The sequence below is a fragment of the Methanoregula sp. genome, assembly GCF_023227875.1.
In the GTDB taxonomy this organism is placed as follows: Archaea; Halobacteriota; Methanomicrobia; order Methanomicrobiales; family Methanospirillaceae; genus Methanoregula.
On the sequence record NZ_JALOCH010000017.1, the window covers coordinates 1 to 51,657 of the forward strand.

Sequence of the window (51,657 nt, forward strand, 5' to 3'; positions counted from 1 at the left end):
GGCACAACTACATCCTTCACCCTTGCCGCCACAACCAGCGGGAAGCAGATCGATGAGATCGCGTATACCGTCAACTTCACAAAGAACGGGGGAATAAAAAATGCCGGTGATGGCGGAATCATCCGGAATGCCACGGTATACTTCTCAATCAGCCCAACCTGGGTGGCCGCTCATGGAGGTACTTCGAAAATCGTCATCCTGCATATGAACGAAGCAGGGTTGTCCACGTTACTCCCGACAACCTACCTCGGGCCGGATGAAGACGGCAACGACCTCTTCTCGGCCGTCTCAGATGAAGGGCTCTCGACATTCGCCCTTGCAGCGGTCTCACCGGTCTCTTCCGGAAATTCAGGGAACAGTGGATCGTCAAGTGGAAACACGAATACGGGCCTGGACAGCAGCAGTTCTTCCCCGGGCGGCACGTCATCCGGCGCCTCCAAGATTGCGGAAAAACAGAAAGGGCAGGTCTATGATTATACCCTGACCGACAAGAGTTACGGAACTGCGGGTTACCAGGTGGTGACCGTATCCCGGAAAGGCAGGGTCGCAGTCACGCCGTTAAAAGCGGAGATTGAATCGATGCCGGAGGCAAAAGCCTTGTGGAACGCGGAGATCGTCAACGATCCGGACGGAGGCGGGAAGATCTCCACCAGCATCATCAGTTCCATCCCCGAGACCGCGGTCAACTCGTACCGCTCGGTCCTTGCCGATCAGGGCCTCGATATATCTGCCGTTGCCTATGCGATGAGTATCACCAAGGACGACCGGATCGGGGCCACAAAAGACGGCGTCATCGAGATGACGGCCCCGCAGAGGTGGGTATCGGACAACGGGGGCGAGGGCCAGGTCAGGATCTTCCGTATCAGCGATGAGGGGATCACGGAGCTCCTCGATACTTCCTTCAGCGGGTACGACCACGAGACCGGATACCTGACCTTCCGGGCAGAATCGCCGGACGGCCTCTGCACGTTCACTCTCATGGCCGTCAAACCCCTGGCCGGAGGAAGTGCCTCCTTGCTGGAATCAGGTACCGGTCAGATGAATGCTGGATCCTCCGGTGACGCAGGGATCCTCACGGAAGTCGCCCCGGTCGGCCACGGGATTACCTATAACCTGATCATCGCGCCAATCCTGATCATCGCCGGGTGCATCGGGCTTGTCATGATATTCCGGGCACGGAAACGGGACGGGGATTAACACTTTTTCGGGACCGGAATCGCGTGCCGGTTCTTCCCGGACCGTCCCGTTACCGGGAAAATACCCCGGCTGGAATGATTGCCCCTAAAAGACGGGCAAAGCCAACCGGGGAGACGAGTATGAATATCCCCGTAGCAATGCAGGCAATCATGGCGATTGTCGCAACAGAATACACGAACCGGCGCTGCCGCGAGACCGGGGCTCTCCGCCGGCCCTCCGTGGTCCGGCAGGCAGGTTCTCCGATCTTCCCGGATTGCGATTTTCTCCCGGACCACCCGAAAAGAGAGAATGGTGCCCGGGAAGGAACCCGCAAACCATTATCGATGCCATGCCCGTCAGCAGAGGATGACGGATCCGGATCGCGCGCGAGTACGATCTGCCTGCGGGATACATAACGCGGGTCCTCGTCCATGAAACGCAGGTCTGAATTCCGGGCTGCTCCCGGCAAACCGGTAACAGCCACGTGATCGCGCGAAGTGCCCCTCATGACAAGGTCCGCAGGGATTATCTTTGCCCCGCAGCGATCGCAGTAACGCGAGCCCGGAATGATTCGGCTCCCGCAGGTTAAGCAGGAAAAAGACGCCTCCCCGGATTGTGCAGCGGGACGAACAGTCCGGGGTTCCCGTGGAGGAGCATCGGGAGATCGCCAGGCGCGGTCTGACGTACGGGCTTCCCGGAGATCGGGGGTATGAATTTCTGGAGATACATCAGGCACACCTGATGAAAAACGGGGGGGGAAATTGTTTTTCCGGACGTCCCTTATCACCAGATTTATCTCCTTTTTTGGGGGAGGGATCGTTCCCGCATCGCAGATACCCTGGCTGAACACCAGTTTCCCGGGATCGTAGTCACGCTGCTCCCGGACTTTCGGAATGGTGCGTGCCGGCCCCGTGGCCGGGGCAGGCGGGTTTACCGGGATATTCCGGACCCAGTCATCCCTCTCGTCCATTCGCGACCTGCTGCGGGATTTTCCGGCAAAGGTCAGGACGAGTCGTCTGCTCTCGCCCCGGGCAGTCTTTGCCAGTATCGCCAGTACGGGTTCACCGACGCTATTCACAGACTCTTCGAGGCCCTCGATGCGATCGAGCGCAAGGTCTTTGTCCGGCATAAGCGGGTCATAAGGACTTTTGAGAATCACCCGGCGGTCGGTCAGGAACGCATCAAAACGAGTGGACTTCACATACACGCTTGGTGACTGCACCCGCCATCGTTCCCCATCCATTAATACCGGCAGATCCATGATAACACAATTCTGCAATTTGTTTTATTAAGTATTACATAATTATATTATATTGCTAAAAGATTACCGTTTTTTATCCTCGGGGGCAGGTACCCGGAATATCCTGATATCCCTTCTTACAGGATCCGACAGGTGTCCTGCCCGAATCATAATTCAGCGGCGGTCGGCAAGCCGGATGCACTCTCCACCCGTACGCGGAGGGGTTCCATGGATCTCCATCAGTCCCGGATACCCATCGCCAGTCTGACAGGTACAGGTCTTGCCGTTGCGGAAACGGTTACAATGATCATGAAAAAAATGAGACGAAAAAAAGGGACGTGCACCGGCTGGGGATACTATTACCGTGCCGGCATGATCAGCGACCGTTCACCCGCAGCTTCAAACTCACGGATCGCGCCCTTTGCAAACTCCTTTCGCGGCTGAGAGAAATCGAATTTTAACGAAGGATCGGCAAAGGTGATCTTCACCCGCGGGTCGTAGCAGAACGCATCGCCACGGCCAAGATGGGCGCTTGCAACAATTGCCGCATACTCTCCCTGGTGGCCCACGTTCATCGCGTAATTCGGGTAATTCGGGCCACGGAGTTCTCCCATGGCGCCCCGATCCGGTTCCATCGAGAGCGAATTCGCCGATCCACACTGGTCCTGCAGGTCGTACCCAAAGAACCCGAGACGTGACCAGCCGTCCTTGTGGATGATCATCGAGAGGTACCACCCGTTCAGGCCCGCATTCGAGTTGCCGGTTGTGATCGATGTCGTAAGCCCGGACGCTGCCGCCATCACAGCCGCCCGCTGCGAACCGCCGAAGTGGTCCTCCATCAGGGTCGGGTACTTCTCATACTGCTCCATGCTGTAGAGGGTCACTTCGGTCGCAATATCGTTGACAATATCCTGCGTAGGTCTGATCACCTTGTCTGCTCCCGGCTCGTGATAATTGTACCCGTACTTGTCCTTGGCATAGTCCATTCCATAGTAGGTGAAATCGTCAAGAATGTTATCCGTGTACGCAGCGGTCGCATACTGTGTGAACCCGACACCTCCCGACATGTAGGAGCCAAGCCAGATCTGGTCGAAGAGTACCGCACCCGCTGCAACCACTTCAAGAGCTGCATGCGCCGGATCATCAGGGTACCTCCTGTCAGCCTGGATCATATCGGAGAACATCCCGAACTTGATCCCGCCCGGCTCGTTGGGGCCGCGGGCCCTGCGGGCCGGCAGGTGGGAACCCATCTGGATCACGCCGGCATGCTTGGCGGCAAACGAGAGGTCGGCCACTGCGGCTTCTCCCGCACAGGTGCGGTATGCAGCGATAAACGACATCCCGATCTGCATTGCGGACCACCGGCTGGTGGTACCGCCATCGCAGGTCCGGACCACAATGGTCGGGACGTGGATCGCTTGGTACATCGACTTGCCGATCTCAGCCTTGAGCGCCTCGGCCTGTTTCTTCGGGAAGAGTTTCTCGATATCGAGCAGGTACTGGGGTTCAATGTCGTCCGCAATCTCATCGTTGCCGGTAAAGACCTTGACAAAACAGTCATCCACGAGACCGGGATTGGTCTCGACCATGTGCTCCTGCACAACAGCGCCGCCGGGCATGGCGTGGTTGAGAATGTGGAGATACTCGTTGATGGTCTGGGGAGTGACCTCTTTTCCAAGCCGCTTATGGAGCGTGTTGTGGGCAATGTCCATCCCTACAATGATCGTCCGCTTGATCTCGTCCGACATCTGCTGCATGGCCGAGTTGTTCACAAAATGGAGGTCGTCACCTTCAACGAACGTGCCAGTACCCGAAACTTCGTAGGTCATCAGCTGCCGCTGGCCCATCGGGATGCCGTTTAAGTGGCAGTGCTCGGGATCATACATCGATATGCCGCGGTCGGCCTCGATCTTCTTTGTCGCCTCCATGAATTCACGCTTGCGGGGGGACTGGCGGACCCCGCCGAACTTGTAGAACTCGGTTGTCTTGGACTCGATGTCCTGCGCCTTGAACTTCTCCCTAAGTGCCTTTAAGAACTGTTTCTGGGAATGCTCTACGGATGCCATGGTATTCAGGCCTCCCTTGGCATGAAGCCATACCGTGTCCGCAGCGTATGGATCCGCTGCAGGTATTCGACATATTCACGATCATCCCGAAGAGGTGTCCCGACAAGGGAATGGAAGATCGTGGCATGCTCTTTCAACCATGGATGGTCGAGCGGTTTTCCCACTTCGACCATCCTGTTAAGCGGAAGACCGATCTGGTCTTTTACGTACCGTACCATCCCGTCTTTTCCGAGCACGCAACGCTGGAGAGCATCAAACTGCATCCCGTCTTCTGATAGCCTGAGAGAGTGACCGTGGACGGTTGCTCCACGGAGACTGACGAGGGCGGGATCGAACATCTCGGTCTCGATCAGGAGCCGGCAGTACTGTTCGAGGTCCCGCTCGCGGCATTCGACAATCTGCCGGCCCGACAGGGTACCGGGATCAATGCCACGGAAACGGTACATTTCGGCATAGGTCCGCTGGTAGGGCTGGCAGGGAGCATTGAACATCGAATCGGCGAACTGGACATACCGGACCCGGTCCCCATGCTTGGCCCCATCCGTTGGCACTACGAGTTTACGCATAGGACACTCCGGCTCCTGTTGCTCTGTGATCGGGGGGTGCATGGTCTTGAAGCTCGCCCCGGGAGCCCGGTGGCCAAGAACGAGGACGATGTCCTCGTCCGTGATGTTCCTCATGACAGTAAGCTTATGCCCGGGGTCCATCTGTTTTCTTCGGTTGATCGCAACAACCGATGTCCCCGGCCCGTACTGGGGTGTGCGTGCCGTCATAACTCGAACCCCCCGCAGACCCGGTCGCCAAGAGGACGGATGAACGCGGGCTTCTCTTTTCTCCTGGGGTCGACAAGTCCAATCACGGAAGAGTCCGCCTGCGGCCCGTACTTTGCGTAATCAACAAGGCTTGGCTGTGTCTTCATAAAGCGTCCTTCCTGGACATAACACGAAAAATCAACAAAGAAATCGTCGCAGATCGCACGGACACGCCCCACCACGGAAGGGTCTTCGATCTCAAGGGTAATGGTGCCGACCTGCACGTGCAGGTCAACGGTGTTGCCGGAGATCTCGATGGTCTTTCGCAGGTTCGTTGTGTTCAGCGTGCCGCGGGCAGGGCCATACGGCACGAGAAGCGGAATATTCTGGCCGTTCAAAAGTATCCTACGAATGCCAGGCACGGTGACGATCCGGTCGAGCAGCCGCTTTGTGGTGTCCGGGCCGAGGAGGCGCATAGGGACGATACGGCACTGTGGATAGGAGGTAATCGTATTCATGACTCAAACCACCTGCGCGATCTGGTGGATGGGTTTCGAGAAGACGTCCATCTTGCCATAGGTCTCACCCATGATCTTCGATGTCCCTTCAGGAGCGAACATCTGGGTGCCGCCATCCATTGCCGCCGCAGCAACGACACAGGGGATCGCCATGCCGTACGCGTGGCGGGTGACCACGTGGTTGCCATTGAAGATGCCCGGGCCGCCACCGCCATAGATCGAATGGCTGAAGAACGAGAACCCGACTGCCGTTCCCATCACGCGACCGAAGTCCGCACCAGGGAGGCCGGTCTCGTGCTCGATCAGGTCATTGAAGTAGAGGAGCGTTGAGGAGACGGCCTGTACGAACCGACCTGCACCGCAGTTGACAATGCTTGCAGCCAGGGTACCAGCCGAGACATAGGCATTCCAGAGCATCGGATCCTTCGTATCATAGAACTGGAAATAGCCGTCTTTTTTCCCAGGGGTGATGACCCGGTCTTCAACTGCCCGGTCAACAAGGGACTGAACAACGGAACCGACTGTCCCGTTCTCCCCGTTCTCCTTCACGATATCGTACACCATATTGTTGGCATTGAGTCCCTGGTACGCGTAACAGAGGAGCTGGTTGCGCTCGAAGGGTCCGATGGCTCCTCCCATCTCAAAGACGCCGGCCATTTCATACGTTGACGCGAGCGCAGCACCCTGGAGAGCATTACGGTTCGTCATCATGACAAAATGGTTGACGCTGATGTTGCGCAGCGCGTACCCGATCCCCTCGTTGTTCTGGGGGATCGTGAGGATCGAGGTGACAAGAGCACCCTCCATGTCCTGCGTGTGCGGGTAACTGCCCCATGCCGCCGCCTTGACGGTCGAAGCGTTGAACGCGTCAATATTGAACTCATCCACAATCGCGTAGGTCACCGCAGAGGCAACAGCCGTGATGGCTGCATCGTAGGTCGAAGCCCCGGTCAATCGGAGGGTCGGCGCCCGCACGAGCAGGAGCTTGCCGCCATTGAACTGCTGGATATCCGTGTCATCCCCGTCTTCAACCTGTACCATCGATTTGATCTTCTCGATCAGTGCATCTTTTCGTTCCATGATCGAAAGGTCGAGTTCCCGGCCGGGGATACGGCCCTTGCCGAGTTTTGCGGTCTTTAACGCCTCTTCGATACCTGCAAGGTTTACGTTGATCGTCCTTTTCGTTAGATCAACGATCTTCCGTGTTGCAGGATTCAGGAGCGGGCTGATGCGGTGCAGTTGCACGTTGCTTTTCAGCAGTTTCCCCTCATCGGAGTAGAGGTCGATAGTCTCAGTGTAATGCGCCATGGGTATCGGCTCCGGTGTGGTTTTCTTGAATCGCCATAAAACCGGGATGACATACGGGTCCCGGCGGATGCGTGGTCGAGTAACGGTCAAACATAATAGCACCAATTGGAAAATTTTTATGATTTCATAGTACAAATGTGCCTGAATTATTAATAGTATAAACTTTATAGTAATGCAGTAACTATGGAAGACGAAAGCGACCACCTCTGCCTCTGCTGCCTCCGGGGGATCATGCCCACCATCTCGAAGAAGTGGGCGATCTGCATCATCTCGGAACTGGGCCGGCGTCCATCCATGCGGTTTTCCGAGATCATGAAAGACTGTGGTGAGATAAGTCCCAAATCGCTCACCGATGTCTTAAAGGACCTCCAGGACACCGGACTCATCGAACGGACCTCCTATGGGGAGATCCCACCACGTGTCGAGTATTCACTTACTGAACATGGCAGAGATCTCAAGGCGTCCATAGTCCCCTTGTTAAGGTGGGCGAAGCGGCACAACCAGCTCTATATGAGTTACCGAAAACCGGAACTTGCGCGTGCACCGGATCCATGAAATGCGAAGGTGTTATATGTCCCCGACACTGTGCAGATTACCCTCCTGAAGTAGCAAAAATATTAAAAAATGTTATAATAATTAATACAAATGAGAAAGTTGATATGTGGATCGGCCTAACAAAAGATACAGGGCTGACAACATCATCAGTCAACCCTCTTGAACAAAGACACCAATCCATCATTGCTTCATTCAAGACGGTGTGCCGGGGGACTGGTAATCCCCCCGACACGGAGGAGGTGCATTGTTAGGAAGGTAAATGATTCGCACAACCATAATCCTGACGTCTCCAGGAGAGAGGTACATCTCTACATCCCCGATATCGCATAACGCGAGCGATATCTATCCAGTAAAGGCAGCGAGAACCGACCAGTAATTCGAAGTACACAGGATTTATCTCAAGGGGCATAACGGAAAGCGGACGAATACGCAACGGTCTTTCCGGCAGAGTGATGGAACACTGCAGGAGACGCGGAAAGACCGGTGCATTCGTCCGATACCAATCCAGGCAGTATTCTTTTGAGGAGAGTAACGATTTTAACCAGAGGTCTATTCGGAGTATACCCGTGACAATCAAACAGTTTGGATGGGGAATCCATGATGTATCCGGAGATTGTTATAGCTGGATGCGGAAATCCCCTTTTTGCTGATGACGGTTTTGGCCCCGCAGTAGCGGAAGAAATGTTCCGTATACCCCTGCCGGGTAATGTAATGGTGCAGGATGCCGGAACAAGTGCTCCGTACTATCTTGTGCCGATGCTTGACCCGGCTGTTACAAAAAAACTGATTATTATTGATATAACTGATTTCGGTGGAGAACCGGGCAGGATTATCCGGTTAGAGACAGGAGATCTCAATCCGGAAGGGATCCATGATTCCCATAATGGAGGGATCATCGAATCACTGCAGTGTATCCGGAATAAAATCGAGATCATTATCATCGGGTGTCAGCCAAAACACGTGAGTTATCCGGTGATGGAGATCGGGCTCTCGGATGAGGTCATACGTGCTATTCCAACCACCCTTCGCATTATCGGGGATCTTCTGGATGATGATAGACGGGATACCTGTGATCGTTCCATCGGGAAAAAACCTGCAGATGTACCCTGAAGTTTATATACCGGTTCAGATCTCCCACTCTGTCGTATCCAGGTAAATTCAGTCGGGACATTATAGGCTATAATTGACCGTATAACGATATTTCTTATAATCTCTGTAATACCCTGCCGAAAGCAGGAGGATATTTTGCTGATCCGTGAAACAACAAAGATACCGAGGAGAGCGTACTGATCACGGGTTTTTGACGAAGAAGGTATTGGGGATTATTTTCATGCAACACTCAGGGTTCCGGTAGAGAACGAAAATTTAACCGTGTTTCAGGCGACGATAACCGGGAACCCCCATCACTGATACCCAAGAGTAGAAAAACAGGGGAAGTTTCCATTCCCTCTCCCGGGTTGAGATCATTCTCGCACCGGGTGCACGAGAGATCCCCATCGATCCTAGTCCGGATTTCATACCCGCAATGCAAGCAGATCCGTATCGGCATTTCCAATTCGAGGACCTCATCCAACGGAGAGGTTATGCGAATGCGGTAGATCCCTGGCCCCCTGATCCCTGCATGAGAATGTCTCTGTCCTGACAGTCCCTGTATTCCCTTTCCCGCAGGAACCGTCCACTTACATCCGGTGTCCCGCATCCCGATGACGGTGCGGGCCCGAGTACACAATAAATTTACCCTTGTGTTCATACCTTATTGTTGAAAATGAGAGAAATAACACTGGCATTGAGTGAAAATAATTTTTCACTGATACCCTGATTGGAAAGAATCTGATGAAATGCAGGTGAATCTGGTGAGAATGTCGACCTAAAAAATGTTACATTAATAGCTCCATAGGAAATCTGCTACAGTATTGTTTTCCATCAGCGTGCATAATAAAAATATTATAAATTAATAAATTTCACATTAGTTCATACGAAAATAAAAAAGTATAATAATATCCGGAACGCATAGAGAATACAGGGTAGGGCTGACATCCCAGCAACACCCGCACTTTCGACTAGATATACAGTAAAATTCTGGTTGTTCCGGGAACGGTGGGGAAACCGATCCCGTTTACAACAGGAGTTGATCTCATGAAAACACAACTGTATGATGGCAGCAGGAAAATTCAGGTGGATACCCGGATTGATGAGTGCCTCTATGCAGCATTAAGGCCGCAGAAGTATTCACCAGAAGTTCAGCGGCAGGGAAAGGATCTCTATGTTCACAAGGATAAGGAAGGGAAGATCACCTATTACCTTCACCTATGGTCATCCGTAAAGACCGTTGGCAGTAAAATCCAGCCGATTTCACCAGCAACCGCAGAACGGTTTCTGCGGGGAAAAGGGCTCATCTGCAACCTGTTCCCGAAAAGCGATCCCATTGCAACGCTTTATAATTGGGGATATGGTATCGCAGAAGAGTTCTGAAATTTCATTGCACATCCCCCCTCTCTTCCTTTTCTTACCAGACTTCGAGCCGGTGAAATTATTTCAGGTTCCCGTACTGAAAAAACTACAACAGGATCTGCGGTATGATCACAAACAGGTTGTACATACTCCTCCCGGAAATAATGTAGGCAGCGTACCTCCACCCCCTCCCCCAATCAAGTTACAAACACCAACCCCTTTTTTCACTTCCTCACGTCGGACACCACACATCACACTACCAAAACCGGAGGGGGGTAGTCCCCCCTCCCTCAGCAAGAGGCACCCCCCACCACCCCACTTTAAAATCCGGAGGGGGGTCCCCCTACCCACCCCTCCATGGCCCGGATGGGTACCCACCCCCGCTTACCTGCATGACCAACCGTGATAGATCCAGTGGAACTTCCGACGTTGCAGGGATTTTCCGGCACGTCCGGGAAAACGGGCAGAGGGGGTACCCACCCCTCCCGCACCCAGAGGGGTAGCTACCCCTCCCCTCAGTGGAGGGAGATCCCGGGCGCCGGATCCGGGCAAAGGGAATGGGAGGGGGTACCACCCCACCCAGGGATCAATGGCGCAAACATAAGGTGTGTTGGATTATAACCTGACAAAGACTGGCAAAAGTGTAGGACTATATCCAGACAAAAAGGTATATTTGTGTGTGGTTATAATCGTACACATAGTATGGACTTGGACAGAGGTAGTTTAGACAGGTCACCGATGGACCGCTCCGACATCACGCTGACACCCCTCGCTGAGCTCTTGGCATCGATGAATCCCTGGTGGGCGGGGATGGACTTTGAGACCGGGAAACCCCGACCGGCATATCTCGCAACAATACAACGCTATCTCGATACCAGCGAGATCATCGTTCTGAACGGCGTCCGGCGTGCAGGCAAGACCACGCTCCTCTACCAGACCATCCGCCACCTTATCACCGGCCGCGGGGTCCCGCCACGAAACATCCTCTTTGTAAAATGCGACGAGGAGGGAGTGGCTTCTCCCGGCCAGTCCGTTTCCGCGATTGTCGATACCTACCGGAAGGAGGTGTCGGTACAGGGAACGATCTATCTTGTCTTTGACGAGATCCAGACCATTAAAAACTGGGAACAGACGGTAAAATCACTCTATGACCGCAAACAGTACAGGATAATCATCTCGGGGCCCTCCTCGTATCTCCTCGATTCAAAGGTGGCGACACTGCTCTCAGGGCGATACCTTACCGTCACGGTATTTCCCCTCAATTTTGTGGAATACCTCTCCTTCCACGGATTGGAACCGGCGGGTGATCCCGTGGTCCTCGCATCCCGGAAATACGAGATCATCACCCTGTTGAAACGGTACCTCCGCGAAGGGGGATTTCCCGGAGTTACCCTTCATGAGGATGAACGGACACGGCAGGACCAGCTCAGGGCGTACTATGACAGTATCGTGTACCGTGACATCGTCCGGGTCAACGAAGTGAGAAACCAGAAAGCGCTCGCTGCCGTCCTGCATTATCTCTTCACCAACATTGCATCGCTCTATTCCTACCGGAAGCTCAAGGAGACATTCGGGATTGACATCTCGACGCTCCAGGACTACATCCATTTTGCCGATATGGCAAGGATTCTTTATGAAATCCAGGTCTTCTCCTATTCTCTCCAGACGCAGGCACGGGCGAACAAGAAGATCTACTGCATTGACAATGGCCTGCGGAATGCGGTGTCATTCCGGTTCTCCGAGGATGAAGGGAAACTTGCAGAGAATCTTGTCTTCATCGAACTGCTCAGGTCGGGGTCGGATCTGTTTTACTGGAAGAATAACCATGAAGTGGATTTTGTGATCAAAAATCCGGACACCTCCCTTACCGCAATCAACGTGTGTTATACCGATTCCGTTCCGGAACGTGAATATGAATCACTGCAGGAATTTTCCAACATTTTTAGCGAGAAGGTTGGAAAACGTATTATTCTCACACGGGACAAAGAGGGGGAAGAAAACGGGATTTTATATATCCCCCTCTGGAAATGGTTGCTGAGTCGCGAAGAGCGATAGGATCAGGCCCGGGGCGGGTACCAAAATGAGAATGCCCGGTCCGGTGAACAGCGGACCGCGGTTCACCTTCTGCCAAAGGGAGAACAGGAGAACATAAAAAATCCCCATGATGGGCATATAACACGGTCTTTAAAAAACTCATCACTCCAGAAAAGAAAATGCGGCACCCGCCGATCGCTGGCAAGAAAAGTGAAGGTTATCCCAGCCCGCTGACATACATATGGGTTGCCGTGTCGAAGCATTTCATTGCTTCGGGGACCCGTCCCAGTTTTACCAGGGTCTCGCCCTTGTCGAATATCACATCGGCATCGTCCGGGACGATCTCCAGGGGATGGTCGTAGGCAGCAATCGCCTTCTCGAACTGCCCCTGGCTGTCAAGGATATTCCCGCTTTCCACAAACTTCTGTTCCTGTTTTACATCTTCTGCATTCATGTTGTTTTCCTCCCCTGTCACAACCTGTGACTGATACCTGCTTTTTCGTATCAGATTTTAGTTATTTGCAAACACGGACCGCCGATCATCATTGGTATACAAGTCTGCCATGCAATGAGTCTGTCAGGGAGTACGGGCTCAGGGTTCAGCCGTGGACAGGTCAAATGGGGGAGTCACACGTTGCTGAAAACCTGACCGTGCTGACCTGGCCCCGGCCGTAACCTTCCCCCATTAGCTTGCAGTCCCGGCCGCTCACCCCACCCGGTAAATGAGAATAACCCTGCCCAATATGAGAAATAGTTTTATCTAAATGAGAAACATATGTTACATTGTGAGATCATGAAAAAACAAACTTACTTCACCTGTCTCGCCATTATCCTCGTCGCACTGGTAGTGGGCCTTGGTTTCGGGGTCACTATGGGAAACCTGTTGATCCCCGTCATCGTCATTGCGGGTGCCGTTGGCGCCATCTGGCTCTGCCACCAGAGGGTAACCGATGTGATGACCGACGATCTGGAATCTGCCATCAGCGGCAAGGCCGCATTAAAAGCACTTGAAATAACCGTCATCATCGCGGCGGTCGGGTTCGCGGCAGGAATGGGCTTTTTCTTCAGTGGCGGCTGGGGGAACGGCATGCACGGGTTTAACAACGGGTCAATAATGGTCGGTGCCAGTCAGTTCTATCCTTCCGGACATATGATATACGACGAGTCCTATTTCATTGCAGATCCGGCCAACCTGAGTCTTAACGATGTGGTTGCCCTTGACAGGATGGCGGCAAATTCCCACCGCGTCAGGGATTTCCCCCTTGCATTTGGTGTCGGACTGGGATCTGTCGTGGTGCTTCTCGTGGGCCTCTATGCGGCATTTTCATATTATTATACCAGGAAATATGAGGAATAGTCCTGATGAAAAACAAGATCAAGGTGTACCGGGCAATGCGGAACATGACCCAGGAGGAGCTGGCCGGGCAACTCCGGGTCACCCGCCGGACGATCAACTCCATTGAAAGAGATAAGTACAACCCGTCCATTGAAGTCGCGTTCCGTATCGCCCGGCTGTTCAATGTTCCGGTCGAGGAGATGTTCAGCCTCGACGAGGATGAATAGGACCTTTTTTTCCTGTAGTGCTGCACGATGACCGTTCAGGACGCCGTCGGCTGCATGGGCAGGTACCCCCGTGGGACAATCCACCATTCATAGAGAACACCTGTTTTGCACCAACATTTTTGCAATAAGCCAAAAAGTTTATACACAATGCACAATATATTGTGCATGTGATATTATGAGAGACCAGAGAATCATCTCGGGCGCCCTCCTGGCTGCCGGCATATTTGCCGTCATCGTCTGCGTGGGCATGGTCACCGGGTTTACGGCGGCAAAGCCGTTCATCTCGGTTGACCTGGTAGGCGATAAGAACATCGGCGACCAGTTCACGGTCACGGGGAACACCAGCCTGCCGGCCGGCAGCGAGATCATGTTCGAAGTCTATCCGGAATCCCTTGACCTCAACACCGGGCTGGTCATCGACCCGAACACCGGCTCCGCGGTACGAGTGGACTCGTCCGTGGTGACCGGCGTCATGAGAGTGGATAGTAACTCCGGGGGTATTGCTGCATGGTCGTTCCCGGTCAACACGGCTTCGTTCATGCCCGGGGAGTACCGGGTCGTGGCAACGGCGCTTGTGAACGACAAGCCGGGAGATCTCTCCGGCATTACAAAGTTCACGGTTCACGGGACCCTGGCACCCACGGGAACGGCACAGTACATCAGGGTTGATCCTGTTCCTGACAAGACAACCGGGGACCTCCTGATCGTCAGCGGTTCAACAAATTTCCCGGAGGGAACGGACCTGATGATCCAGGCAGCCAGTACCAACGGCGGTTCAAAAGTACGTAAAGGAACCGGGGGAGTAAATGTCTGGTCCACGCCGATCGACACGTCAGCCTCCAGGCCGGGGAGTTACCAGATCACCGTAACGAACATGGTAGGGAGTTTTGAGAACGGAGACTACGGGAAGGGTACGGTTAACGGGACTACTCCCTTCACGCTGAAAGGCGCCTACCTTACCACGGAAACACCGGTCAAGGCAACAATTACCAAAGACGATTACATCCGGATAAACGCGATCGGCGACCGGTCTGTCGGGGAGCAGTTCCTCGTCACCGGGACAACAAGTCTTCCCGTAGGAACGGAAGTCCTCTGGGAGATCACCCCGGATTCCATCTTTACCAACCCGAACCAGTCGGGGGAGTTCACCGGTGCAATGGCAAATTCGCAGGTGACAAAAGGTGAGGGTACTACGAACCGGGTATCCTATGCCATGGACACCTGGGTGCTCCTGCCGGAGCAGTACAATGTATCGGTATCGACCGTTGTCGGGAACCTCTCCGAGGGCGATTACCGGACGGGCAACCCGACAGGAAACACCCTGTTCACCCTGAAGCAGGGTCCCGCATCCGCGGGTACGGGACAGTACATTAAAATTGATCCGGTTGACGAGAAAACAACCGGTGATCTCCTGATTGTCAGTGGTTCAACGAATTTTCCGTCAGGAACAATCCTGATGGTACAGATTGGCAGCCCGGGGATTGGTTCCGGGAGTGACACCATAGTCCGCGAAGGCACCGGCGGCGTTAACCGGTATTCCATGCCGGCCGATACAGCCCTGCTGAAACCGGGCACGCAGACGATTACGGTCACCAATATGAAAGGTGACCTGGAAAAAGGAGATTACGAGCTGGGGAATGTAAACAGCACGGCCACATTCACCCTGAAAGGCACCTACCTTGGAACGGACACACCGGTACAGGCAACCGTCACCAAAGACGATTTCATCCGCCTGAATGCAATCGGTGACAAGAAGGTCGGGGACCAGTTCCTCATCACCGGGAAGACCAGCCTTCCCGCGGGTGTCGGCCTGATCTGGCAGGTCATGCCGTATACGGGAACCGTCCCGACCAGCCTTGACATGAACACAAAGGGCATTATGGCAAATAACCCGGTGACGAAAGGGGATGGCGCCGCGAACCGGGTATCGCTTGCCGTTGACCTGGGCAACATGGAGCCGGGAGAGTACATTGCCATGGTGGGCCCGATGAAAGGAGACCCGGAAAACAGGGATATCGCGATGGCGGATCCGGTCGGATCCACCCGGTTTACGGTGGTATAGACAGATGAGCCCCCCGGGGGAGACACTCTTTTTTTCCGGATTCTGGAAAGGACACAATGACCCCAAAGCGGGAAGAGACCGGGTGATCGTCAACATGCCTTTCTGCCCGCATCCGGGGAAAAAGCCGTTGGTTGTGTTCCCAAAAAAAGAGAGACCACGATCAGAACAAAGGCAAGGAAAAACCATGAAAAAACAGAACATTATACACAGCAGCGTCATTGCTGCCCTCTTTATTGCTGCCGTCGTAGGCGTCAGCATGGTCAACGGGTTCGCGGTTGAAAAACCGTTCATCTCCGTTGACCCGGTGAGCGATAAGAACAGTGGTGACGAGTTCACCATCACGGGAAACACAAGCCTCCCGGCAGGATCGGAGATCATCGTTGATATCCACCCGTCTTCCCTTGATCTCAACACCGGGATGGTCACCGATCCAAAGACCGGCGCCACAGTGCGCCTGGATGATTCCATGGTGGCTACCGGCATGTTGGGCGTGGAGAACGATCCTGACGGCGTTGCTGCCTGGTCGTTCGATGTGCCTTCAGCCGCATTCCTGACGGGTGAATACACAGTAATCGTCTATGAGTACAATAAAAACAAACCGGGGCCAGGAGAAATCTCCGGTGTCACAACATTCACGGTCCACGAGAGCCAGGCATCCACCGCCCAGGCGCAGTTCATCCGTGTCGATCCGATCGGTGACAAAAAAGTCGGAGACCAGTTCACGATCACCGGCACGACAAACCTCCCGAAAGGAGCAGAAGTCATGTTCCAGGTCTACGCGGCATCCTTTGAACCTACAGAAACGAATCCACAGACCGGCGCACAAAGCGGGGAATTTACCGGAGCAACCGGGACCGTGACGGTAATGCAGGGAACAGGGGATGTGAATACCTGGTCCGCGGACCTCGACCTGACAACGTTCCAGCCAATGGAATACCTCGTGAATGTATCAATGTTTACCGGAGATGTGAGCCAGCGCGATTTCTCTACGGGCAATCCTACCGGCAGGTTAAAATTTACCGTCAACCCGGCAGCGGGAAATGCCGGCTCATCCCCGCAGTCGGACAAGGCTGCTGCAGGCGGGATCCTCATCGACCCCATTTATGACACTCCATCAGGCAAACTCCTTGAAGTGACCGGGAAGACCAACCTGTCGGTCGGCACGCCACTCATCGTCAAGGTGATCCCTGCATCCATGGACAATCAGACGGTTGTCTTCAATTACCAGAACCCGGAGAATGCAGCAGTGATAAAGGTTGTAAAAGGCGACGAAGTGAACAACCACTTCTCGGTAAACCTCGATACCCACCTCCTCCCCCTTTCGGACCATATCATCTTTGTCTCCGACATGGCCGACGAGGCAGCCGGCATACAGTCCGAGTCTTACGGGTGGACCGGTTCAGCGCTGTTCAACATCATCGCAGGAACAGCAGGCATGGGCATGTCACAGGATAACCTTTCTGCACCCGGTATCTTCATCAACCCCTTCGGTGACGTAACCCAGGGTGAGTCCATTACCGTTACCGGCACGACAAACCTGCCTGTCGGGGCGAAGTTCAGGGCCATGGTGATAGCGGAATCCAGTACCGATTACGAACACCCGGAACTTGCTGCAACAACATCGGCTGTCAAAGGTTCCCCATCGAACAACCTCTTCTCAGCCATGCTTGCGACAAAGGATCTCCCAAAGGGAAACCATATCCTCATCGTATCCGCCGAAGACTATGAGGCGACCGGGTCCGTCCTGTTTACCGTGGAATAGATCGTTATGCATTCCATACGAAGACACCCCTCAATTTTTTCCGGGGACCGGGGGAAAAAGAGGAAAAACACGCAACGGTCCGGGAACCGATCGTCGCAGAAGTTACTGTTTGCCATTATCCGGGAACGGTTCCGGCAAGTACTCGCCCCCCTCTGGAAGAAGAGCACAAGGAAGAAACAGCGAATGGAGAAACCATGAAAACACATCGTACATCAGGTCTCTGGCTTATCTGCCTGACCGTCATCATCGCCTTTGTGATTGTTACCCTCGCCGGTTGTGTGGACTCCGCACAAAACCAGCAGGGCCAGGTGACACCTGCAGGTAATCAGCAGAATGAAAACCCGGCCCCGGTCGCAACAAAAACAACGGCTGCACCGGCACCGCCGAAAACTGCACAACCGACATCAGCACCAGTCCAGTACAACGGCGTCATAACCATTGACCCTGTCGGCGACTATAAAACTGGCGATACGTTCACTATCACAGGAATTACCAGTCTCCCGGTCGGAACAAACCTGTTCTGGGATATCACACCGGATACAGGAATCCCTCCGAAAGGTATCGACATGAACCAGCAGAGAGGAATCATGGCAAATAACCAGGTCGCAAAGGGTAGTGGCACATCAAACCGGGTCTCGCTGGACGTTGATCTGAAAGACATGCCATCGGGAAAGTATGTTGTTGTCGTGGTCTCCCTGAAAGGCGATCCGATGACCGTGGATCCTTCGACAGGGACGCTTGCAGGGTACACCTATCTGACCGTGAAATGAACGGCAATATTCACGTGGGGAAGATCCCCGGCACCTGCTCTCGCAGGAAGAATAGTACGCAAATGAAAAAACAGGAGATACGATGAAGACCCCTCAGGCAACACGTCAGGCGCTCATCTGCCTTGCCGTACTCGTCACCGTCGCGACCATCATGATCGCCGGGTGTACGGATTCCACGGAAGGCCGGCAGAACACGGTGAGCACCGGGAGCGAGACCCCTGCCAGCGTCATGGCAGTCACGGCAACAACAACAGCACAGCCCACGCCGGCACCGGACCCGTCTGCCCCCTACATAACAATCGATCCTATCAGTGAGAAGAAGATCGGGGACCTCATTATTATCTCCGGGACTACGAACCTGCCGGAGAATTCAGCGATCTCCATGTACCGGACCTACGGTGACTCAGGAGAGGAGAAGATGATAGCAAACAGACAGGTCCTTGCCGGCACGGGCGGGACGACCCGCTGGAGGTTTGTTTCCGACACAAACGGGTTTAGACCCGGCTCCTACAAAATCCGGGTTGCTGCTGCGAAAAAGGGTGTGGAGGGATCGGTACAGTTCAACCTGAAAGGCACATACCTTGGCACTGATATCCCGGTCTTCTATTCCGGGTCGGCAACGGGATCACCGGGCGCATCCACCATCACCGTCAAGCCGGTGGGCGACAAATCGCAGGGAGAGGTCTTCCTGATCTCAGGCACCACCACCCTTCCCAAAGGAACACTCCTGATGTACCAGGTATATCCTGATTATTTTGAGGACAAATCACAACGATCGGCCACATCGGCCGCACAGCCTTCAGGCATTGCAGGCGATACCATTGTCATCGGGGGCTCAGGGAGTACCAACACGTGGTCCTGTGCACTGGATACGGAAGGTTATGAAAAAACCAATTATATCGTAAACGTCACAACAATCAGCGAGGATAACCTCAGGACCGATGTCTTCGGATCGGCGCACTTTGCGATCCGGTGAAACAGGATGAACCGTATGAAACCTGCACAATTCGGCATCGTGGCAATGATCGGAATCATGATCGCCACCCTTTTTGCCGGTTGCGTTACTGAAGAGGCACCGGTTGCAGGCGCACCCACGGTCTTGCTTCTGATCGACAATTCCGAATGATAAATAATTTTTACCAGATGCACAAAATACATTACATTGAGGCCCTATGAAAAAGAAATATCTGACATATGCCGGTATTGTTGCTGCCGCACTACTCGTCATCATGTTCGCAGTCATCCTCCTCTCGGGCTCCTTCTCGGTCTTCTCCACGGTTACCATCGATCCCATCCCGGAGCATGCCGCAGGGGACCTCGTGGTCATCAAGGGGACAACCAACATCAACGCAGGCACGAGGTTGTCACTGGATATCATCGACACCTCTCCCGGAGCCGGTGAAAGGACACGGGTCGGCGGGACCGATGCGTTCATTGTCCGTGGCGCGGGGATGTCGAACACCTGGTCGGGTGCACTGGACACATCCGCCATCCCGCCGGGAGAGTACAGGGTGAACGTTTACGGGATAAATGCGACCATTGCCCGGAGCGGTCTCCTCGCAACGTCCCGGTTCACGCTCGCCAATGCCACACCAGACCCGGATAAGATCACGCGCATGGGGGAGATACACAAGATTAAGTTCATCCGGATCGATCGCCTTGGCACGATACACCGTGGCGATAAGCTCCTCATTTCAGGGACAACGAACCTGCCCAACGATACTGAACTCCTCTATTTCGTCGTCCAGCAGTCCAATACGTCGATCTTTACGGTGGACCCGAAGACCCGGGAACAGGACCTTCGGCAAGGGTTTACGCGGTCGGGCCTGATAACGGCAATCCCGGGAGATGACGGGCTCAACCACTGGTCGTTTGCGATTGACAGCACCGAGTTCATTCCAGACCGGTACGAGGTGATCGTGACACAGGATACCGTCAGGACGGAGGATATCGGGAAGAAAGGCACCTTCGACACGGAATCCCTCACCGTACTGGACGCGACCTCCGACCTTCTCACGCCACCAGTAGTGGTTACCGGGCCCTGCCAGGCCATCACGATTGATACGTTGCCCGACACGCTGGCAAACCAGCGCTATACCGTCACGGGGACATCCAGCCTCCAGCCCGGAACGGAGCTGCTCTTCCAGGTCATTCCCACGGCAATTGAGTTCACCATGAACGGGGGCACCATGACAGCATCCGGTGTCGGGGCGATGGGAGATGTGGAAGTTATCAGCGGGACAGGCAGTACGAACACATGGTCTGCGGATCTCGACCTTTCACAGTTCCCGCCCAGTGAATACGTCTTTAATGTCAGCAACGACCGGATCGATCGCCGGACCTATGATACCATATATGGGGAGACCTACTGCTCAAAAAGGTTCAACCTATCGAATTCCCCCGTAACGGAGGCTGAATGAAAAAGAAATACCTCACGTATGCCGGTACTGTCGCTGCCGCACTACTCGTGGTCCTGTTCGCAGGCATCCTCCTCTCGGGCTCCTTCTCCGTCTTTTCCTCGGTTACTATCGATCCCATCCCGGATCAAGTGGCAGGCGATCTCGTGGTCATCACGGGGACAACAAACCTCATGGCCGGCACGGTACTGGATCTGGATATCATAGCGGTCTCTCCCGCTCCCGGAACAAAATCTCCTGCCGGTACGGTGGACGCGTTTATTGTCCGGGGAGGGGGAATGTCGAATACCTGGTCGGCCGAACTGAACACGGTCTCCCTCTCCCCGGGAGAATACATTGTGAACGCGTACTGGATTAACGGGACCGTGCGAAGTGATCTCCTCGCAACATCCCGGTTCAGGCTTAATGATACGGGCCTGGCCCGGAAGGACACTTCCGGCACAGGTCCAGACCAGTCAACGTTCATCACGGTCAACCCCCCCGGCACGGTATGGCGCGGAGAAACAATGCTTGTGACAGGGACAACCAACCTGCCGGCAGGTACCGGGCTCCATTATCTCGTCATCCGGCAATCCAACACATCGGCCCTCACCGTGGACCCGAAGGGGGGGTTCACCCGGGCGGGGATCATCAACGTGCTCCCGGGCATTGATGGAATCAACCGCTGGTCGTTTGCCGTTGATACCGGGGAATTCATCGCGGGCCAGTACAAGGTGATCGTGACGCAGCACACGATCAGCACGGATGATCCCGGTAAGGCGGAACCCTCCGGCACCGCGCCCTTTGAGGTGAAGGAGGCGATCCTTCACAATAGTACACCGGCAGTACCAGATGGCAGTCCCTGCGGAGTGATTACCATAGATGCATTCCCAGACCGGTGGATCAACCAGACCTTTACGATCACCGGGACAACCAGTTTCCCTCCCGGAACGGGACTGCTCGTACAGGTCTATCCCACAGCATATGACCTTACCATGAACATGGGAATAAAGTACCCGGCGGCGACCCTGTCGGGGGCAACGGCACAGGTAACTGTTGAGAGGGGGAACGGGAGCGATAACCTCTGGTTCATGACGCTGGATAAGGGACGCATGGATCCCAACCAGCCGAATTATCTCGTGAACGTCAGCAATGACCGGATCGATCACCAGACCTATGCGACCATATACGGGGATACCTACTGCTCAAAGCGGCTTGTCCTCCCGGACTGATTGCCATGAAACACCTTACCAGCCTTACCTGCTCCCGCATCGTGGCCTTCAGGGTCGCCGTGATGAATCCTCCCGACAGGATACAGACCGGGAAAAGATTCCCGATCAATGATACTGCCGGTCCTGCCGAAAGATGGAATAATTCCCCCGTAACGGAGGCTGAATGAAAAAGAAATACTTCGCGTATGCAGGGATCATCTCTGCCGTGGTCCTTGCAGGTATGTTCATTGGCATCCTCCTTACCGGGATTCCCATACCCTTCATGCCCCCGTCCACGACCATCGATCCCATCACGGAAATGAGCGTAGACGAACACAATATACTGGTCCTGGCCGGCACGACCACCCTGGCAAAAGACACTGACCTGTACGTCAGGCTGACTGCATCACCCCGGTCCCCGGGGCAGGATGATACTGCCGGAACAGTAAAGGTCAACACCGATGCCTGGATCATTCCCGGAGAGGGTGGAAATAACCGCCTGCGAGGTACGATCGATATCTCATCGGTACAGCCCGGCGATTATACGGTTTCCCTGACCACCTTCACGTATACAAAAAATTTCACCATGATAGAAAGCGATCCCATCGCAACACAGCATTTCACACTGGGAGATGAGAATGCCGGCCCGGGAAGTATCCGGAAAAAGACCCGGGTAACAGAGCCATTTATCCGGATCAATCCCACTGACCAGACACTCGTTGGCGGAAACCTGAAAATTTCCGGCATCACCAGTCTTGCGCCGGGCATACCACTGGCGTGGAGTATGCAGACGGTGACGAACGGATCGGGCAATAGTACTCAGGAGTTCCAGGGTACTACCGTGGTTGTCCCCGGGACAGAGGGAATAAACCGGTGGAATGTTGTGCCCGGCACCAGCGCGATACCACCGGCCCGGTACCAGTTCCGCATCTCAAAAAACCCGACCGGGAATACCTCACCTGCCGGGACCCTCTCCACCCTGTACGAATTCGATAATCCCCCTGCCTCCACTTCACTGCAAAATACAACGGGCCCCGTAAATATCTCCGCGGGCTTCATCACGATAGATGCAATTCCCGAGATGAGGACCGGGGGGGTCTACGTTCTCACCGGAACGACCAGTCTCTCTCCGGGTGAGGAAATAATGATGGTGGTCTTTCCTTCATCAGGTTTCGATCTCCTGTTCGACAGGAATAAAGGCCAGACAGGTGATTTTTCCGGATTAACCACGGTAACGACAGCTGTTGCCGGAAGTGGCGGGGAGAACCTCTGGTCGTTCGAACTCCCGACACATCATTTTAAACCTGACCAGTATATCGTCACGATAAATAACGATACGTACGACTTTGAGGCAGGAGCGACTGTTCCCGGCGATCTGTCGTGTTCGAGAGTATTTACTATCGGAGGCTGATGCTATTATGAAACGAATTACCTATCTTACCTGTACCCTCATCGTTGCCTGCATGGTGGCCGCGATGGTCGGGTGGTCGATGGCTGCCGGCAATTTCCTTATCCCGGTCATCGCCATCCCGCTTGGGATTATCGTCATCATTGCCTGCCAGGCACAGGTTGACATCGTAATCGCTGATGAACGGGAGAACCGGATCCGGGGCAGGGCCGCGCTCCGCACCCTCGAAGTCGTTGCTATCGGGGGTGCGATTGCCGCGATCATCCTGTATTCCTACATCGTGAGTATCCCGCTCACCCCCATCATCACCGGAAAACTGGTAATTACCGATGACGGCAGGCAGTCCATGACGATTGCCGAGTACCAGCCGGGGAGTGTTCCGGGCCCGGACACCCTGGTCCGGTCAACGACTATCAACGACCTGAGTTCGATGAACGAGAGCGAGGCGATCGCGTACAGTTCCTATATCCGCGAAGGGTTCAAGGAGAACGAGAACCGCGGCCTTGCAGGAATGACGATCGGGGGATGCCTCGCGGCCATGCTTGCGATCTTTGGAGCGTTTTATCTTTATTACGACAGAAAGTATTAACCACAGGGTACCATGAAGAACAGGATCAAGGTCCTCCGGGCCGAGCGGGACATGACGCAGGAGCAACTTGCCGAGCTCGTCGGAGTGACCCGGAACACGATCATCTCCATGGAGAAGAACAAGTACTCTCCCTCCCTGAAGCTCGCATACCGGATCGCCCATCTTTTTGGCGTCGGTATCGATGACGTTTTTACCTATGAAGAGGAGATTGACGGCCCATCCGGCGATGATGAGTGAGCCGTAAACGACAGAAAAAAATTTAATCCCGGAATACCGCCCGGCCTGCATCGGAATTTTGGTACTCTCCCACGGGCATAATACAATTTTGTAAATATCACTGCCCATGGCAAACATTGCGCATTTCGAGATCCCACCGACAATGTCGACCGTGCAAAGCACTTCTACACGAACCTCCCTGGCTGGAAGATTGCCCCGATCAGGACACCGACCATGGACATGGAGATGATGGCAAAAATCGAGTACCAGGAGATCACGCTTGGCGAACCTGCACTCGGCACCATGAACATGGGCGGGATGTTCAAGCGGCAGGGTGACGAGACCATTAGGAACTACGTGATGGTCGGGGACATTGACAAGGTGCTCGTGAAGGTGGAGAACCTCGGCGGGAAGATCGCGATGCCAAAAAAGATGCTCAAGGGTGTCGGCCTTGTTGCGGTCATCCAGGACACCGAGGGGAACGGCTTCGGTATCTGGACACCGGAGAGGTAAGGCGAACGCCAAAAGAAGATTGGTTTTTGAGAGGTGGGGGCAGAATCTGCAATGCTTCATCTCAAGGGATCTTCTGCCCCTTCACACAAATGACGAGCATGTATTCCCGCTCTCCACCTCTTTTTGAACTTGGGCGACGACAGCCATACAGACATACTGGAGCATGCTGCAGGTCACGCTGGTGACCCGGGCAGGTTCATCTGTCGGGCAGATGATCCCGTATACCGCCCGGCATGCATCCTTTTTGGGAACCAGCCCCCAGCCGGTCTCGTCAACAACATGCAGGGCCGCAGCCACATGGATAACGGAGGACGGATCCTTTGCCCATGACCGCAGGACGTCAAGGAATCCTTCCCGCTTTTTACCATTATCCGGATCATACCCGAAAGAACCCGCTGCAATCTTCCAGAGTCCATCCTCCGTCACGCCGAACCGCCGGAGCCTCACGAGGGCGTCGTGTTGCGATGCAGGTGAAAGACCGGTTTCCATCTCCAGTGCTGTAGTCGTTGCACGGATTACAACCCGACCGATCAGTTCCCCGAGTTTGGAATGCTTGCCGGTATTCGAAAGATGACGGGACGAACCGGGATCCGCAACAATGACGATCATGTCTGTCCCGGACCCGGTGGCGATACCGGACGAGTAGATGCTCCGGGCCATCAGCTGCTGGAGAGCGGCGGCCTTTGCTTCAGAGGCCGTCATCACTGCCCGCGTCATGGCATACTCCGGAAGATCGGCATCGATAAGGATGATGATGTTGATCGTACCGCCAACCGGCTCGCAGGAGTCGCCATTCTCGTAGTACGAGGCCGGGTCACCGGCCCTCCCACCATTCCTGGCGATCCCGGCAGTCACGATCGCAGTGACGATGAGCTCCCGGAACGATTCGGTGACAATGGCCGTGTTTTCCATCTCTGCCCGGGTGATAAGGCCGGTGGCGGTTTCCGGGTCCATCCCTAGGTTTCGTGCAACACCATCGAGATACTGCTGCACGCTCCCGTTACCGGCATGGCAGGTATCGCAGGCTTCAAGAGAGATCTGGTGGTTGAAGATCGCCACCAGGTCCCCGCGGTACCCCCCGTTCATCCACGACGTGGAGAGTACATTGCGGGGCCCGGGGAAACGAATGGTAACTGCATCGGATGTCCGTTCCGCCATCTCTCCGTTGAGAAGGTGGATGGGTTCATTCAGCGGCAGGCGGATCACAGGCCCGCTCATAGCCGGTATCGCCTCATCAGCACGATGCAGGCACCGAGCCCGAGCAGGGCAACCTGACCGGCAAACCCGGGCGTCTTTGACGTTGTTGCCGGCAGGGCAACCGGGTTTGTCGCAGCCCGCTCGTAATGCCAGGAGTTGATAATCGTCGCCACCTGCTCGGTTGCATCGACGATGCGGGGGCCGGCCCTGCTGATCGTATCCGCGTTCACCGCATACACCCGGTGGTTCTTCACTGCCGAGAGTGATGCGTACTGCGGGTTGGTCATAAACGCTTCCAGGATCACATCCGAACTTGTCGAATCCATCCCGCCGCCCCCGTTCACGATGATAATATCCGGGTTGGCGGTAAGGAACTCCTCCAGCGAGACCGTACCCCAGCCGCTCTTTTCGGAGAAGCGGTTGACCCCGCCGGCATGTTCGATCGCATCGTTCTGCAGCGTGTCGTTGCCACTCACGTAGAGCGGGGAATGCCAGACCACGTGTGCCACCGTTGGTTTGTCAGTCTTTGAGGCTGCCGCGGCAACGGCAGAGAGCCGGGCCGAGAGGTTTGCGGCCAGTTCATCTGCCCGGGTCATCGTGCCCGTCAGGGTTCCGACCACGCCGATATCCCGGATCATGTCATCGATATTGCACGGGGAGACGACCACTACCGTCAGGCCGAGCCCGCGGAGCCGGCTCACGGTCTCCTGCGGGGTGATGTCGGATGCCACCACGAGATCCGGCCGAGTGGCTGCCACCTTCTCGGTGCTTATGGCCGAATAGCCGCCGATGCGGGTGATATTCTGTACTGCCGGGGGATAGTCGCAGACATCGGTCACCCCGACCATCCGGTCACGGAGCCCGAGGGATACAAGGAGTTCGGTGTTCGAGGGCGCCAGCGAGACGATGCGCTGGGGGATTTTATTGAGCGTGACTGCCGTGCCGGCATCATCGGTCACGGTGATGGCTGCCACCGGCTGGATCAGGCATGCCAGCAGGAGGACGAGCACCGGTACGATCCACGTAGCTGAGGTTTGGTTAAAAGACGTTGGATTCATTTACGATTCTCCGTTCATCAGTGGGGTCAGGTACGAGCAGCTCCGGTCCGCTGCATCCAGTTCTTTTGTCTCAATGACAAGGGTTGCATCCCCGGGGAGCTGCTGCATGACCGCGGGAAAATCAATCAAACCGTCCCCGCACGCGGCATGGTCATCGTTTGTCCCGTGGTTGTCGTGGAGATGGACATGGCAGAACCCACCGACAGCGAGAAATGCGCCAAGGTTCCCGTTCAGTTGCGCATGACCGACATCGAGCGTGCAGCCAAGATCACGTGCTGCTAGTTCCATTATGAACTTCGGACCACGGAAGTGGCAGCATTCCCACATGCCCATATTCTCGACGCAGGCACGGACCCCGTGTTCGTCCTGGAGGCGTGCAAGATCATCGAGTGAGCGGTGCAGGGCAGCACATGAGCGGGCCCGCACCTGTTCGTACGGTGCATAGCCCGGGTGGATGACGAGATGGTCCGCCCCGATCCGGGTACAGGCCGCCATCGTATCGTCCAGCACTGCAACCGATGCCTGCCGCATACGTTCATAGACCGATGCAATATTGATGTCGCTTGTCGGGGCGTGGACAGAATACGAAAACGGGTACTCGGTACAGGCGCTAGTGCCCGCGAGAATATCGTGGAGCCCGTCCGCAAGGATCTCCACATGCGTAGTCCGCTCCGAGAGGGTTGCAAGCGCTGTATTGAGCGGGTAGTCCATCCGGCAGAACGTGGAGATGTAGAGAGGGTGGGTCATGCGTAGTTACTCCGATAGAGGGGGGATTTTGTTGTCAGGCTGTTCAAGAAACAGGAGAATCCCGTCATAGGTGCTGGTGCATGAGGCACCGGCCGTGCAGAGATCGGTCATGGCTGCGGCTGCGGCGCCTCTGGCAAAATCATAGGATGTATACTCCCGGCCTTCCGGGAGGTGGACGATCACCTTGAACGGATCAGATTCACGGAGCACTGACAGGGCCGGCAGGTTACCGGTCCCGACCGGGTGCATGGGGAGGACGATCCGGTCGGCTTTTGCGGCCATGCGCCGGAGTTTCTCAAGTGAATGCGCCGGGATCTGCGAGAACGGCAGGACCGGGATGCAGGGGATCTCCAGCGCCCTGGCCGCACGATAATCCATATCGGTGGTAGCAAGGATGCCGGCCGAGAGATCATAGCCCCGTCCTGACAGGAAGTGCAGGAGATCCGCACCGCTTCCCCCTCCCGAGACAACGAGTACACGAAGGGGAGTCTCCCGAACGCCCAAGTTTTTGCGGGACCGGGCTGAAAGGGGCATCAGGAAGGTCCGGCCGGTGGCCGGGTGGCAGGCCGCGACCACCACCGCTCCGTACACTCCCCGGATCTTCTCCGGGGTCAGGACATCAGCGGGCGTCCCATCCGCAACGAGCATCCCATCCTTGATCATGATGAGGCGGTCGCAGTAGAGTGCGGCAAGGTTGAGATCGTGGAAGACACCGATGATCGTTGAGCCGGCACCGGCAAGATCCTTCATCAGCGAGAGGACGTCTGACTGGTGGGAGAGGTCGAGGTGCGAGGTCGGCTCGTCCAGCAGCAGTACTTTCGTGTCCTGCGCAAGGGCGCGGGCGATCAGCACCCGCTGCCACTCCCCTCCGGAGAGCGCCCGGATCGACCGGTCCTGTAAGTGGCTGATGCCGGTCTCTTCGAGCACCGTATGGCACCGGGCATAATCAGCCGGTGTGAGGGAGGAAAACCGGCTGGTGCGGGCGTACCGGGCCATCAGGACCACCTGCATCACCGTGTAGGAAAACGGGCGGCCCTCGTCCTGAGGGACAAAACCGAGCGCCATGCCCAGCTCCGCAGGGGAATATTCCGTGAGAGCCTTCCCGTCCAGTTCAAGGATGCCGCTTGACGGGAGCACGCGGCTGAACGCCCGCAGGAGCGTGGTCTTACCTGACCCGTTCGGCCCGATGATGCCCGTGAACGTGCCCGCGGCAAACGAACAGGAGACCGCTTTTACGATATCCTCCGTATCGTAGCCTGCGTGGAGGTTCTCTGCATTGAGGCTGAACCCGTCGTTCATCTGGTTTCACCCCGCTGGTAGATCAGCCAGATGAAGAACGGCGCCCCGATGAACGCGGTGATGATCCCTACCGGGAGATCCGAGAAGAACGTGCGGGCGAGCGTGTCGGCGATGACCAGGATGATCCCGCCGGCAAGGATGCTGGCCGGGATGACCACGCGGTTGTCCGGGCCAAGGAGCATCCGGACAATGTGCGGGGTGACAAGCCCGATAAACCCGATCGATCCGGCAATCGAGACTGCTCCCGCGACAAGCAGGGTGCTTGCTCCCAGCACGGTCCAGCGGGCCCGTGTCGCATCGATCCCGAGGTGGGCGGCGGTCTCCTCGCCGAGAGAGAGGGCGTTTAAGTCCCGGCCCATGAAGAAGAGAAGCGCACCGGCCGGGATGAGAAGAGCCGCCGCAAGCATCGCATCGGTGGACGATGCATTCCAGAACCCGCCCATCAGCCAGAAGAGGATCTGGTGGACGTTCTGGCCGGCAACCGCGATCAGGAACGAGACAAGAGCAGAGAAGAAGAACGAGACCGCGATGCCGGTCAGGAGCAGGGTCTCGACCGAGATCACGCCCTTGCGACCGGCAATCGACCAGACGATCAGGATCGCAACGACCGCACCGATCCATGCGAAGATCGGGACAAAAAAACCGCCCAGGAAGACGATGGCAAGCGAGGCCCCGAGTGCGCCACCGGATGACGTGCCGAGGATGTAGGGATCGGCCATCGGGTTGCGGAAGAGCGCCTGCATCGCTGCGCCGGCAACGGCGAGGCTTGCCCCGACAAAGAATGCGGCAAGGACACGGGGCAGCCGGATACCCCCGACGATGTCGGCAGCACCCGGCGCGGTGGAGACAAAACCGAAACCTGCCGGGCCGATGAACGTGCAGAGTACGAGAGTCAGGACTGCGGTGATGGCCAGGCCAATGATGAGGGGGATGGTTTTTGTCAAAGTGGGGGGTCACCCCGGTAAGGTGTAAGTTTTTCGGGTTGCAACCCGGGGAAAGGAAGACACAACGTATCGTCCGGGAACGTGGACGCAGCCCGGGGGTGAACCTCCGGCCTGCCAGGAGTGTGACACAACCGGGCACACCCTTTGCAGATTCCCCGCGAACACCCGTCAGCCAAAGTAGCGGGTCCCGTTACGCTGCCTTCGCGATGAACGTTCGCTCCTGGGTAATGGCGAAACGGATGAAGTCATCGCCGTCTTTTATGGATCCGGCATCCAGCGTTTTCTCGGATGCATCGTCCGAGCGGAACATCTGCACGCTGCCGTTCTCCTGCACCGGGCAGGAGTAGCGGACCTCGAGCGGGTTCTCATGGCCGTGGATCCCCGGCTTGTGGGAATAATTGTAGGCAAATGCAACGGCCCACCGGCTTTCCTGCATGTCTACATAGACGGTTCCGACAAGCTGCTGGTTGTCGTGCCGGATCATTACTTCTTCCTCAAACTGTTCAATGAGTTTCTGGGTTGTTGACTGGGGTTTGATTCCATAGATTTTTGCCATATCTTTTCCTCGTGATTTATGGTTCTGGTGTTCACATAACCGGGTATTATCCTGCCCCGTGTTGTCACGGAATCCATATGCATGAAGCATCAGGGTGATGATGCCGGATGTGTCCGGGGGAAATGGATTCAGTACCCTGTTAAATCAGGTTGAATTGAAACTATTTAAATTAATCATATTAACTTGAGTTAAAACAAATAGGCTTTAGTTCTTTGAGTTTAAAATAACTGGAAGTATCTTCGGAACTGCAGATTTGGCATAAGGGGGAGGGATATGCAGGAAATACAACACCACGGACACTCGCGGATCCCGGTCAGGATCTTCCTTGTATTCGTGATTGTATTCTGTCTTGCCGGAATGCCGGTCTCCGCCCGGTATGCCGCGCCGGAAGGAGCGAATGCCGGCATCAATCCCGGCGATCGTATCTTTCTTACCGAAGAGTCCCTGAACTTCACCCTGTTCAAAAACGCCACTTCCCTCCTCAACCCGGATTATATTGCCTGGCTTGACGGGTCGTCCCCTGTCGACTCGCAGAGCATTGACCCCAATACCGCCCGCCTCCGCAACCCTGTTACGATAGAGGATTCGCGGAGCCTGGCTCGGCTATTCCTGCCCCACTATAGCGATTCCACGTGGGGCACATCCTGGGTAGAGATCAAACAGGCTTCGGTTGGCAGCCTTAAAATCCGGCCGGTCAACACCGATGTCACGCCTCCTGCGGGCGACCCGCCGCTGACAACGATCCCCTATGATATGGACGTCCAGTTCCAGCTGGAGAGCACCAACCTGAATACCGGGAACTTTTCCAGCGGCTGGTACGAGTATATACTCACGCCCCAGGATCAGTCGGAGACGCACCAGGTGATCAACATGAACGGGGCAACGGTATCGCTCAAAAACCTGATGGAGGACCCGACCGCGGACAACAACACGCTCGCTTTCAATATAAAAGACCAGGGCATCACGAATACGGCGGGGACGTTCACCATGAGGTTCCGGACCCAGCAGGCCGACACCAACAAGCTCGACCTGTCGACGTCACTGGCGTTCACGGTGCGGACCCAAGGGCTGGCAGCGAATTTCAGCCCGCCGAACACGACCATGGGAAATACCGTCACCCTCAGGATCTACGGGAAACCGTATACCTACTATACCATCGTTGTCCCGGATTCCGATGACGGAAGACCCCAGTTTCCCAGCGGCACATACGATATCTATACGAGCCAGTACAATGTCACCGTCCACCCTGATGCAACCGGCGTCGTGCAGGTCCCCATGTATGTCCCCGTAATCGCCGGGGACACTTCAGGAACATACCGTTATTACTTTCCCCGGGTATATGCGACCCGTACCCCGTCCCAGTCAGTCACTGCCCAGCTGGCGGTCGGGGAACCGCCCGGGGGACTCACTACCACATCGGTCGTCCCGGTCAAACCGGATCTGGATGCAGACGAGTTCTTCAGCATCGGGGATACCATCACCATCAATGTCAAGGTCGGTAAAGACGTGGACACGGCATATTTCTATATCACCGGCCCCAACCTCTGCGCAAACGGGGCAAAACCCAGCGAACCATGGGTGTGTGTAATCGACGGGGATGCCGGCACGTTCGATTCCCTGCCGGTCTCCTCCGATATTGAGAATTACTACAAGTGGGACACCATGGGCACCAGCCTCGAGCCGGCAACCTACCGGTTGTTTGCCGGGAGAAATACTACCGGTTACCTGAAGCGGACCCTGGCTGCGGGAAATGCCAACGATTATATCGACATCGACCTCACCAACCCGTCCATCAATGCAAAGTTCCCGGAAGAGGCCCCGGGATTCTTTGCCAAGGGGGACTATGTTGTCTCTCTCTGGACCGCCCGGGGCAGCCCGTTCAAGGAGGGGACGGATGGCAAGTACGGGACGATCCGGTGGTATATCCTTGGCACGAACTACCGGTACACCGGCTACACGACGTTCCCGCTGCTGAAAGTTGACGGGTCGGGAGTATCCGAAGAGGAGATGGAGACCCTTATCAAGGGAGGCCACGATTTCCCGGGTTATTCCGGCATCAATTTTGCCAGGAATTTTTCCTACGGCCTCATGGAGGGTGACTACTACCTCGTGTACCAGCACCCGATGTTCAACAATGTCTTCGACATCTACCCGGAACAGGGCGCGGGTTATACCGGCACGTTCCGCAAACTCTACTCGACATCCGGTAACAAACAGCTGGATATCTCGACCATGGATACGAGCGACGCACTCTCCGCCATGCTGGGGCTGCTCAGGGATCCCGATATCGACGATTCCCTGCTCTCCGACCATTTTTTCATCCAGAAACCGTTGGTGATACTGGATCCGGTACTAAATTACGAAGTCGGTGACGAGATCCTGATGGAAGGATCGACGAACCTTGAAGAATCGTATGATTACCCCTACAACCAGATCAACCATCCGGCCGATAAGATCACGCTTTCCCTGTACACCTCTGATATGTACGCCGCCGGGAAAACCCAGAGTACGTATAAGGTCTACAGTACCGAGGGATCTCTCTCCTCGCTTGCAATGGGGGCAACCCGTAGGCAGGTATCATTCTCTATCCCGGCGCAAACGACCGCCCAGATGATGCCGGGAGAATACGTGGCGGTCATCAGCTGCGAGGACATTAAGTATACGACCGAGATCACGTTCGTGCTGCACGAACAGGGATACCGGAAGAAGAACGGGATCACGGTAAAGTCGGAGATCGGAACTGATTTTTCAGCAGCTCAGGGAACAATTCGTCCCACCAGTGCTGTAACACCGGTAAAGACTGCGACGCGGTCCCCCACCATCTCCCGGACGGCAACGATACCTCCGACCACGAAGAGTCCCGGGATGAACGGAGTCGACGCAGCCTCTGCCCTGCTCATAATTTCAGCGATCCTCGTCTCCGCACGGAGGTCCGGCCATGAACGTTAGAATCGACCAGAGATTTCTCAACCGGGTGATCATCATCCTTGTTGTGTGCATGATCGTTACCGGGGTCCTGATCGGCCTGAAGACGTTCGGGTTCCTCGGGACGGTCCCGAAAAGCCCGGATGCATTGTCCGCCGGCAATGTGACCGGGGGAGATGCGGGGGATGCGGCGGGGAACACTCCCGTCCGCACCAGTACCCGGCAGCAGAATGTCACCGCCAACAACACGGACGACCACAAAACCCTGACGCTGTCGTGGACCTATAACAACGAATCGTTCCAGTATACCCAGGTGGTCTCGAACAAAACGTATTACTCGTTCAGGCCAAAGGCAGTCCTGAACGGTAGGGCAAATGGATCGGCGCAGGATATCCGGCTCCTGCCCTACACGGTCACAACGGGTGACGAAGGTCTCATCCGCGGGATTGCCACCTATATCCTGTCGGAATCTGAAAAACACGGGTGGGGAGACTATGACACGGTGGGTAATCTCGTCTCGTTCTTAAGCCAGTACGATGGATCCGGATCTTTCCGTAACCTGAAGCCGGCAACTACCTACAAGTACCCGTTCCAGATCCTGTACGACGGGGGCGGATCCCGTGACGATGTGACAATCCTCGGGACATCACTCCTGGAATCCATGGGATACCCGGTGGCATTCCTCGATTACCCGCGCCAGTACGACCGGGGATATTTCATCTATGAATACGAGGGTATTGCCGTCCGGTGCGATGAGAGTGTCTCCGGGAAAAAATATTTCTTAGAGAACGCCACGGATATGGGCACTACCACCTGCTGGCCGGGTACGGGCCTGTGTTACCTGCCAAACGGGAGCGTCTTCCGGACGACTGACGGTATCCTGCGGGGGAATACCACTATCTTCTATACCGATAACCGGACCCAGGATGCCGGTGCTGCGGACTGGGATGTCCGGTCCGGTGTCGTATCGTACCGTGAGGGATTTGTCCTGCGTTCCGACCGGCTCCCGGCCTATCTCGAAATCGGGAATGCCACATGGATCTACCGGAAGTATTACTGTTATATCGATACCACCGATTCCTCCGTGCTCCCGGCTACGATCCCCGGGCCGCTGGCAAAAACGGATCCCCTGGTGGTTCCGCTCACGATTGATACCGGAGAGGGCATAAAAATATACCAGGATAACCGGATCGATGCCACCCTGAACGCCGCGCTCCGAAGCCCTTCGCCCCTCAACCGGACAAACCAGTCCGGGATGCCGAGCTTTGAAAAATCGGTCTCAAGCGAACTGAATATTCCCGTCCCCTCCGGGAACACAGATGAGATCCTGCCGGAAAACCAGCAGCTTGAGCAACAGTACTGGAATGATGTCTGGTATGACGAATCAACCTGGTACTATGATCAGGTATGGTACCTGGATGTCGTCAACTACAGCGTGATCGAACAGTCATATCTCTACACGCGGCAGAACGAGATCTATATCGCCCCGGCATCCGCATGGCGGATCCGGTACGCTGCGATACCTATCAATCCCCCGGACGAGGAACTGCCGGGACTCTCCACCTTCAGCGATATGCGGTTTGCCGTGTACAAGATCAACGAGGAGACGAACACCGCCGTCCTTTTCGATACGTTCTCGTACGGGTACGCCACCGGGCAGGATGATGTCAAATACCAGTATTATTACGAGACCGGCACGTTTTACATCGCGGTCTTTGTCAGGAACTGTGAAGCCGATGTTGCAGTCCAGATGCACGGGAAGAAACCGGTAACAGGGGGGTGAAGGTATGAACAATACGATCTCGAGGATAATAAGAAGGTTCGAACACCTGAAAGGCACTCCGGATAAGGAAACCGGCGCGGGGAGTCCTGAGGTAAAACCCCAAAGCGAGACGGGACCGGTAATCCGGAAAGTACGGCAATGGTTTTCTTTGCCCTCAGGAAAAATACCGGATCAACTTGCCGGCAAACGGCCGGCCAAAGAGCCCAAAAACGCATTTTCCAGCCTCATGGAGATGCTGCCCGTCCCGAAAAAAACCCACCCCCTCCCGGGATTGCAGGACTGCCACACTGATGATGAGATCGTGGACCGGATCATCGGCGAACACCAGCAGTATGAAGAACTGCCACCACTGCCACCGTTCACCGGAGTTGACGAGAACTGGGTCCGGGACCGGTACTGGCTCGTCCCGCCCTTCTCCTACGTGAATATCACCAAGGACTGGGAGATGAACACCCGGTACGAGATCATCGAACCGAAGGTTACGGAAAAAGAACTGATCATCCTTGAAGAGACCTACGAGCAGCTGCGGACGCTCCTGATCTACGATTCGCCGGTCAAACGGGAGAGCGAGCTTGACGAAGAGGAAGTAAGATCGATCATCCGCTCGTTCGACCCGAAGATCCCTGATGACCGGACTAATATCCTTGTCTATTACCTGAACCGGAACTTCACCGGGTACGGCAAGCTCGATCCCTTCATGCACGACGAACAAATCGAAGATATTACCTGCAACGGGGCCGGCATCCCCATCTTCATCTACCACCGGAAGTTTGCCAACCTTGAGACGAACATCGTCTTTGGCAACGAGGAACTCAACAAGTACGTACTCAAGATCGCCCAGAAGGCCGACAAGCAGATGTCGCTGACATCGCCGCTCGTGGATGCAGCTCTCCCCGGAGGCGCGAGAGCCCAGATCACCTATACGGACATCATCTCCTCAAAAGGCAGCTCGTTCACCATCCGGAAGTTCAAGGCCGACCCGATGACACCGGTCGACCTGATCGTCAACGGGACCTACAATTCCGAACTCATGGCGCACATCTGGCTCTGCGTGGAGAACAACAAGAGTATGATCGTTGTCGGAGGCACCGCGAGCGGGAAGACCTCCACCATGAACGCCATCTCGTTTTTTATCCCGCAGACAACCAAGATCGTTTCCATCGAGGATACCCGCGAGATCCAGCTGCCCCACCGGAACTGGCTGCCGATGAGGACGCGGGAGGGCGGGAAGAACCTTGATGCCGGTGATGTCGACATGTTCCTCCTGCTCAAAACAGCCCTGCGGCAGCGTCCGGAGTTCATCATCGTTGGCGAAGTGAGGGGTGCCGAGGCCCAGACGCTCTTCCAGGCCATGAATACCGGCCATACCACGTACTCCACGCTCCACGCGGGGGGGGTCAAGGAAGCGATCAACCGGCTCACCCACGATCCCATCAACGTCCCCAGCGTGATGTTCGAGGCCCTCAACCTCATGCTCATCCAGGGGCTGCAGTACAATGACGGGGTGGGATTCCGGCGCTGCCTCTCGTTAAACGAGATGAATGTCAGCGAGGGCGATATCCGGTGGTCCCCGCTGTTTGAATGGAATGCCCGGACCGACCGGTTCGACCAGGTCTTCACCACCTCAAAGACCCTCGATGCCATTGCGTACAGCCACGGGTGGTCGCCCGGGGAACTGAACGCCCAGGTCCAGGTACGGAAGAAACTTCTTGACCGGATGGTGGAGAAGAAGATCACCTGCATCGATGAGATCTCCCATTTCATCAACGAGCTCAGGAAGAACTCCGAACAATGCCGATACTCGAAAGAATAGGGACGGTTGCCAGCCTCCAGCGCCTGGATAAATCCTTAAAGGGCGCCCACATGCCCATTGCGGCACCCGTCTATTTCCAGTACGGGGTCATCCTTACGCTGCTTGCCGCGCTGGGATACCTGCTCGTGCAGTTCCTGCTCATGATATTTGGGATCGAGTTCAACCTCATCCCGTTCCTGCCTGCCATCGCGACCCAGGTCCTCCTCTTCTGCATCCTCGTCCCGGCGGTCTTCTTCGGTACCCTGTATTACCCGGCGCTGGTTGCCCGGGGCAGGAAGACGCGGATCGAGACCGACCTTCCGTATGCCATCACGTATATGGAGGCACTCTCGACCACGGTCACCCTCTATGCCCTGTTCAGGAACGTGTACGAGGCCGAACAGCTCTACGGTGAGGTGTCGCACGAATGCGGGATGATCGTCCGTGACGTGGAACTCTTCGGGGAAGACCTGCTGACGGCGATGCGTCGGCTCCAGGAAATTACACCCTCGGAGAATTTTGCCGATCTCTTAAACGACCTTGCTCTCGTGTACCGGACCGGCGGGAACATGAAGGATTTCTTTGACTCGCGGTCGGACAGTTACCGGGAGATTGCAAAACAGGAACTCGAGGCCACGCTCCAGATCATGGAGATGCTGGCTGAGATCTATGTCACGGTCTTTGTTGCCGGCCCGATCGCCATCAGCATCATGCTGGTTGCGCAGAACCTCTCCGGGCATTCCGGCCAGATGGCAGGAATCATGCCCCTGATGTACCTGGGTCTCCCGCTGGGAGCGATGATCTTCATCTTCATCCTCTACGTGCTCCTCCCGCCCGACAATATGGTGATTACCCACGGCGAGACCAAGGATACCGAGTTCAATGACGAGATCCTGGAGAAGAAGCCAAAAGAGGAGTATGATCCTGCATTCATCAAACAGATCGAGGCCCGCAAACAGCAGATCAAGTATGCAGATATCTTACGGCACCCGTTCCGGTACTTCATCGCGGATTATTCGATCGGGCTGCTCATGGGGATGATCCTTGCTGTCCTTGTCATTGTCACGTATTTCACCGGCATGTTCGCACGGATATTTCCGGTTTACACGCTCGAAATCTTCATCTGCATAACCGCGATTGCCCTCATCGTTCCGCTGATGGTGGCATACGAGTCCCGCCGGTTTTATGTCAACAAAGTCGAGGCGCAGATGCCGGAGTTCCTGCGGGATATTGCCGATATGAAGGATGTCGGCATCACCCTTCAGGGTGCAATTGCCATCGTCTCGACAAGCAAACTGGGCGTGCTCGCCTCGGAACTGAAGATCGTCTCGGAGGAGCTGAAATGGGGGGCCAGCACATCGAGCGCCCTGATCCGCATGGAGGAGCGGATCGGGCTCATTGCGGTGAAACGCGCAATCTCCCTGATCGTCAAGGCCAGCGAGATCACCGACCAGTTGCGGGAGATCTTAACGATCGCAATCAGCGACCTTGATCACTATCTCAAGATGAAGAACAAGCGGTTCAATGTCTCGTTTGTCTATCTTGCGGTGATTTATCTCTCGTTTGGGATCTACCTGTACTGCTCGTTCCAGCTGAACGATGCGTTTGTTGCGAGTTTTGCGAAGATGAACGTGAAGTTCGATATTGCGGGAAATGTCCGTGACATGTTCCGGGTTGCGATCATCATCGGGGGATTCTCCGGGCTCATGGTCGGCCAGCTGACGTCGAACAACCTGCTGAGCGGGCTGAAACATACGATCGTGTTCCTCGCGGGAGCGATTATTGTGTACGTGTATATTCTCTGATGAAAGGAAACCTGACGGAGGAAAAAAACCATGAAGAATGAAGACGGGGTTGCGGCGGTTGTCGCACTGATGCTGCTGCTGGCAGTGATTGTCACGTTCCTGTCGCTGTACGCGACAACGTACCTGCCGGCACTCAAGCAGCAGGCAGAGATCGAACAGATTACGAGTGTCAAGGAAGCGTTCATGCGGTTCGATAACGATATGGACCGGGTGCTCTCTGAAAAGGAGACCACGTCCTACGGGGAGACGATCCGGCTGGGCGGGGGGGATATCCTTCTCAACCCGGAGAAGTCGAGCGGGACGGTGTCGGTTGAAGATACCGGTGAACTGTTCCGGATTACGGTGGATGGTTCCGAACCGGTTTTCTTCAACAGCAGTACCGTATCGTTCGAGCCATCCTTCTCGTACTGGGAGAAGCAGGGGTATTCCTGGCAGTACGGGTACATCAACGTGACCAAGGGAAAGAAGGAGACTCCGCTGTCCTATAATACGATGGATGAGGTGACCGCAAGCCGGATCCCCGGGTATGCCGGGCGGTTGCTGGAACTATCCGGCACCGCATACGAGAGCAACCCGGACTACCTCAGGAACCTGACGGTCACTGCCGTGACGATTGAACGCGGATCTGCACCGGGCGAGGACCGGTACGAAACGAGCGGCAACGGGGCCTGCGTGCTGCGGATCAATGCCAGCGTCAATATAACCTCATACCAGGACACGAGATCGCTGGCGGTCACGATAGCAGATTCGCCGCTCCATCCGGGACTGGCGGAATATTCCAATCACCAGATGAACGTTCTGGCCTCCCGGTATTCCGTGCACCTGTCCCATCCCTTACCCGTGGATGACCATACCCGGACCCTGATCGTGAATTCGAATCTGTTATACCCGGTGACCGTGACCGTAAAGACCGTGACGATAGCGGTATATGTCCGGTAAATGACGGGCACGTTTTTTAGTATATCGGTGCCTGATCCGGATATTACATGTGCGAGGAGATCAGGCAATGCATTATGAAAAAGGATTGAATGCTTGGTGATTTTCTGGTATCTGTCACCACTCCAGCGCACGTTTTTCCCCGGGGTGTTGCAGACTGGACCGTAGGTCCTGGGAAAGAATAAAAGGAATGCAGGGAACATGGTCATGAGGAGACTATTTCGTGCCCATTCACCAGGGATCGTCTGTGAAACAACAGGACGTCCGTGTATACGGATGCAGCGCTGAAAACGATTGAGCAGCTCAACGGGTACGGGCACGTGCAGTTTATCATTCTCTTTGGTTCGGCAGGAGAGAACCGTATGACCGGGGAATCGGATATCGATCTCTGCCTGTATTATGATGGAGATCCTGCCGATGCTGCACAGTTCCGTCACGCGATCCTGTCAGCTCTTCCCGGGACACGCTATGATGTCCAGGTCTTCCAGTCCCTTCCCTTGTACGTGAGAGTTGAGGTGCTTAAAGGAACACCGCTCTTTGTCCGCGATCCGGTATTTTTATACGAGAAAGCGGTCGAGACGCTCCGGGATTTTGATAATTTCAAACACCGGTTGTACGATTATACCGGGCAGGCTGCGATGCCATGACAAAAAAACACCTGCGGGAGACGATCGTCCGTGTCAAACCAAAAAAAGAGTGCCGAAGGCGTCCCGGCCGGGCAAGAGCAATCCAGCAATCCGTGAATAACTTTCCAGCTCATCTCCTCTTATTGTTGTGACTGTACTGAAAAGTTGATGAACCTGACCCTGAAATACATATATGAAAGGAATTCTTATGGAAAATTATACAACCGATGAGATTATTTTTGTTGTGGAAGAGTCCCCGGAAGGTGGCTATCTCGCCCGTGCCCTGAATTATTCCATTTTTACAGAAGCAGATACTTTCGAAGAATTGAAAGAGATGGTGCATGATGCGGTGTCCTGCCATTTTCCCCAGAAAAACCGCCCCCGTCTGATCCGGCTTCATCAGGTACGAGAGGAACTGATGGCAGTATGAAACTGCCAAGGGATGTTGATGGCGACAGACTTGCCCATCTGCTATCATCCCCGGGTATCGTATCGATCATCAGACAGGCAGCCATCAGCGTCTATCAGCAGTGATTGACGGCAAAACGCATAACCTTACGATTCCCTGTCATAAACCACTTCGCGTGGGTACATTGCATGGGATCCTTAAGGATATTGCAGAGCATCAGAAGATCCGATTCGAACAGATAGTTATTGAATTGTCTGGGTAATGGCATGCCGGTCTTCCCATTCTTTGTGGGGGGTTCCGCAGGCATAGGATCCAAAGAGAATAATCTGGTCTGGATGGACAACAGCGACGATCCATTTCACTATCTCCCGGATAAGAGCGGGAGTAAGTGTTGTTATCGGGAGAATCGAATCCGATCCGGTTGCTGCCAGGGGCATATGCGTTCTTCTCTCACGAAGATACGTGCACTCGTTATCTATTCCTTTTTCCCCCGGGTGTGCCGATCCCCAGTACTTCACTCCATTTGAGCCCGAACTAAAGAAAAGTGTAAGATCCAGCCAGCACAACGATCGTGCGGCCATAATGCAACGGCACTATAAAAGGGATACTGACCGGTTCGTACCTGTTGCCAGGATGTCTCCGGATGTGGTATCCCGGGACTTATTTTCCTCCCGGAACCCCCCCTTATGAGCACCCGGCACTACTTCATCCCTCCCCCGGCCAAACGGGGCCCGTATCGGGCTCCGCTCACGTCTCCGAAAATGCGTGGACACTCTCGGTGACAAATCGTGTCCACATTCCCGCCCCGGCCGGTTATTTACGTCGGAGAATCCTGGCATCGGGTACGATACCCTGTTCACGTGCAGATGTGGCCGGAAAAACGCACCTTCACTCCATCATGGGCACAAAATATCCGTGGCCGGCCACCGCGGTGGGAGTTTTTTTAGGATTCCGATCGGGGAAAAGTGGGGATTATCTGGGGGCAGCTCCACCCGATTGTGGTTTTAAATAATACGGCCTGTTTTTCTGCCCGACAATTTCTGGTACCCGGCTGCGCCAGCCGTCCGCCCGGGTTTTATCACCGACCGCAATCCAAAAGATAACTTAAAATAAATTGTGTTAGATCAAGTTAGCTTGTTTATGGCGGGATATATAATCTTGTGAGTATTCTGCCATGAGCAGAAAAAACGTAAAGGAGTTGAAACCTTGAACATGAAGAAAAGAATTGCGGCACTCGTTGCCGCATGCATGCTGCTCGCGGTGATGGCCCCGGCCGTTGCTGCGGCAGACTACCAGAAGAGCGCGCAGTTCATGGGATATTTCGAACGTAACAATGTTACGAATACAATTGAAGATACAAAACCCGGCGGGTACACCTATGTCAACCCGGATGCCCAGCTGACTACGGTTGCCGACGCAGTGGGAATCGCATTCCGAACAACGCACGCCCCGGGTCCAGATGACTGGCCGCAGTTCCATTACAACGTAAAGCATGACGGGTACTCGCCGTCTACCGGGCTCCCGTCTGACAATTCATCCGCCTGGTCGAAGTACTTCCCGGTCATCGGCACGGTGAACCCGATCATAGCAAATGGAAAGGTGTTCATCCTGACGGGCTACGCGGGGTTCGATGAACCTGCTGGTCTCACAACGATCAACCTGACATGCCTGGATGAATCGGATCCTTCGCAGATCCTGTGGAACTTCACGCTCCCGCGCACCATCCACTGGGGTTCCTGGGCAGCGCCCGCAACCGATGGAGACTACGTGTACGTTTCTTCCGATGACAAGCACTATGCCATCAATGTGACGACCGGCGAAGAGGTCTGGAACTTCACGGGATTCAGTTACGTTTCAAACGGGGGGCCAGCCATCAGCGATGATATGGTGTTCCTAAGCGATTCCGGGGATTATTCTATTCCTCTGAAGAACGGGACGTACTATGGCCTGAACAAGGCCAACGGAGCGCTCCGGTGGACATTCAACTGGACAAATGCAAATCCGGTATTTAAATACTCGCAGGCTTCACCGGCGTACGATGCAACGGACAACTCTGTTTACGTCACCGGCTATAATGCCGATTACAATCAGGGCTACCTGTATAAGGTCAATGCCACCACCGGAGTACAAATCTGGAGCAATTATACGGCCACCGGTGTAATCCTGGGGGGTTCCGCCTCCTTTGATACAGATAATGTCTATGTTACCTCATACCTGTATGGCGGGAATGGGAAACTGTATGCATATTCCAAGGACACTAGTGTCCTTAAATGGAGTAAGACAATTGCAGGCACAGATGCCACCCCCGCAATAGCAAATGGCCTTGTCTATGTTAGTGGTGGAACTGCAGGCTCCGGGGGGAGTACCGGTGTCTACGCGTATTATACCGATGGTACACTCGCATGGCGCAAACTTAATGCTGGTATGGGTGGCTGGACCGACTCGGTCTCCGTTGCCAACGGCTACGCCTTTGTCGGACATGAAAATTCCACATATCCAATCTATTCCTACGATTCAATCTACGCCCTGAATGCGACAACCGGTGCAACAGTGTGGTTCTACCCGCAGGGTGGTGCAACGGCCGCGATTGCAAACAGCAAGGTGTATACGAACGGGAACAACGGGTACCTGTACCGGTTTGGGTGAGCCATAAGTACACTCACACGTGTTCATTTCCCCAAACGAAAAAAAATCTCTCCCTTTTTAATACCAAATCCACGGCCAGAAACTACGAACAATTTTCACGCGCGATTGTCTCCGCACCTCCATTGTTCCCGTTCGATCCCGTGGGCAGGTCCGGTTCTGCAAACTCCGCAGACACACATCCCCCGTTAATGAGACAAACCGTTCCAGAAACCTGCCGGAAATCCATTTTATATATCGGAGAATCGGATCGGAACCAATATTACTCACTTGGATATAAAAAAGGTACGATCAAGTACGCTTGTATTATAACAAGTTAACTTGTATTTTATGAGATGGGTTGAGATTATGGAACAAGAACAAAATCGGCATGAGGATGCCGTCTCCCCGGTGATCGGGGTGATGCTGATGATCGTGGTGACGATCATCATCGCTGCGATCGTCTCCGCGTTTGCCGGTGGGCTTGCCGGAGACCAGAAGAAGACGCCGTCCGTGCAGATCGACGTGCAGCTGAGGGAAGATCTGGATTCATCGGGATCAGCGTATACCAAACTAGTGTTAACGCATATGGGCGGGGATATCCTGACGACCCGTGACCTGCGGATTATCACCACGGTCACGATGTTAACGGGGAAGAGTTTAGAGTGTTATGGCACATATCCGATTTCACAAAAGTGTAGTTTAACACAAGGAAAAATGGGAACCGGGATGACCCACGTGACCGACGGAAGCATTGCTCTCAACGGGGGAGAGCATTTTAGTTCAGATGCATTCCTTGCCGGTACCGGATCCTCGGTAACCAACGACGGGTATCCATGTAAAGTGGTGAATGGAGCGTGTAACCCCGCTAACCAGTTCGGGAATATATTATGGATGAACGGGGATAGCCTGACGACCGTGGATGCAGATTCAACGGCAACGGTGCTCGGAACCGACGAGAATTTGAAAGGATTGGCCACCATGACCGTGGATATCGTGTATACCCCGAACAACGAGATCATCCTCCATAAGGATGTGATGTCATCATGAGGGAAACGGGACGGATCTCTGATGCCGGTGTCTCCCCGGTGATCGGGGTGATGCTGATGATCGTGGTGACGATCATCATCGCAGCAGTGGTCTCCGCGTTTGCGGGCGGGCTTTCCGGCGACCAGAAGAAAGTACCGGTCGCGCAGTTCGATATGAGATTGTATGCCAACGCTGTTATGGAGCTTAGTGGCCCTACAACGGTAACGATGGGAGGAATTTCGTATTACGTGAATTCCGGAAGCCCACGGTTTGACATTATTATGATAAATGGCGAACCTATTCCTCCGAAGGACCTGAAATTTGTCACGTACCGGACTGATGAGACGGGGGCAGTCGTGAAGCATGAAGTTCTTTGGGTTACAAGCAGCGGAACCTATAATTTCTTCCAGAATATTCCCGGGTGGAACCCCGATGCCATCCATCCCGGGGAGATGTATTACGGCAGCCCGGATACCCTTCTTGGTACTGGTGGGTCCGGCCTGGCGGTCGGAACCCCTGTTGAAATAGATATCGTCCACATCCCGACGAACACCGTCATCTACACCCAGGAGGTGCGCGTCCAATGAGAGCCCTTTTTGGTAACGAAGGTGCGGTCTCCCCAGTGATCGGGGTAATGCTGATGATCGTAGTAACCATCATCATTGCCGCTGTCGTCTCCGCGTTTGCCGGGGGACTGACCGGTCCCGATAAAAAGCCCCCCGTTGCGGTTTTTTCAGCAGAGGTGCTGCCCTGGCATGCTGAATGGACCGATGACGATCCGCTCGAGAACAGTACCGGTATCCTCTTCACGGAAGAGTCCGGGGATTTCCTCGACCTCAATGATGTGGCGATTGTCCTTGCCTGTGGCGAGGAGTCGATACGGTTCGCTCCTTCGACAAATGATGCGACTCCGTACGGGTACCTGCATATCTGGAAGGTGAGCGCCAATACGGTAGGTGTACCTGGGATATCCCATAAAAACGATCGCCAGATGAATGCCGGCAACCAGTTCATGCTCTACGCGGACAACGATGGCAACGGGAATGGTGTATTGGGGTGGACAACTCCTTCGGAATTCTACCTGACCCCAACGGAGATCTGCACCTTCCGGATCATCGACAAGCCGAGCCAGCAGACCATTGCGGGAGGGACGATTGACTTATGAAACAGAATGAGCGTGCAGTATCCCCGGTAATCGGGGTGATGCTGATGATCGTGGTAACCATCATCATCGCAGCGGTAGTTTCCGCGTTTGCGGCAAACACGGATATGGCCAGGCAGACCGGGCCGTCCGCAACACTGGAATCCAAGATACTGTTTTCACCAGTTCCTCAGACGTTTTACAGTTATGGCGAACCTGTTACGGTATATTTCCCCAAAATCGATTGCAACAAGTATTCCTCAACGACCTGTATGTCTCTCGATGATTATCCGGAATTATTCGGGACAACCTGCACGGCCGATTCGTGCATATTCCCGGCGGGGGATGTAGACCTGGATTCGTGGAATGATCCTAACGAGGATTTTGGATCTTACGGAAGGGCAAGCTCACTACATGCGAACCTCAACGGGTTCCTTTTTACCCACAATGGCGGGGATCCCATTGATCTGGACAATCTGGTATTGACGATGCGGTATTACGATCTTGCATCCACGGTCTATGCCAGCGATGTAAAAAAGTATGTTCAGTTCCTTCCCCGGGACTTTTTTTCACCGGATGTGAAGTCCCGTTCCACTGCAGCGTACTTCGGGACATTGAAGTACTTTTTCAAGGTGAATGCAACCAGCGAGGACGACACCATCGTCCGGCCGGGAGATCAGTTCGTATTCCTTGTCGATGATGGATACCAACCTCCTGACCGGTGGGCGCTCAGTTCGTATAGAAGTACGGGCAATAAGGGAGCGAGTGTCGGTATCGATCCATATTCCGGCGAGACCGAATGGTGGCTGAAAGACGGACCGTCCGGCAATACCCTTGCCCATGGAAACCTGGAAATACCGCTTACCTGAAAACGCAAGAGAGGAACGTGAATACCGGATATAATTTCAAAATACGAGGTGAATGAAAAATGAAGCAAAATGAATGTGCAGTCTCGCCGGTCATTGGCGTGATGCTGATGATCGTGGTCACGATCATCATCGCCGCTATCGTCTCCGCCTTTGCCGGGGATATGAGCGGAGGTCAGACCACCACACCGGTGGCCTCGATCCAGTGCAGTATTGTGAAACCGGATGCCCATAACGCAACCCTGACGATGACGCATCTCTCCGGCGATCCCATCAACACCCGGGACATGAGAATTATCGTGAGTTACAAGGATGCCAACGGCAACCCGAAGCAGACAAGGACATCGGGCAGTTCGGTCTCGATCCTCAATTCTGACGATGAGACCGTATCCGTGAAGGTCCCGTACCTTGCGGATCCCAAGGTTGGATCCCTTGATTCAACCGGTGATGAACTGACCGCCATCAACTACGGCAAATACGTCTGGAATATCGGCCAGGTCGTCACCACCGGCAATGCGGCGGGCTTTACAGCAATCTTCGGTGTTGATCCCTCCACGGATCCATCCGGTGTGAATATTGGAGACACCTTCAACATCAAGCTGGTGGACATCAACAGCCAGAAGGCGATCTTTGAGAAGGATGTGAGCGTACGATGAAATCCGTACAAAGAACTGAATCCGCAGTCTCACCGGTCATTGGCGTGATGCTGATGATTGTCGTGACGATTATCATTGCCGCCATCGTCTCCGCTTTTGCCGGGGGCATGGGAACCGACCAGAAGAAGAGCCCGAATGCACAGTTCAGCATTTCCGTGGATACGAGCGGTGGCACCGTCACGTTCCAGCAGACCAGCGGTGACGTACTCGCTCTTAACGAGATCCTCGTCCAGCTCGAATGCAACGGCCAGGCCATCACGCTCTCCAACGCGGATACACCAACCGGATTTACCGGTAATTATCTCAATGAAATCGGCGGAAGTTCAGACGGTTACATCACCGCCAGCGACCGGTTCACCCTGGCCGCTGATACCAACAGCGACTCGCAGTTCTCATACAATCCCACTGGCGCAGCAGCAGCCTTCACCATCCCCTACAACGCCCACGTCTCGTACATGATCCTCGACAAGAACAGCGGCAAGGCCATCCAGACCGGGGAGTTCTTGCTCCGGTAACTCAAACCTTTTTTCTGTGCAGAACGTCCAGGATGAGGAGACGAGCCATGCAGATCCCCGATGGCTGATGCAGTCGCCGGATGTGTACGTCCGGTCCATGAGGTTTACCGCGCACCCGACAATGTAGTGGATCATCCTGAGCGATCCGTACAATCCCGCGTGCCGGACAATCAGGACCTGGCCCCGGATAGCATCGTAGATGATGGGATCACGTTCATGCAAAATTAGGGAGCGCCGCATGTATCCGGGGTATCCATTCACGCGATCCGGAGAGATGAGGTTCCTGCCAGCTGCCCGTGACGGACACTATATCATTTTCTATCCCCCACTGCCGGCAAATCCTTTTATGGACAGGTACGAATACAACCTAATGGTGGTTTGTTTCATGTCCGAAATCGAAGAAATGGCGAAAAAAATGCCTCCCGATCTCAGGATACAGGTCCAAAACTTTATGCTGTTTCTCCTCCAGCAAAAAAAACAGAACAAAAGGCGTATCCTGTGCCAGGACTGGGCGGGGGGCCTGCGCGATTTCCGGGAGAACTATACCTCGCAGGAACTCCAGAAGAAAGCCCTTGAATGGCGTTAACGGATAACCCCATGTATCTCGTGGATACCAATGTCTGGCTGGAACGTCTTCTTGGCCAGGAGAAGTCTGAAGAGGTCGGGGACTTCCTCTCAAGGATCAGTACTGATCAGATGGGAATAACCGATTTCTCCCTGCATTCGATCGGGGTGATCACCAGCCGGTTAAAAAGGCCGGACATTTTTACCGCGTTTCTTTCCGATACCTGCATAGAAGGGGCCGTGAGCGTTATTTCCCTTGCCCCGGAACAGATGCACAAGATAGCGCAGGTGATGATACAGCACCACCTTGACTTTGACGATGCATACCAGTATGTTGCGGCAGAAGAGTACCACCTGATCCTTATGAGTTACGATACCGATTTCGACCGGACTCCCATAAAAAGAACGACTCCAGATCAGGCACGATGAGCACGTTTAAAGAAAAATTCGACTTGGCCGGGTTCTATGAGGGGAAGTCCGGGAATTACAGCAGGCCGTATTTCTTATGGGCCTGTTCAATGGTCATCAGGTTAAAAACATAAATTCTCTCGTTTATGATCCTGTAAAATGCAGTGTAACTGGGGCTGATGTGCAGACGATACGCGGGATCTTTCCCGGCACAGGTAAACCGTTCTTTATCCCCGGCTTTCCCCGGGAAGGGATCCTCAGCTAGCCGGGCGATCCTGTCGTGCACAATGCGCTGGCTTTTTTCCGGAAGATTTCCCGGGAATTCAAAAGCTTCGTCTTCAATCAGGACCGGGAACGTCACGGTTTGAACTCCACAAAATGGCCGTCCCGCATCTTCAAACAAATGGCGGCGCTTCTCTTGTGCCACCATCTCTTTGATCACCCGATCGAAGGTCTGGCCCGGTTTGCGAAGCTCAGAGATCGCCTCCCGGGTACTGGAACACACGGGGATCCTTTTTGTCGCACAATCCGTAGTGGACATACACGTATCAGGTAAGTCCGTCACGAGTAACTTCTTTATAATCCTTACATTTCATGTGCCAATACGATACGATCCGGATTACCGGATTCATGGATGTGAACCCGATCGCATTTCCTGATTTAGCACCATCTGCACCACAGGCCGATCATAAGAGGGCATGATGCCACCCGTATTCAATACCCGCTCTCCGTGAAGCAGGTACGGTAACAATTCCACTCCGGAATAAAATCGGCACTCATAAATAAAGACCGATACTATCCTTCAACAAACAAGTTAACTTGTGTAAAGTAAAGTAATATTGATATTGCAATCAGGGTGCAGAAGATCCGCAAACCGAGTTCGGGCCCTAAACCTGCAGGGGAATGCGAACAAACGCCCCGTAACAAAGCATCCTTGAAAAAAATATCAACCTCCCCTCAAGTGGCGGGAGCCTGTCCCGTTCGTGTGTCGTGATACCGTGACCCCCCAGAACCCGGAAGACTGGATCATCAAATCCCCGGACGTGTTTGTCAAGGCATTCCGGTTCACGGCCTGCCTCACGTCGTCACGCATCGTCCTCTCGGATGCCGGCAATGGTCGGGGGGCAGGCCGGGATCTGCCGCTCGAAATGGTGACCGGGATCGAATGCAGCCGTAACGGGAAGGGCGAACCGGTCCTTATCATCCTCACCGGGCCATCACGGGAAGACCCCCGCCGGCTGATCATGACCTTTGCCGAGCGCCCGGGCTTTCTCCGGCAGGGGGAACGCGACACGTGGGTGCAATGGATCGTACGGTACCGGCACCTGCCGACTCCCATGGAACCGGTAGTACCGGTCTCTGGTATGCCGGGACGGTACAAGAACAGCCCCCCGGGCTCCCGGGACCCTGGCCACCGGGACATGGATCGTATCGTCCCCTCATTCATCGGTCTGCGTAACGATCCGCCCGAAGCTGGCCCGGTGAACGATGGTCCCCGCAGGGACGTGATGAGAACAACCGTGGATGTGATCGTCAAAGAAGATCCGCATCGCGAACCCGCAACAGGACCCTCCCCGCGTTCCGCAAACCCGCCGGGCCGGGCAGGATCGTACCCCCCGGGCCAGTCATTCTTCTGCCTTGCGTGCGGCAATCGTGTTCCGGTGGGGGCGAGTTTCTGCAACCGGTGCGGGGCGAGCCTGATCCATCCGGGCAACGAGGTGGTCAGGTCCCCGTGGGACCCGGCCCGACCGGAAGAGGAACAGTCCCGGCTTGCCATGCAGTGGGGGGTAGAGGTTGCTCCTGCCGCGGGCGCCGGGCAGCAGGCTGTACCGCAGGGACCGGACAGGGTACCGGATTGTACGTCGGCCTTCCCGTTCGCGGAGAGCCATATCCCGGGTGCCGGTACCGTGGCCGGAAAGCGGGTTGCAATCCTTGCCGGCATCCTTATTACGGCCGTCATCCTTGCAGCCCTGCTGGGAAGCTCGCTCCTTGCCTCCATGACGGGGGAGAGTCAGGGTATGATACCCGCTTCCCCAACGGTCGGAGAGGACGATCCCACGACCGTATCTCCCGTAGAACCGGAGAGCGGAGCAACCAGTCCCGGAACCGGCAGTACCCTGCCGGCCGCATCATCCGGTTCCGGAAGTTCCTTTACCGCGTCCGATGCCTCATCGGCAGCGATCCCGTCCAACGGCACGTACGTCCTTGTCCAGGGATCCGGCACATGGGAAGGATCCTACGGGGCTATGCCGGCGATCTGGGCCGTGCGGGGAGCCGGGGAAAAAGTATACAAAGTGGGTGAAACATCGGACTCGTCCGTCACCGCGATATTCCGCAACACCGGGACCACAGGTTCAGGTGAGCTCGTTGTACAGATCTACAAAGACGGTGAGATCGTCCGGACCGGTACCGCCGGTTCGGGCGGGACCGTAACAGCATAGGAGGAGCTATGTATGTAAGGAGTAAAATGCCATGCAGCCGGCCCCGGAGACGGGTGCGGCGTCCCCATGTCGGGCGCTATGCCCGGATGCAGGGTATCCATGTCTTCTGGTAACCGGACCGATGACCATATGCACGCATCTATAAAATATCACCTTCCCACTGAGGGGATCCGCCGGGGAAAGACCGCCTTATCTCCTGGCGTTTTTTTACATTCAGTGACGAGCACGGTTCCGGCCCCTGCGTTCATGTCCCTCAGGTACAGTACCGTGCAAAAAAACAGAAAAAATCCGGTTGGAACTTCACGGACGACCCTGCCAGACCTTCATACCTCAGGGTACCGGAGAGGGTCGTCGGGTCAGGTAACGGGTGCAAGCCCGCTGACTCTCTTATGCCTCGTAGGCAACGAGGATTGCACCGCTCTCTTTCTCCGCTGCCTTCAGTTTGGTAAGGCCGGCGGGGGTCAGCTTCTTGTAGGGCAGGACTTTCTCGTACGCGACAAGGGTCACACCAAGTTTCTTCTCAAGAACCTCAATCTCCTTTACCGGTGCTTTTGTAAGTTTTGCGGGTCGTGCACATGTCATCATGTTCACCACGGAACTCCTTGAATCCCGCACAATATATAGAGGATAACTAAAAACCCCATTTCAAACCCATGAACATGAGGTGGAAATGAAGATCGAGCGAAAAAATCGGGATAGATCATGTCCATTGTTCTGAGTTCTTTTGATATTTTTGGGCAGCTACCGC

50 protein-coding genes and 1 pseudogene are annotated in these 51,657 nt (G+C 55.0%); 36 read left to right on the forward strand and 15 right to left on the reverse strand.

Annotated features, from left to right (window positions below; genetic code table 11):
• A partial coding sequence (locus tag M0R30_RS13490) for a hypothetical protein (protein ID WP_292547786.1) occupies window positions 1-1,197 on the forward strand: 1,197 nt, incomplete at its 5' end.
• Between the two features lie 49 nt (window positions 1,198-1,246).
• Here M0R30_RS13490 and M0R30_RS13495 read toward each other — a convergent pair.
• From M0R30_RS13495 to mcrB, 5 genes are all read right to left on the reverse strand, one after another.
• Entirely contained in the window at window positions 1,247-2,437 is a 1,191-nt protein-coding gene (locus M0R30_RS13495) for a hypothetical protein (protein ID WP_292547788.1), read from the reverse strand.
• 338 nt (window positions 2,438-2,775) lie between these two features.
• Window positions 2,776-4,482 carry a coenzyme-B sulfoethylthiotransferase subunit alpha gene (mcrA, locus tag M0R30_RS13500; RefSeq protein WP_292547790.1) on the reverse strand — a complete coding sequence of 569 codons (1,707 nt, stop codon included), beginning with the start codon at window positions 4,480-4,482 and terminating at the stop codon, window positions 2,776-2,778.
• 5 nt (window positions 4,483-4,487) lie between these two features.
• Window positions 4,488-5,255, reverse strand: a complete 768-nt coding sequence (gene mcrG / locus M0R30_RS13505) for a coenzyme-B sulfoethylthiotransferase subunit gamma (RefSeq protein ID WP_292547792.1) — start codon at window positions 5,253-5,255, stop codon at window positions 4,488-4,490.
• Window positions 5,252-5,752 carry a methyl-coenzyme M reductase operon protein D gene (mcrD, locus tag M0R30_RS13510; protein WP_292547794.1) on the reverse strand — a complete coding sequence of 167 codons (501 nt, stop codon included), beginning with the start codon at window positions 5,750-5,752 and terminating at the stop codon, window positions 5,252-5,254. The genes mcrG and mcrD overlap by 4 nt, the downstream gene beginning before the upstream one ends.
• Window positions 5,753-5,755: 3 nt before the next feature.
• Entirely contained in the window at window positions 5,756-7,060 is a 1,305-nt protein-coding gene (gene mcrB, locus M0R30_RS13515; RefSeq protein WP_292547796.1) for a coenzyme-B sulfoethylthiotransferase subunit beta, read from the reverse strand.
• Window positions 7,061-7,243: 183 nt separating this feature from the next.
• On the opposite strand from mcrB, the gene M0R30_RS13520 reads away from it, so the two are divergent.
• The 4 genes from M0R30_RS13520 to M0R30_RS13535 all read left to right on the forward strand — a co-directional run bounded on the left by M0R30_RS13520 (window position 7,244) and on the right by M0R30_RS13535 (window position 12,121).
• Window positions 7,244-7,615, forward strand: a complete 372-nt coding sequence (locus M0R30_RS13520) for a helix-turn-helix domain-containing protein (RefSeq protein WP_292547798.1) — start codon at window positions 7,244-7,246, stop codon at window positions 7,613-7,615.
• Window positions 7,616-8,215: 600 nt separating this feature from the next.
• Window positions 8,216-8,725 (forward strand): coenzyme F420-reducing hydrogenase, FrhD protein, encoded by a 510-nt coding sequence (gene frhD, locus M0R30_RS13525; RefSeq protein WP_292547884.1) that lies wholly within the window; start codon window positions 8,216-8,218, stop codon window positions 8,723-8,725.
• A gap of 1,026 nt (window positions 8,726-9,751) precedes the next feature.
• A complete protein-coding gene (locus M0R30_RS13530) occupies window positions 9,752-10,087 on the forward strand; it encodes a hypothetical protein (protein WP_292547800.1) in 336 nt (111 codons plus the stop codon).
• 717 nt (window positions 10,088-10,804) lie between these two features.
• Window positions 10,805-12,121, forward strand: coding sequence for an ATP-binding protein (locus tag M0R30_RS13535; protein ID WP_292547802.1), 1,317 nt, complete (start codon window positions 10,805-10,807; stop codon window positions 12,119-12,121).
• A 196-nt stretch (window positions 12,122-12,317) separates the two neighbouring features.
• Here the strand turns inward: M0R30_RS13535 and M0R30_RS13540 are convergent, their stop codons facing one another.
• Complete coding sequence (locus M0R30_RS13540) at window positions 12,318-12,554, reverse strand: tetratricopeptide repeat protein (protein ID WP_292547804.1); 237 nt, start codon at window positions 12,552-12,554, stop codon at window positions 12,318-12,320.
• A gap of 339 nt (window positions 12,555-12,893) precedes the next feature.
• Between M0R30_RS13540 and M0R30_RS13545 the strand changes: the two genes are divergently transcribed.
• The 13 genes from M0R30_RS13545 (at window position 12,894) to M0R30_RS13605 (ending at window position 24,590) form a co-directional block, all read left to right on the forward strand.
• Window positions 12,894-13,457, forward strand: coding sequence for a DUF2178 domain-containing protein (locus M0R30_RS13545; RefSeq protein ID WP_292547806.1), 564 nt, complete (start codon window positions 12,894-12,896; stop codon window positions 13,455-13,457).
• A 5-nt stretch (window positions 13,458-13,462) separates the two neighbouring features.
• Window positions 13,463-13,663 (forward strand): helix-turn-helix transcriptional regulator, encoded by a 201-nt coding sequence (locus M0R30_RS13550; RefSeq protein ID WP_292547808.1) that lies wholly within the window; start codon window positions 13,463-13,465, stop codon window positions 13,661-13,663.
• Between the two features lie 175 nt (window positions 13,664-13,838).
• Window positions 13,839-15,725, forward strand: coding sequence for a hypothetical protein (locus M0R30_RS13555; protein WP_292547810.1), 1,887 nt, complete (start codon window positions 13,839-13,841; stop codon window positions 15,723-15,725).
• Between the two features lie 184 nt (window positions 15,726-15,909).
• Window positions 15,910-17,487 carry a hypothetical protein gene (locus M0R30_RS13560; RefSeq protein ID WP_292547812.1) on the forward strand — a complete coding sequence of 526 codons (1,578 nt, stop codon included), beginning with the start codon at window positions 15,910-15,912 and terminating at the stop codon, window positions 17,485-17,487.
• 194 nt (window positions 17,488-17,681) lie between these two features.
• Window positions 17,682-18,257, forward strand: coding sequence for a hypothetical protein (locus tag M0R30_RS13565; protein WP_292547814.1), 576 nt, complete (start codon window positions 17,682-17,684; stop codon window positions 18,255-18,257).
• 82 nt (window positions 18,258-18,339) lie between these two features.
• A complete protein-coding gene (locus M0R30_RS13570) occupies window positions 18,340-19,233 on the forward strand; it encodes a hypothetical protein (protein WP_292547816.1) in 894 nt (297 codons plus the stop codon).
• Between the two features lie 15 nt (window positions 19,234-19,248).
• Window positions 19,249-19,383, forward strand: a complete 135-nt coding sequence (locus M0R30_RS13575) for a hypothetical protein (protein ID WP_292547818.1) — start codon at window positions 19,249-19,251, stop codon at window positions 19,381-19,383.
• A gap of 46 nt (window positions 19,384-19,429) precedes the next feature.
• A complete protein-coding gene (locus tag M0R30_RS13580) occupies window positions 19,430-20,677 on the forward strand; it encodes a hypothetical protein (RefSeq protein WP_292547821.1) in 1,248 nt (415 codons plus the stop codon).
• Entirely contained in the window at window positions 20,674-21,885 is a 1,212-nt protein-coding gene (locus M0R30_RS13585) for a hypothetical protein (RefSeq protein WP_292547823.1), read from the forward strand. The genes M0R30_RS13580 and M0R30_RS13585 overlap by 4 nt, the downstream gene beginning before the upstream one ends.
• A gap of 163 nt (window positions 21,886-22,048) precedes the next feature.
• Window positions 22,049-23,275, forward strand: coding sequence for a hypothetical protein (locus tag M0R30_RS13590; RefSeq protein WP_292547825.1), 1,227 nt, complete (start codon window positions 22,049-22,051; stop codon window positions 23,273-23,275).
• Window positions 23,276-23,282: 7 nt separating this feature from the next.
• Window positions 23,283-23,861, forward strand: a complete 579-nt coding sequence (locus M0R30_RS13595) for a DUF2178 domain-containing protein (RefSeq protein ID WP_292547827.1) — start codon at window positions 23,283-23,285, stop codon at window positions 23,859-23,861.
• 12 nt (window positions 23,862-23,873) lie between these two features.
• Complete coding sequence (locus M0R30_RS13600) at window positions 23,874-24,098, forward strand: helix-turn-helix transcriptional regulator (protein WP_292547829.1); 225 nt, start codon at window positions 23,874-23,876, stop codon at window positions 24,096-24,098.
• A 213-nt stretch (window positions 24,099-24,311) separates the two neighbouring features.
• The gene (locus M0R30_RS13605; RefSeq protein ID WP_292547831.1) at window positions 24,312-24,590 is read left to right on the forward strand and encodes a VOC family protein; all 279 of its coding nucleotides are present in this window, start codon (window positions 24,312-24,314) and stop codon (window positions 24,588-24,590) included.
• 81 nt (window positions 24,591-24,671) lie between these two features.
• Here M0R30_RS13605 and M0R30_RS13610 read toward each other — a convergent pair whose 3' ends face one another.
• From M0R30_RS13610 to M0R30_RS13635, 6 genes are all read right to left on the reverse strand, one after another.
• Entirely contained in the window at window positions 24,672-25,808 is a 1,137-nt protein-coding gene (locus M0R30_RS13610; RefSeq protein WP_292547833.1) for an adenosylcobinamide amidohydrolase, read from the reverse strand.
• Entirely contained in the window at window positions 25,805-26,845 is a 1,041-nt protein-coding gene (locus M0R30_RS13615) for a cobalamin-binding protein (RefSeq protein WP_292547835.1), read from the reverse strand. The genes M0R30_RS13610 and M0R30_RS13615 overlap by 4 nt, the downstream gene beginning before the upstream one ends.
• A complete protein-coding gene (locus M0R30_RS13620; RefSeq protein WP_292547837.1) occupies window positions 26,846-27,592 on the reverse strand; it encodes a sugar phosphate isomerase/epimerase family protein in 747 nt (248 codons plus the stop codon).
• A gap of 6 nt (window positions 27,593-27,598) precedes the next feature.
• Complete coding sequence (locus M0R30_RS13625) at window positions 27,599-28,891, reverse strand: ABC transporter ATP-binding protein (RefSeq protein ID WP_292547839.1); 1,293 nt, start codon at window positions 28,889-28,891, stop codon at window positions 27,599-27,601.
• On the reverse strand, window positions 28,888-29,835 hold the full coding sequence (locus M0R30_RS13630; protein WP_292547841.1) for an iron chelate uptake ABC transporter family permease subunit: 948 nt from the start codon (window positions 29,833-29,835) through the stop codon (window positions 28,888-28,890). Before M0R30_RS13630 ends, M0R30_RS13625 begins: the two co-directional genes overlap by 4 nt.
• A 190-nt stretch (window positions 29,836-30,025) precedes the next feature.
• A complete protein-coding gene (locus tag M0R30_RS13635) occupies window positions 30,026-30,391 on the reverse strand; it encodes a hypothetical protein (protein WP_292547844.1) in 366 nt (121 codons plus the stop codon).
• Between the two features lie 273 nt (window positions 30,392-30,664).
• Here M0R30_RS13635 and M0R30_RS13640 point away from each other — a divergent pair, with 273 nt between their 5' ends.
• The 8 genes from M0R30_RS13640 (at window position 30,665) to M0R30_RS14805 (ending at window position 40,929) form a co-directional block, all read left to right on the forward strand.
• On the forward strand, window positions 30,665-33,340 hold the full coding sequence (locus tag M0R30_RS13640; protein WP_292547846.1) for a hypothetical protein: 2,676 nt from the start codon (window positions 30,665-30,667) through the stop codon (window positions 33,338-33,340).
• Window positions 33,330-35,099, forward strand: coding sequence for a hypothetical protein (locus M0R30_RS13645; RefSeq protein WP_292547848.1), 1,770 nt, complete (start codon window positions 33,330-33,332; stop codon window positions 35,097-35,099). The genes M0R30_RS13640 and M0R30_RS13645 overlap by 11 nt, the downstream gene beginning before the upstream one ends.
• Window positions 35,100-35,103: 4 nt before the next feature.
• Window positions 35,104-36,912, forward strand: coding sequence for a type II/IV secretion system ATPase subunit (locus M0R30_RS13650; RefSeq protein ID WP_292547850.1), 1,809 nt, complete (start codon window positions 35,104-35,106; stop codon window positions 36,910-36,912).
• Window positions 36,891-38,696 carry a type II secretion system F family protein gene (locus tag M0R30_RS13655; protein WP_292547852.1) on the forward strand — a complete coding sequence of 602 codons (1,806 nt, stop codon included), beginning with the start codon at window positions 36,891-36,893 and terminating at the stop codon, window positions 38,694-38,696. Before M0R30_RS13650 ends, M0R30_RS13655 begins: the two co-directional genes overlap by 22 nt.
• A 30-nt stretch (window positions 38,697-38,726) precedes the next feature.
• Window positions 38,727-39,635 (forward strand): hypothetical protein, encoded by a 909-nt coding sequence (locus tag M0R30_RS13660; protein WP_292547854.1) that lies wholly within the window; start codon window positions 38,727-38,729, stop codon window positions 39,633-39,635.
• A 263-nt stretch (window positions 39,636-39,898) separates the two neighbouring features.
• The gene (locus M0R30_RS13665) at window positions 39,899-40,279 is read left to right on the forward strand and encodes a nucleotidyltransferase domain-containing protein (RefSeq protein WP_292547856.1); all 381 of its coding nucleotides are present in this window, start codon (window positions 39,899-39,901) and stop codon (window positions 40,277-40,279) included.
• A 187-nt stretch (window positions 40,280-40,466) separates the two neighbouring features.
• Window positions 40,467-40,688 (forward strand): hypothetical protein, encoded by a 222-nt coding sequence (locus tag M0R30_RS13670; protein WP_292547858.1) that lies wholly within the window; start codon window positions 40,467-40,469, stop codon window positions 40,686-40,688.
• Window positions 40,689-40,788: 100 nt separating this feature from the next.
• The gene (locus M0R30_RS14805) at window positions 40,789-40,929 is read left to right on the forward strand and encodes a hypothetical protein (RefSeq protein WP_366513139.1); all 141 of its coding nucleotides are present in this window, start codon (window positions 40,789-40,791) and stop codon (window positions 40,927-40,929) included.
• Here M0R30_RS14805 and M0R30_RS13675 read toward each other — a convergent pair.
• Window positions 40,910-41,104: a hypothetical protein gene (locus M0R30_RS13675; RefSeq protein ID WP_292547860.1), complete on the reverse strand. Its 195-nt coding sequence runs from the start codon at window positions 41,102-41,104 to the stop codon at window positions 40,910-40,912. The two genes, M0R30_RS14805 and M0R30_RS13675, sit on opposite strands and share 20 nt — an antisense overlap.
• Before the next feature lie 775 nt (window positions 41,105-41,879).
• Here M0R30_RS13675 and M0R30_RS13680 point away from each other — a divergent pair.
• The 9 genes and pseudogenes from M0R30_RS13680 to M0R30_RS13720 all read left to right on the forward strand — a co-directional run bounded on the left by M0R30_RS13680 (window position 41,880) and on the right by M0R30_RS13720 (window position 48,489).
• The gene (locus M0R30_RS13680) at window positions 41,880-43,313 is read left to right on the forward strand and encodes a PQQ-binding-like beta-propeller repeat protein (protein ID WP_292547862.1); all 1,434 of its coding nucleotides are present in this window, start codon (window positions 41,880-41,882) and stop codon (window positions 43,311-43,313) included.
• A gap of 345 nt (window positions 43,314-43,658) precedes the next feature.
• Window positions 43,659-44,339, forward strand: coding sequence for a type IV pilin N-terminal domain-containing protein (locus M0R30_RS13685; protein ID WP_292547864.1), 681 nt, complete (start codon window positions 43,659-43,661; stop codon window positions 44,337-44,339).
• Complete coding sequence (locus M0R30_RS13690) at window positions 44,336-44,905, forward strand: type IV pilin N-terminal domain-containing protein (RefSeq protein ID WP_292547866.1); 570 nt, start codon at window positions 44,336-44,338, stop codon at window positions 44,903-44,905. Before M0R30_RS13685 ends, M0R30_RS13690 begins: the two co-directional genes overlap by 4 nt.
• The gene (locus tag M0R30_RS13695; protein WP_292547868.1) at window positions 44,902-45,483 is read left to right on the forward strand and encodes a type IV pilin N-terminal domain-containing protein; all 582 of its coding nucleotides are present in this window, start codon (window positions 44,902-44,904) and stop codon (window positions 45,481-45,483) included. The genes M0R30_RS13690 and M0R30_RS13695 overlap by 4 nt, the downstream gene beginning before the upstream one ends.
• Window positions 45,480-45,575, forward strand: a pseudogene (locus M0R30_RS13700) (type IV pilin N-terminal domain-containing protein); the annotation flags it as partial. The gene M0R30_RS13695 and the pseudogene M0R30_RS13700, both read left to right, overlap by 4 nt.
• Window positions 45,576-46,387: 812 nt before the next feature.
• Window positions 46,388-46,981: a type IV pilin gene (locus tag M0R30_RS13705; protein ID WP_292547870.1), complete on the forward strand. Its 594-nt coding sequence runs from the start codon at window positions 46,388-46,390 to the stop codon at window positions 46,979-46,981.
• A complete protein-coding gene (locus M0R30_RS13710) occupies window positions 46,978-47,496 on the forward strand; it encodes a type IV pilin N-terminal domain-containing protein (RefSeq protein WP_292547872.1) in 519 nt (172 codons plus the stop codon). Before M0R30_RS13705 ends, M0R30_RS13710 begins: the two co-directional genes overlap by 4 nt.
• 346 nt (window positions 47,497-47,842) lie before the next feature.
• Window positions 47,843-48,082, forward strand: a complete 240-nt coding sequence (locus M0R30_RS13715; protein ID WP_292547874.1) for a DUF2281 domain-containing protein — start codon at window positions 47,843-47,845, stop codon at window positions 48,080-48,082.
• 11 nt (window positions 48,083-48,093) lie between these two features.
• Entirely contained in the window at window positions 48,094-48,489 is a 396-nt protein-coding gene (locus M0R30_RS13720) for a PIN domain-containing protein (RefSeq protein ID WP_292547876.1), read from the forward strand.
• A 55-nt stretch (window positions 48,490-48,544) separates the two neighbouring features.
• On the opposite strand, the gene M0R30_RS13725 is transcribed toward M0R30_RS13720, so the two are convergent.
• Complete coding sequence (locus tag M0R30_RS13725) at window positions 48,545-48,910, reverse strand: hypothetical protein (RefSeq protein ID WP_292547878.1); 366 nt, start codon at window positions 48,908-48,910, stop codon at window positions 48,545-48,547.
• Between the two features lie 541 nt (window positions 48,911-49,451).
• Between M0R30_RS13725 and M0R30_RS13730 the strand changes: the two genes are divergently transcribed.
• Window positions 49,452-50,909, forward strand: a complete 1,458-nt coding sequence (locus M0R30_RS13730; protein ID WP_292547880.1) for a zinc ribbon domain-containing protein — start codon at window positions 49,452-49,454, stop codon at window positions 50,907-50,909.
• Between the two features lie 387 nt (window positions 50,910-51,296).
• Here M0R30_RS13730 and M0R30_RS13735 read toward each other — a convergent pair whose 3' ends face one another.
• On the reverse strand, window positions 51,297-51,494 hold the full coding sequence (locus M0R30_RS13735; protein ID WP_292547882.1) for a hypothetical protein: 198 nt from the start codon (window positions 51,492-51,494) through the stop codon (window positions 51,297-51,299).
• Window positions 51,495-51,657 lie beyond the last annotated feature (163 nt).

Excerpts from the sequence above, each read along its gene's own strand:
- M0R30_RS13495 (WP_292547788.1), bottom strand. The coding sequence starts at position 2,437 with ATGGATCTGCCGGTATTAATGGATGGGGAACGATGGCGGGTGCAGTCA.
- mcrA (WP_292547790.1), bottom strand. The coding sequence starts at position 4,482 with ATGGCATCCGTAGAGCATTCCCAGAAACAGTTCTTAAAGGCACTTAGG.
- mcrG (WP_292547792.1), bottom strand. The coding sequence starts at position 5,255 with ATGACGGCACGCACACCCCAGTACGGGCCGGGGACATCGGTTGTTGCG.
- mcrD (WP_292547794.1), bottom strand. The coding sequence starts at position 5,752 with ATGAATACGATTACCTCCTATCCACAGTGCCGTATCGTCCCTATGCGC.
- mcrB (WP_292547796.1), bottom strand. The coding sequence starts at position 7,060 with ATGGCGCATTACACTGAGACTATCGACCTCTACTCCGATGAGGGGAAA.
- M0R30_RS13520 (WP_292547798.1), top strand. The coding sequence starts at position 7,244 with ATGGAAGACGAAAGCGACCACCTCTGCCTCTGCTGCCTCCGGGGGATC.
- frhD (WP_292547884.1), top strand. The coding sequence starts at position 8,216 with ATGTATCCGGAGATTGTTATAGCTGGATGCGGAAATCCCCTTTTTGCT.
- M0R30_RS13530 (WP_292547800.1), top strand. The coding sequence starts at position 9,752 with ATGAAAACACAACTGTATGATGGCAGCAGGAAAATTCAGGTGGATACC.
- M0R30_RS13535 (WP_292547802.1), top strand. The coding sequence starts at position 10,805 with ATGGACCGCTCCGACATCACGCTGACACCCCTCGCTGAGCTCTTGGCA.
- M0R30_RS13540 (WP_292547804.1), bottom strand. The coding sequence starts at position 12,554 with ATGAATGCAGAAGATGTAAAACAGGAACAGAAGTTTGTGGAAAGCGGG.
- M0R30_RS13545 (WP_292547806.1), top strand. The coding sequence starts at position 12,894 with ATGAAAAAACAAACTTACTTCACCTGTCTCGCCATTATCCTCGTCGCA.
- M0R30_RS13550 (WP_292547808.1), top strand. The coding sequence starts at position 13,463 with ATGAAAAACAAGATCAAGGTGTACCGGGCAATGCGGAACATGACCCAG.
- M0R30_RS13555 (WP_292547810.1), top strand. The coding sequence starts at position 13,839 with ATGAGAGACCAGAGAATCATCTCGGGCGCCCTCCTGGCTGCCGGCATA.
- M0R30_RS13560 (WP_292547812.1), top strand. The coding sequence starts at position 15,910 with ATGAAAAAACAGAACATTATACACAGCAGCGTCATTGCTGCCCTCTTT.
- M0R30_RS13565 (WP_292547814.1), top strand. The coding sequence starts at position 17,682 with ATGAAAACACATCGTACATCAGGTCTCTGGCTTATCTGCCTGACCGTC.
- M0R30_RS13570 (WP_292547816.1), top strand. The coding sequence starts at position 18,340 with ATGAAGACCCCTCAGGCAACACGTCAGGCGCTCATCTGCCTTGCCGTA.
- M0R30_RS13575 (WP_292547818.1), top strand. The coding sequence starts at position 19,249 with ATGAAACCTGCACAATTCGGCATCGTGGCAATGATCGGAATCATGATC.
- M0R30_RS13580 (WP_292547821.1), top strand. The coding sequence starts at position 19,430 with ATGAAAAAGAAATATCTGACATATGCCGGTATTGTTGCTGCCGCACTA.
- M0R30_RS13585 (WP_292547823.1), top strand. The coding sequence starts at position 20,674 with ATGAAAAAGAAATACCTCACGTATGCCGGTACTGTCGCTGCCGCACTA.
- M0R30_RS13590 (WP_292547825.1), top strand. The coding sequence starts at position 22,049 with ATGAAAAAGAAATACTTCGCGTATGCAGGGATCATCTCTGCCGTGGTC.
- M0R30_RS13595 (WP_292547827.1), top strand. The coding sequence starts at position 23,283 with ATGAAACGAATTACCTATCTTACCTGTACCCTCATCGTTGCCTGCATG.
- M0R30_RS13600 (WP_292547829.1), top strand. The coding sequence starts at position 23,874 with ATGAAGAACAGGATCAAGGTCCTCCGGGCCGAGCGGGACATGACGCAG.
- M0R30_RS13605 (WP_292547831.1), top strand. The coding sequence starts at position 24,312 with ATGGACATGGAGATGATGGCAAAAATCGAGTACCAGGAGATCACGCTT.
- M0R30_RS13610 (WP_292547833.1), bottom strand. The coding sequence starts at position 25,808 with ATGAGCGGGCCTGTGATCCGCCTGCCGCTGAATGAACCCATCCACCTT.
- M0R30_RS13615 (WP_292547835.1), bottom strand. The coding sequence starts at position 26,845 with ATGAATCCAACGTCTTTTAACCAAACCTCAGCTACGTGGATCGTACCG.
- M0R30_RS13620 (WP_292547837.1), bottom strand. The coding sequence starts at position 27,592 with ATGACCCACCCTCTCTACATCTCCACGTTCTGCCGGATGGACTACCCG.
- M0R30_RS13625 (WP_292547839.1), bottom strand. The coding sequence starts at position 28,891 with ATGAACGACGGGTTCAGCCTCAATGCAGAGAACCTCCACGCAGGCTAC.
- M0R30_RS13635 (WP_292547844.1), bottom strand. The coding sequence starts at position 30,391 with ATGGCAAAAATCTATGGAATCAAACCCCAGTCAACAACCCAGAAACTC.
- M0R30_RS13640 (WP_292547846.1), top strand. The coding sequence starts at position 30,665 with ATGCAGGAAATACAACACCACGGACACTCGCGGATCCCGGTCAGGATC.
- M0R30_RS13645 (WP_292547848.1), top strand. The coding sequence starts at position 33,330 with ATGAACGTTAGAATCGACCAGAGATTTCTCAACCGGGTGATCATCATC.
- M0R30_RS13650 (WP_292547850.1), top strand. The coding sequence starts at position 35,104 with ATGAACAATACGATCTCGAGGATAATAAGAAGGTTCGAACACCTGAAA.
- M0R30_RS13655 (WP_292547852.1), top strand. The coding sequence starts at position 36,891 with ATGCCGATACTCGAAAGAATAGGGACGGTTGCCAGCCTCCAGCGCCTG.
- M0R30_RS13660 (WP_292547854.1), top strand. The coding sequence starts at position 38,727 with ATGAAGAATGAAGACGGGGTTGCGGCGGTTGTCGCACTGATGCTGCTG.
- M0R30_RS13670 (WP_292547858.1), top strand. The coding sequence starts at position 40,467 with ATGGAAAATTATACAACCGATGAGATTATTTTTGTTGTGGAAGAGTCC.
- M0R30_RS13675 (WP_292547860.1), bottom strand. The coding sequence starts at position 41,104 with ATGCCCCTGGCAGCAACCGGATCGGATTCGATTCTCCCGATAACAACA.
- M0R30_RS13680 (WP_292547862.1), top strand. The coding sequence starts at position 41,880 with ATGAAGAAAAGAATTGCGGCACTCGTTGCCGCATGCATGCTGCTCGCG.
- M0R30_RS13685 (WP_292547864.1), top strand. The coding sequence starts at position 43,659 with ATGGAACAAGAACAAAATCGGCATGAGGATGCCGTCTCCCCGGTGATC.
- M0R30_RS13690 (WP_292547866.1), top strand. The coding sequence starts at position 44,336 with ATGAGGGAAACGGGACGGATCTCTGATGCCGGTGTCTCCCCGGTGATC.
- M0R30_RS13695 (WP_292547868.1), top strand. The coding sequence starts at position 44,902 with ATGAGAGCCCTTTTTGGTAACGAAGGTGCGGTCTCCCCAGTGATCGGG.
- M0R30_RS13705 (WP_292547870.1), top strand. The coding sequence starts at position 46,388 with ATGAAGCAAAATGAATGTGCAGTCTCGCCGGTCATTGGCGTGATGCTG.
- M0R30_RS13710 (WP_292547872.1), top strand. The coding sequence starts at position 46,978 with ATGAAATCCGTACAAAGAACTGAATCCGCAGTCTCACCGGTCATTGGC.
- M0R30_RS13715 (WP_292547874.1), top strand. The coding sequence starts at position 47,843 with ATGGACAGGTACGAATACAACCTAATGGTGGTTTGTTTCATGTCCGAA.
- M0R30_RS13720 (WP_292547876.1), top strand. The coding sequence starts at position 48,094 with ATGTATCTCGTGGATACCAATGTCTGGCTGGAACGTCTTCTTGGCCAG.
- M0R30_RS13735 (WP_292547882.1), bottom strand. The coding sequence starts at position 51,494 with ATGATGACATGTGCACGACCCGCAAAACTTACAAAAGCACCGGTAAAG.